Here is a 53514-nt window from a genome sequence, read left to right on the forward strand (position 1 = left end):
ACCTTGTTGTCGACCCCCTGACCGTATCAGTGTTGACTGTTAACAGTCAACACTGATACCGGTATACAACTCTCCGCCACCGCCTGTCATCCGCGCCCCGGCAGGTGCGAGTATGAGAGCAGCTACGAGGGGAGCGGAGCAATGTTCGATGAACGCAGACGCCAGCAGGCTCTGGAGGAACTCGGGATCCTGGACACACCACGGGATGAACGAGTGGATCGGGTCGCCAGGCTGGCTCAGCAGATGTTCGGTATGCCGATGGTGAGCGTCTCGCTCCTGGACGGCGACCGCCAGTGGCGCAAGTCGGAGATCGGACTCGGCGGGCGAGAGGCGCCCCGACAGGATTCGTTCTGCGACTACACGGTCGGCCAGGACCGCACGGTGGTGATCGAGGATGCCAGCGCGACCGAGAACTTCGCGGCGAATCCGTTCGTGGTCGGTGATCCGCACCTCCGGTTCTACGCCGGGCACCCGCTGCACGCACCCGGCGGCGAACCGGTGGGAACGCTGTGCGTCCTCGACACCGAGCCGCACACCTTCTCGGAGGCGCAGCGCGACCTGCTGCGCGACCTCGCCTTCTGGGTGCAGACCGAGCTCGCGGCCGACGCCGAGCTCGATCAGGCCACTCTGATCCAGAGCGCGCTGCGACCGCACTCGCTCCCCACCATCGCCGGCTACACGATCGCGGGCGGGGGCGCCTCGCGTGGCCGCCTGGCGGGTGACTTCTACGACCTCCGCCTCCACGGCGGCGCGCTGCGCATCACCCTCGCCGACGCGATGGGCAAGGGCACGGGTCCCGCCATCGTCGCCGCGGGCGTGCGCGCCTCACTGCGCACCGCTCCCGAGCGCAGCATCGCCGAGGCCGTCGCCGACGCCGACCGGCTGCTCGAGGAGGACCTCTCCGAGACGACGATGTTCGTGACGGCGGTCCACGCCGAGCTGCAGCCCGAGACCGGCGATCTCGAGGTGATCGACGCCGGGCACAGCCTCGCGTTCATTCTCCGAGCCGACGGCTCGTGGGAGCACCTTCGCTCGACCGGCCTCCCCCTGGGGATGGGCGCCGCCCTTCCGGACCAGGATGCTCGGGAGTCCCGGAGCACGCGCCTCGAACCCGGAGACGCCTTCGTGTGCTGCAGCGACGGCCTGCTCGACGTGCTCGACGCCGATGACCCGTTCGCCCACGTGGCCCGCGTGCTCGACGCGCTCGGTCCCGATGGGGCGATCAACGAGGCGCTGCAGCTCATCTCGGACGATCGAGCGACCGACGACATCACCGTGGTCGTGGTGCGGCGCGACGCATGACCGCCCGCTTCGCCGCGATCCGCATCATCGCGGTGCTGTCGGTGCTGCTCGGTGTGAACTACGTCGCGTGGCGCTGGCTCGAATCGGTGAACTGGTCGGCGTGGTGGATCGCCGTGCCCCTGGTGATCGCAGAGACCTACAGCCTGATCGACACCTTCCTCTTCTGTCTCACGATGTGGCGGGCCAAAGAGCGGCCGGCTCCCGTGTCGCCGCCTCAGGGCACGGTCGACGTGTTCATCGCGACGTACAACGAGCCGATCGAGCTCGTGATGACGACCGCGCGAGCAGCGCGCGGGATCGCCTATCCGCACACCACCTGGATCCTCGACGACGGTGCCCGACCCGAGCTCGAGCGGGCCGCCCGCGACGCCGACATCGGCTACCTCACCCGCTCCGACGACTGGATGGGCAAGCCCCGTCACGCGAAGGCGGGCAACCTCAACAGCGCGCTCTTCGAGACCGACGGGGAGTTCCTCCTCATCCTCGACGCGGATCAGATCCCCGATCCGCTGATCCTGCACCGCACGCTCGGGTACTTCGCCGACGACCCGGAGGTCGCCGTGGTGCAGACCCCGCAGTGGTTCGTCAACGTCGACGAGGCCGATCCGCTCGGCAGCCAGGCGCCGCTGTTCTACGGCCCGATCCAGCAGGGCAAGGACGGCTGGAACGCGGCGTTCTTCTGCGGATCGAACGCCGTGCTCCGTCGCGACGCCCTGATGCAGCTCGGCATCATCGGCTACGTGCGCGAGGTGACGGACACCGCGGCTCGCGCGCTGCGCACCTCCGAGACCCTGGTCGAGAAGGAGATGCGCTCGGCATCCGATCCGGAACTCCGTCGCGAGCTTTTCGCACTGCACGTGACGATCGGCCAGAGCCGTCGTGATCTCGCCGGCGGGGCGCCCGTGCGCGAGGTCGCCGACGCGGTGCTGGCTGCGGTGCACAACGCCTCGGTGATCCTGGTCGCCAAGGATCTCGCCGGCATCAGATCCGACCTCGCGGAGCTGGGCTCCCTGCCGATCGCCCACGATGCGCAACTCGACGCGATCGTCGTCGACGAGGCGGGCCTGACGGCGCTCGCCCAGTCGGATCTGTCGCCGATCACTGCTCTCGACGCCGTACGAGCGCTGCTCGACGCTCTCCGCCTCGACCGCGGCGACGAGGCGCAGCCGATCCTTCCGCTCGCCACGATCTCGGTCACGGAGGACATGGCCACCGCGATGCAGCTGCACTCGCTCGGCTGGCGCAGCGTCTACCACCACGAGATCCTGGCGAAGGGCCTCGCGCCCGAGGATCTGCGGACGATGCTGACGCAGCGCCTGCGCTGGGCACAGGGCACGCTGCAGGTGATGCTGCGCGACAACCCGCTCGCGAAGCGCGGACTGTCGATCGGGCAGCGGCTGATGTACTTCGCCACGATGTGGAGCTATCTCTCGGGGTTCGCCGCCGTGATCTATCTCACGGCGCCGGTCGTCTACCTGGTGTTCGGCGTGCTTCCCGTGACCGCCTGGTCGGTCGACTTCTTCGTGCGGTTCCTGCCCTACTTCCTCGTCAACCAGCTGCTGTTCCTCGTGGTCGCCAAGGGGCTGAGAACCTGGCGCGGGCAGCAGTATTCGCTCGCGCTGTTCCCGGTCTGGATCCGCGCATGCTGGACGGCGTTCGCGAACGTGGTCTTCGGCCGCCCCCTGTCGTTCGCCGTGACGCGCAAGGACGGACGGGATCCGCGAGGAGTACCGTGGCGCGAGATCTGGCCGCAGCTGACCGCGATGGTCGTGCTCAGCGTGGCGCTCGTGATCGGCATCACCCGCGTCGTCATCGGAACGGGCGACGGCACCGGCACCCTGGTCAACACGGTGTGGGTGCTGTACGACCTCGTCGTGCTCAGCGTCATCATCCAAGCCGCCCGCTACCGCGGACCGGCCCGAACCCTCGAGGAGGAGAACCATGGATCTCAGCACTGACATCAGGGACGGCTTCGCCGTGATCTCCCTGTCCGGACGCCTCACGGCGACGGGAGCACCGCTGCTCCGCAAGGCGGTGAACGACCTCGTGGCCGGAGGCGAGTCGAGGATCGTGATCGACATGGCCGACCTGCAGTTCGTCGATTCGTCGGGCCTGGGAGCCCTCGTCGGCGGTCTGAAGAGCGCCAGGGTCGCCGGCGGCGATCTGCGCATCGCAGCAGTGCCCGAGGCGGTGCGGACGGTGCTGCACCTGACGAATCTCGACCGCGTGCTGCTCGACCACCCGACACCCGAGACGGCGTTCGATGGGCGTTGAGGAGCGCCGGGCGCACGTCGCGGGCCTCGCCGGCCCCGCCTTCGTCGAGCACGTCCTCGACGCCCTGGACGCCCTCTGGGAGTCCGCCCCGCATGTGGCGCCCGAGGACCGCACGCTGTTCGCACTGGCGGTCAGCGAGGTGTCGACGAACATCGCCACGCACGCTGACGCGCAGGGCGAGCCGGATGTCGGCATCACCGTCGAGGTCGACATCGAGGTCGGCGCCGACGACCTCGTCGCGACCTTCGTCGACACGGCCGATCCGGCCAGGATCGACTGGGATGCGGTCACGATGCCCGGCGTCGACAGCGAGAGCGGACGCGGCCTCGCCCTGTCGAGCGCTGTGCTCGACGATTTCGAGCACAGCGGCGATGCGACCGGCAACACCTGGGTGCTGCGTCGTCGCCTGACGCCTCCCGCCTGATCCGGACGGAGATCTGTCGGAGACCGTCAGAGATCCGACGCGCAGGCGCCGTCAGGCGGGACGGTCGGCGAGCTCGCTGAGCATCCGGTCGCGTGCGCCGTCGAGGTGGGCCGTGAGCACCGCCGCAGCCTCGTCGGGGCTGCCGGAGCGCATCACCTCCATGAGCTTCATGTGGTCGTCGGACGACTCGTGGAGGTCGTCGTCGTGGTTGATGGTCACCTCGAGGAGCGACGCGAAGGTCGGCAGGTACTGACTCCACGCGCCCTGCAGACGCGGATGGTCGGCGAGGACGTAGATCTCGGAGTGGAACTCGAGGTCGGCGGCGACGAAGGCGGCGTGATCGCCCCTGTCTGCGGCCTGACTCATGCGATCGACCGCAGCCGCCATCGATGCCCAGCGCTCGTCGTCCTCCACCCTCATGGCGCGCGACAGCGCGAGCTGCTCGAGGGCGCCGCGCAGACTGTAGAGCTGATCCACGTCGTCCTGCGAGAGCCCGGTGATGTACACGCCCCGAGGGCGCTGCACTTCGACGAGCTTCTCGAAGCTGAGCTGGGTGAGGGCGTCGCGGATCGGCCCCCTGCTCACCGAGAACTCCTCGGCGAGGGCCTCCTCGGTGATGCGCGCGCCGGGCGAGAGCTCGCCGCGCACGATGCGCTGACGCAGGACCTGCGCCACCTGCGCGCCGAGGGACTCTCCGCGCTTGACGGTCTGTGTCACGGTGACCTCCTGTTAACTGTTGACAGGATACACACCGACGGGGGAACGCCCCGTGGGGCGCTCCCCCGCATGCTCAGCTGAGCCAGGCGGGAACCCGACCGCGCAGGAAGGCGCCGTCGAGCGAGAAGCGGCCCGCGCCGGTGAACGCGAGCGCGAGGGCCGCGACGCCGAGAACCGCGACGAACTCGTAGCCGCCCTCGCCGACCCAGAGGCCCGCCGGAAGGTGCACCGCTAACAGGGCCACGATCATGTCGATCGCGAGCAGGATGCCGACGGGGCGCGTGAAGAGTCCCAGCGCCAGCAGGATGCCGCCGATCAGCTCGATGAAGGCGACGACCGGAGCCGCGATCTCGGGCAGAGGGATGCCCATGCCTGCGAAGCTGCCGATGGTTCCGGGGAGGGTGTACTCGAAGATCTTCTGCGCCCCGTGAGCGGCGAAGACGGCGCCGACCACGACGCGGAGGACGAGCAGTCCCAGCGAGGCGGCGGCAGAGGGGCGGGTGGTGTTCGTCATGAGGAGGTGTTCCTTCGTGGCAGGACACCGCGCGCCAGGCGCGGAGCAGGGGCGATCCCTGCATCCACGCTATGAAGACGACTTTTCCGTCTCCTGTACGAGTCGCGGGGCAGACGCCCGCCCCGTTCTCTTCCGTAGACTCGCCGGATGGCATGATGCGCGATATACGGGAACATCGGGCACAGCCGGAAAGGGGCAGAGGCGAAGGTGAGGGCACGATCGGTGTTCGGCGTGCTGCGCCTGACGACAGCAGCCGTCTGCACCGTCGCCCTCGTACACCGCCTCTTCTGGGGTCTGAGCTCGCGGACGATCGCCGGCGAGAACTTCTTCGCCTATCTCACCGTGCAGTCCAACTGCGCCCTCGTGGTCGTGCTGCTGATCGGCACGGTGCTCGCCTTCATCCGGGCGACGGACCCCCGCTGGTTCACCGTGGCTCTGGCCCTCGTGCTCACCTGGACCATCACGGCAGGGCTCGCCTTCGCGCTCATCGTCTGGCAGGCGGGTCTGCGCGGCATCCGCGTCGACGTGCCCTGGTCGGACCAGGTGCTGCACTTCTACCTGCCGGCCTGCACCGCCCTCGCCTGGGTGCTCACCCCCGGGCACCGCGGGGTGCCGTGGTGGGTGGTGCCGACGGCGCTCACCTTCCCGCTCGCCTGGGGCGGAGTCACCATGTGGCGCGGACCGTCGGTGGGCTGGTACCCGTATTACTTCCTCGACCCGCGGCAGGTGTCCGGCCCGCCCGAGTTCCTGATCACCAGCGCAGTGGCCCTGGCGATCTTCGCTCTCGTCGCGACGGTGATCGTGCTCGTCAGCAGGATGCGACGGCGCGGCCACGAGCGGCCGGAGGTCTGAGCGCGCTCGATCCGGCGGGATCAGGCTCGCGTGATCAGGCAGGGGGCGAGCAGGCTCGTGCGATCAGGCAGGGGCGCTGAGGAAGGGCGCGAGCGAGGCGATCGCGGCCTCGACCGCCTTCTGGTCGTTCAGCTCGGCGAATGTGCCCGCCGCTTCTCCGCCGACGATGCCCACCACGACGTTCTCGCCGGTGGCCGGTGCGAGGTTGATCCACGTGCGGATCAGCGCATCGCCGCCGACCACATGCCAGAGCGTGGCGGCGGAGGCATCCGCTGCATCGGCGCCTTCCTCGGGCTCGGACTCGGGCTCGGGCTCGGGCTCGGCCACGATCAACGGATCCTCGAAGCGCAGCCACACCGTCTCGATGCGCCCCATGCCGAGTTCGGCGATCGCTCCGCGGTGACCGAAGGGCAATGCGGGAGAGAACTGCAGGCCCTCGCTCTTCAGCACACCGAGCGGCACCGTGATCAGCACGCGGTCGAACGACAGCGATTCGCCCGAGGCGATGCCGAGGCTGACTCCCGCTTCGTCGTAGGCGACGCGACTGACCGGCGACGAGAGGCTCAGCTTCGCACCCTCGAGCAGCCCCTCGATCGCCGGGGTGAGGTCGCCGAGTGGCGCCACCATCTCGTCGACCGGCAGTCGCGGGGGGAACCACGTCGAGACATCGGACGCATCGGCGCCGGCACTGGCGGCCACCGAGGCGAGCAGTGCTGCCAGCCCCGGCTCCTCGAGGTCGGCACCCGCCGCCGCGAGCGCGTCGTCGAGAGACGCGTCGGTCAGGCCCTGCTGGGCAGTCGCTATGGCGGCCTGCACCGGCTCGATCGGCACCGGCTCGACGTCGCCGTCGGTCGACCGCCACCGCGAGCCGGTGACCGGAACCGTGCGGATGTCGAGGGCGTTGAGAGCGTCGAGCAGGACGTCGTCGGAGGACCCGAGCAGCCAGCCGCCCAGCTGAGCGGGGAACGGCCAGGCCTTGTCGTCGACCACGGACTGGACGCGTCCGCCGACGCGGTCGCGGGCCTCGAACACCGTGACCTGCAGCCCCTCGGCGACGAGGCGAGCTGCGGCGGCCGCACCCGCGAGTCCTGCACCGACGATCGCCACACGCTCACCGCTGTCGGCCGCGCGGAGGAGCTGATCGGCGGCCCGGTCTCCAGATCGGAGCGCAGCGGCGATCGTGCCCGGCGCGTCGACATCCGTCGCCTCGCCGGAGATGAACAGGCGGTCGTCGATCGGCTCGGCCAGCGCCTCGCGGGCACTCGCCTGCGTGCCGACGGGAGTGAAGCTCGCGGCGCCCAGCGCGAACGGGTCGGTCGTCCAGGAGCTGCGGGCGAACGCCGCGGGCGTGATCGACCCGGCGGTCGGCTTCGGAGTCGGCGAGCGATCGGGCGTGGGAGACGGCGCCGGCTCGGGCGTGCAGGAGGCCAGCAGGACTCCCAGGACACCGGCTCCGGCGCCGATCAGCAGTGTGCGACGCGTCATCCTCATCGTGTCGCAACGATACCGCGCGCGGGTGGACGACGCGTGCCGGCTGCACCCTGCGAGCCGCGAGCTGTCAGCCCCGGCCGCTGCCCGGATGCCAGAGCACGACCTCGGCCGATCGACGCATGCGGCGACCACTGGGCATCGGGATGACACCGGCGGATCCTGCTGCGAAGACGCGCATGCCCGGGCGGTTCTCACGCTCGGCGCGCAGAGCGGCGTCGAGTTCGGCGACGCGGCGGCGCAGCATCCGGTTCTCGTCTTCGAGGTCGAGAAGGCGTGCGATCGCAGGAAGGCTGACGCCTTCCGACGACAGCTGAGCGACTTCGCGGAGCTGCTCGATGTTGCGGGTCGAATATCGGCGTGAGCCGCCGGACGTCCGGCCGGGCACGACGAGCCCGATGCGGTCGTACTGTCGCAGGGTCTGCGGGTGCAACCCCGAGAGCTGGGCGGCGACGGCGATCGCGAACACCGGGGTGTCGGCATCCATGTGCTGGTCAGCCATGTTCCCTCACCTCTTCCTCGGTGTTCGCGTTCGTCATCATCAGGTGTTGCGGTTCTCTAGCGGCGGGCCTTGGCCATCAGGTCGGCCCGCGGATTCTCCGAGGGCTCGAGCGCCTGGAACTTCTCCAGCGCCTCCCGAGCGGCTTCATCGAGGTGCGACGGCACCGCGATCTGCAGCTCGGCGAGCAGGTCGCCGGTGCCCTTCGAGGTCGTGACCCCACGCCCCTTGACGCGCAGAACGCGTCCGGACGGCGTACCGGGCGCGACACGGAGCTTGACCGTGTCGCCGCTCAGAGTGGGAACCTCGATGGTCGCGCCGAGGGCGGCCTCCGTGAAGGTCACCGGCACGATGACGCGCAGGTTCAGCCCCTCACGGGTGAAGACGGGATGCGGTCGCACAGCGATCTGGACCACCACGTCGCCGCTCTCGCCGCCGTCGGGCGAGGGACGCCCGCGGCCGCGCAGCCGGATCTTCTGACCGTCGGCGACGCCCGCGGGGATCTTGACCTTGAACGGCTTGCCGTCTTCGCCCTGGAGGGTGATCGTCTCGCCCTGCACGGCCGTCACGAAGTCGAGCGTGGTGCGCGCCGTGACGTCGGCCCCCTTCTGGGGTCCGCCGAAACCGCGGTATCCGCCGGAGGTCTGCCCGAACCGACCGGAGCCGAACGAGCCGCCCTGACCCTGGTTGAACATCGCGAAGATGTCCTCGAAGTCGGCGGACTGCTGCTGCCCGCGCCCCTGCTGCCCGAACCGGCTGAAGACGTCTTCGAAGCCGCCCGCGCCCGCGCCGCTCGCCGTGAAGCGTGCGCCCGAGCCCATCGCGCGGATCTCGTCGTACTCCTTGCGCTGTTCGGCGTCAGAGAGCACGGAGTACGCCTCGCTGACCTCTTTGAACTTCGCCTCCGCCTTCTCATCACCCTGATTGGAATCGGGGTGATACTTGCGAGCGAGCTTGCGGTACGTCTTCTTGAGATCAGCGTCGCTGACATCCTTCGTGACCCCGAGGGTCTTGTAGAAGTCCTTGTCGAACCAGTCCTGGCTAGCCATCGATCACCTACTCTGCGGGTACGGCGACGACGACCTTCGCGGGACGCAGCTCGACGTCACCGAGGCGGTAGCCCACCTCGACGACCTCGAGCACCGTGGTCTTGTCGGCGCCCGGGGTGGGCTGCTGGAAGATCGCCTCGTGACGCTGCGGGTCGAATTCCTCGCCCTTCTCGCCGTACGAGACGACACCGAGACGCTCGACGACCGCACGCACCTTGCCGGCGATGACGGCGAAGGGAGTCCCCTCGACCAGGTCACCGTGTTGCGCGGCGCGGTCGAGATCGTCGAGCACGGGGATGAGGCCCTTGGCGGCCTCGCCCTTCGCGCGCTCGATCTCGACCTGGCGCTGCTCTTCGGTGCGGCGGCGGTAGTTGGCGTATTCGGCCTGGAGGCGCTTGAGGTCGTTCAGCAGCGTCGACTCCAGGTCGGCGAGCACAGCATCCTCTGCTGCGGCCTCGCCGGTCTGGGTGGCGCCGAGGATGTCATCGACCGTCAGATCGTCGGGGGCGCCGTCGACCGGCGTCTCGTCGGATCCTTCTGCGGCCGCGGCCTCGCGCGAGTCGGGATTCTGCGGCGCGGGGCCGGATGCCTGAGCATCCGACCCCTCGCTGCGAACCTCGTCGTCACCTTCGAAGTTCTTGTCCGTCATGATTACTTCTTCTCGTCCTCGTCGTCGACGACCTCGGCATCGATGACGTCCTCGTCGGAGGAGGTGTCATCGGCCGGAGCCTCGCCCGCGGCGTCGGCGCTCGGAGCGCCCTCTGCCTGGGACTGTGCGTAGATGGCCTCGCCGATCTTGCCCTGCGACTGGTTCAGCTTGTCGAACGCGGTCTTCACGGCCTCGTCGTCGTCGCCGGCCAGAGCCGTCTTCAGAGCGTCGACGTCGGCCTTGACCTCGGTCTTGACGTCTTCGGGCAGCTTCTCGTCGTTCTCGGTGATCAGCTTGTCGATCGAGTACGCGAGCGTCTCGGCCTGGTTGCGGACCTCGGCGGCCTCGCGGCGCGCCTTGTCCTCAGCCGCGTGCTCCTCGGCCTCGCGCACCATGCGCTCGATGTCCTCCTTCGACAGCGACGAGCCGCCGGAGATGACGATCGACTTCTCCGTGCCCGTGCCCTTGTCCTTGGCGGACACGTGCACGATGCCGTTGGCGTCGATGTCGAACGTGACCTCGATCTGTGGGATGCCGCGGGGAGCCGGGGCGATTCCGGTGAGCTCGAACGTTCCCAGCGGCTTGTTGTCGCGGGTGAAGTCGCGCTCGCCCTGGAAGACCTGGATCGCGACGGACGGCTGGTTGTCGTCTGCCGTGGTGAAGGTCTCGCTGCGCTTGGTCGGGATGGCCGTGTTGCGCTCGATGAGCTTGGTCATCATGCCGCCCTTGGTCTCGATTCCGAGGCTGAGGGGCGTGACGTCGATGAGCAGCACGTCCTTGCGCTCACCCTTGAGGACACCGGCCTGGAGGGCTGCGCCCACGGCGACGACCTCATCGGGGTTGACGCCCTTGTTGGCCTCCTTGCCGGTCTCGCGCTTGACGAGCTCGGCGACGGCGGGCATACGGGTCGATCCACCCACGAGCACGATGTGATCGATGTCGGCGACCTTGATGCCGGCTTCGCGGATGACATCCTCGAACGGCTTCTTGGTGCGGTCGAGGAGGTCCTTGGTGAGGTCCTCGAACTTCGCGCGGGTGATGGTCTCGGAGAGCGAGACGGGGCCCGACTCGGTCAGCGACAGGTACGGCAGGTTGATGCTGGTGCTGGTCGAGGAGGAGAGCTCCTTCTTCGCCTGCTCAGCCGCCTCCTTGAGACGCTGCAGAGCGATCTTGTCGCCCGAGACGTCGACGCCCGTGGTCTCCTTGAACTGCTTGATCAGGTGGTCGACGAGACGCTGGTCCCAGTCGTCACCGCCGAGGCGGTTGTCACCCGCGGTGGAGCGCACCTGGATCGTCGAGAAGTCGTCGTCCTTGCCCACCTCGAGGAGCGAGACGTCGAAGGTTCCGCCACCCAGGTCGAAGACCAGGATGAGCTCGTCTTCCTTGCCCTTGTCGAGGCCGTAGGCGAGGGCTGCGGCGGTCGGCTCGTTGATGATGCGCAGGACGTTGAGGCCCGCGATCTCACCGGCCTCCTTGGTGGCCTGACGCTCGGCGTCGTTGAAGTACGCGGGGACGGTGATGACGGCATCCGTCACCGTGTCGCCCAGGTAGGACTCGGCGTCGCGCTTGAGCTTCTGGAGGATGCGCGCGGAGATCTCCTGCGGCGTCCACTTCTTGCCGTCGACGTCGAACGTCCAGTCGGTGCCGACGTGACGCTTGACGGATGCGATGGTGCGATCGACGTTCGTGACGGCCTGGCGCTTCGCGGTCTCACCGACGAGCACCTCGCCGTCCTTCGTGAATGCGACGACCGAGGGGGTGGTGCGGAAGCCCTCGGCGTTGGCGATGACCTTGGGCTCGCCACCTTCGAGGACACTGACGACGGAGTTCGTCGTACCGAGGTCGATTCCAACAGCACGTGCCATGTGATTCTCCTTTGTTGCTGAGGTTGATGTGGGTCTGGAAATCCGGGGCGATCAGGGAAACCTGAGTCGCGATGACTCAACTGTACTCCGACCTCCCGAGGCTGTCAAATGAAGTTGATACAACCCGGCTCAACTTTGCGACCAGACGCGCACATTCGCACCCGAGGTGCCGCGAGATCCTCGAAACACCGTCGTCACACGGCTCGCCTACAGTCGCACCATGAGCCGCCCCATCCTGCTCGCCGTCTCGCACGGCACCTCGGATGCCGAGGGTGCCCGGGCGATCGCCGACCTGGTCGATGCGGTCGCCGCCGCGCTTCCCGACGTCGAGGTGCGCAGCGCCTTCGTCGACGTGCAGCAGCCCGATGCCGCCGACCTCCTTCCGACGATCGAGGGGCCGGTCGTGATCGTGCCGCTGCTGCTGTCGCGCGGCTTCCACGTGCACCACGACCTGCACGGGATGGCGGCGAAGAAGCCGGACGCCGTCGTCAGCGACGCGATGGGACCCGACCCCCGGCTCGCCGAGGTGCTCGCGGATCGACTCGCGGCAGCAGGTGCGGCCTCCGCCACGTCCGCCGACGCGGCACGGCTCGAGCCGGTGATCCTCGCGGTGGCGGGCTCTCGCGACCCCGCGTCGGTGACGGATGCCGAGGCCATGGCCTCCCTGCTCTCGCTGCGACTCGGCGCGATGGTCGAGCTCGCCTATCTCGCGGCCCGGCAGCCCGACCTGCCCTCATCGATCGCCGCGCACCCCGACGCGGTCGTCTCGACCTATCTGCTCGCGCAGGGCTTCTTCTTCGACCTCACGATCAGGCAGACCGCAGGACGCTCCGTCACCGCGCCCCTGCTCGACGGCGTGACGGTGCCGCAGCCGCTGATCGACCTAGTCATCGCCCGATACGACGAGGCGGCGGCTCGACTGCCCGCCACTGCCGCACGGTCATGACCCCGGACACGCCCTCCCGGGTCGGCACGGTCACGCTGGTCGGTGCCGGACCCGGCGACGCGGGCCTGCTGACTCTGCGCGGTCTGCGTGCGCTGCAGCAGGCCGATGTGATCGTGGCCGACCGTCTCGGAGCCCGGGCCGTGCTCGCGCAGCTCGCCGAGGACGGCGTCCTGCTGGATGCCGAGGTGGTCGACGTCGGCAAGCTCCCCGGTCACCACCCGGTGCCGCAGGACGGCATCAACGCACTGCTCGTCTCGCTGGCCAGGGACGGGCGCCGCGTGGTGCGGCTCAAGGGCGGCGATCCGTTCGTCTTCGGCCGCGGTCGCGAGGAGCAGCTGTTCTGCGAGGCGGCCGGCATTCCCGTCGAGGTGGTCGCCGGGGTGACGAGCGCGGTCGCGGTGCCCGGCCTCGCCGGCATCCCGCTGACGCAGCGCGGAATCGCCGAGACGTTCACCGTCGCCAGCGCACATGATCAGATCGTCGCGCTCGGTGGCGGACGCGACCACACCGTCGTGCTGCTCATGGGCGTGAACACGCTCGGCCATTCGGCGCACGTGCTCGCGGCCGGCGAGCGCGGCGGGGACTGCCCCGTGGCGATCATCGAGGACGGGTTCGGCGCACGTCAGCGCGTCACCGTCGGCACGCTCGCGACGATCGCGCATCTCGCCGCCGAGCGGCAGGTGCGCTCCCCCGCGGTCGTGGTCGTCGGCGACGTCGTCATGCTAGGCCCGCACGCCGAGGCCCCCGCGAGTTAGGCGACCCTCAGCTCCGAGGTGGCAGACTGAGGACGTGCGAATTGCTGAGGCGGACACCTACGACGTGCTCGTGATCGGCGGTGGCCCCGCCGGCCTCTCCGCCGCCCTGAATCTCGGCCGTTCGCTCATGCGGGTGCTCGTGGTCGACGCCGATCGCCCGCGCAACGCCGCCACGCTGAACTCCCACGGCTTCCTCACCCGTGACGGAGTCGCCCCGCACGAGCTGCGTCGCATGGCCCGCGAAGAGCTCTCCGCCTACCCGAACATCGAGGTGCGCACACGCGTCAGGGTGCTCGAACTCCGCAGGACGGATGCAGGTGCGGATGCCGATGCGGACGGAGGGTTCACGGCATCCGTGGGGCGCAAGGATCCCACCGACGTGGTGACCGCCCGGACCGTGCTGCTCGCGACGGGCCTGCGCGAAACCCTCCCCGACGTCCCCAACCTCCGCGGCTTCTACGGCATCAGCCTGTTCAGCTGCGCCGCCTGCGACGCGTGGGAGCTGCGCGGCCGACGACTCGCGCTCATCGGCGAGACCCCCGACATCGCCGAGCGAGCCCGCCTCATCGCGCGCTGGACCGAGGATCTCACGATCTTCACCCTCGGAGCCGACACCGTCAGCCCCGCCGAAGAAACCGAGCTCGCCGCCTCCGGGGTGGCCGTGCAGCGGCTTCCCATCGCCGAGCTCGTCGGCGACCGCGGCCGCATCGAGGCGATCAGACTGACCGACGGCACCGTCGTCGCGGTCGAGGGCGGCTTCGTGCGCCCCGAGTGGGAGACCGATCTGTCGTTCCTCCGCGGCTTCGCACCTGCCATCGACCACGACGGGCACCTCGTCACCGACCGGTCGGGGCGCACCGACGTCCCGGGGCTCTACGCCGCCGGCGATGCGGCGATCCCCGGCCCTCAGCAGCTGATCGTCGCCGCGGGGGCCGGCGCGAGGGTCGCGTCCGTGATCGTGCACGACGCGGTCGGGATCGCGACAGCGCACTGACTCGGTGCCCGCACCGAGGGCTAGGCTGACCGGCATGACGCGCATCTCGCAGGTCTCGCCGCTCGTCCGCCTCGCCGCCGCCTCGGTGGTCGCGCTGGCCGTGCTGCCGCTCAGCGGGTGCCTGTATGCGCAGATCCCGGTGAACGTCCCCGACGGCGACGGACCCGATCCCTCCCCGACCGCGATTCCGTCCGAGCAGCCCTCCGGCGATCTGCCGTCGTCGATGACCTTCGCCGACGGCGCAGACATCCCGGCGAGCGCCTACATCCAGTGGGGAGACGGCTTCGTCGTCGACGACGGCTGGAAGATCGTCGAGCCTGACGACGGCAACGGAGGCTGGACCTACGGCACGGTCGACGACACGTGCACCGCGCAGTTCTGGCAGGGACTCATCCCCGATGTGCCGACCGTGGCCGGCGATGACAGCGTGAGCTCCGATGCGATGCTCGCCGTCATCCTGGGCGAGGCGGATGCCGCCGCGATCACCCCGTTGTCGACCACCGGAGGCTTCAGCTACCAGGTCGGCGGCAATGCCGACGTCGAGAACCGGCAGGTCCTCGGGCAGGAGGCCGACCGTCAGTGGGCGATGGCGGCGCGCGCCTTCACCGCGACCGGGGTCGGACTCTACGTGATCGTCGACTGCACCGGTGGCGACATCGACGCGACGATGGCCGAGGTGATCGACAAGAACGCCGTCGTCATCTCGTGAGCCGGGCCTCGGCTCACTTGCCGCCGGGCGGGCCGACCAGCAGCAGGATCACGTACAGCGCGACGATGCCGACGGCGAGCAGGATCGCGAGCACCCACGGGCGACGCAGGAACCAGCGCATGAGGCGGTCGTACCAGCGCGCGTCGTGCGGGTCGTCGGTCTGCTCCAGGCGCCAGTCACCGGCCAGCCGACCGGTGCGGTGCAGCCAGATCTCCATCGGGATGGTCGCGTAGGGCACGATCGCACTCGCCACGGCGAGGATCGCGACGCCGAGGTGCCAGCGCTGGTTGAGCGCGACGAGCACGGCCGTCGCCGCATAGGCGAGGAACACGAACCCGTGGATGCCACCGCCCACCGTCACGACGATGCCCGGCGCACCGGCGGCACGGGCGATGATCGCCGAGATCAGAAGGGTCCAGGTGATCGCCTCCGCGATCGCGAGAACTCGGAACAGGCGGTCGGGTGTGCGGAACACGGGACTCCTCGGGTGGGGGGTTCCTTCAGCGTATCCGGAATAGCTATGAGGGCCCGGGCGTTGCCGAAGGCATGGTGACCGTCGACTCCGCAGCCCTCGGGCAGGTGCTCGACGCCGTCGACCTCCGCGTCGGTGTCGCCCGTCGCGTCGCACTCGCCACCGGCGGCATCCTGCCGATCCCCTCAGGTGCCGCCACCCTCGTGTACATCGCATCGGGTTCGGTGCACGGGCACCCCCCCGCTGACCACCGGATGCCGCCTCGACGTCGACGACGCGGCCCAGCTCGTCGCGGTGGACGATCGCCCGCTGAGCGCGAACCTGGTCGCCGGAGACGCGTTCCTGACGCTCGGCCGCGCCGCGATCGCCCTCGAAGCCGACGGGACGGCCGACCTGGTGGTCGTCGACCTGGAGTTCTCGGACAGCGCCTCGATGATCGCCGCGCTTCTTCCCGATCCGATCACCGTCATGTCGTTCGCCGCGCTCGAGCCGGCGGCGGCCGCGCTCGCCGGCAGCATGGGCCCCTCCGACCCCGCCACCTGCCCCTCGCGTCAGGGCGATCCCGTGATCTGCCGGATGATGGCTCAGACCGTTCTGCTCTCGGTCATCCGTGCCTGGGCGGCGAACGGCTGCGCGCCCGCCGGCTGGCCCTCGGTGTCGAACGATCCGTTCCTCGACCGGGTGGTCGAGGCGATCCACGAGCAGCCCGGACGCGACTGGACGGTCGAGCGCCTCGCGAACGTCGGCGCGATGTCTCGGTCGGTGTTCGCCGAGCGGTTCCGCAGCGCGATCGGACGCTCACCCGCCGACTACGTCACCGAGGTGCGCGTCGACGCGGCGAAGCGGATGCTGAGCGAGGGCCGGTCGATCAGCGAGATCTCTCGCGAGTTGGGCTACGCCTCGGATGAGGGTTTCAGCCGTGCGTTCCGCCGCCGCACGGGGATGACGCCCTCCGCCTGGCGGGCATCGCAGCTCACCGCCGTTCCGGCCTGAGCCCGGCGACCGCCCTGCCGGGCACGGCGAGACGGCTCAGAGCCGCGCCGCCGCGGTGCTCATCCGGTTCGACGCACCGAACAGCACGGCACCGAGCAGCAGAGCCGCCGCGCCCACGACGTAGACGACCTCGACGCTCAGCGTGTCGACGAGCAGGCCGCCGACACCGGCGGCGATCGTGATGGCCCCCTGGAACCCGACGACCACGAGGCTGCCCCCGGCCTCGAGGCGATCGGGGGTGCGGTGGCCCACCCAGGTGTTGATCACGAGCAGCCAGGAGGAGAAGAAGAACCCCCAGACGAGCACGACGATCGCGATGCCGAGGACCGATCCCGACAGGAAGATCATCGACAGCACCGAGGCCGCGATCACGAGCGGCGCGAAGACGGCGAAGAAGGCGAACGTGCGGTCGATGAAGAACCCGAGACCGAGGTTGCCGGCGAGACCGCCGACGCCGAAGAGCGCGAGCAGCAGGATGATCGTCGAGCCGTCGACCTCGGGGATGCGCTCGAGAGCCAGTCGCACGTACGTGTAGGCGAGGAAGTGCCCGAGCACCACGAGCACGTGTCCGACCATGCCGAGTGCGATGCCGGGGCGGCGCACCGTGTCGACCAGGAGTCGGATGCTGGACGCCTGCTCCGCCGGCACCGAGGGCAGCACGAATCTCAGCGCGACGGCCAGCAGCACCATGAGCACACCGGCGATCGCGAACACCGTCTGCCAGTCGACGATCTCGCTGAGCATCACGCCCAGCGGCACTCCGGCGACGGTGGCGAGCGAGACGCCCGCGGACGTGAACATGACCCCTCTGCCGAGATGCTCGGGTCCGGCGAGGCGCACGGCGACCGTGATCGACATCGCCCAGAACGCGCTGATCGCGGCACCGAGCAGGAATCGGGCGAGGAGGACGATGATCAGGTTGGGCGCGACGGCGACGATGAGGTTCGACACCGCTGCGGCGAGCGCCATCCAGACGAGCAGCGATCGGCGGTCGAGGCGGGGGAAGATGAGTCCCACCGTCGGTGCGACGATCAGGCCGACGAGAGCGGTGACCGTGACGGTCTGTCCCGCCTGACCGGGGGTCACGCCGAGCGCATCGGCCATCTCGGTGAGCACGCCGTTCGGCAGGAACTCCGCCGTGACGAGCAGGAAGCCCATCAGCATGAGCACGATGAGCCCGCCGTAGCGGATGCTCTCGGTGCGGGCGGTCGTCACGGGCACGGGCGCGGTCGTCGTCATGGTTCCACACTCGCAGCGCTGCGGCCCCTCCGCCCGACACGGCGTCCACGGCATCCGACCATTCGTCCGGATCGGGTCTGGACACCGGTCGGCTCCGCACCCTAGGCTCGACGACGCACCGGGGTTCTCCCGGAAGGCCAGAGCGAGAGGAGTGGATGACATGACCACCGTCTCTGTCGTGCCCTTCGCCGACATCCTTCCTCTCGAGGCCTCCCGCTCCTGATCCGCGCGTGGCCTCCCTCTTCAGGAGCCACACCGTGTCTGATCTGTTCGCTTCTTCCGAAGCATCCTCTTCCCGTCTCTCCGGTGCGTCGACCTTCGACGCCTCCCCCTTCGAATCGGTCCCGACGTTCGCCGATGTCGAGCCCGGCGACGGCCAGCGCTGGACCACCTGGCCGGCGATCACCCCCTCTGAACGTGGGCCGCTGCCCTGGCCGGCCTGGGTGGTGACGAGCGCCGGCGCGCTCGACACCGAACTCGGCATCCTGAAGACCGGCAAGGAGGCCGACGTGTTCCTGCTCGAACGGGCGGTGCCGGATGACCCCGCCCAGCGCACATTGCTCGCCGCCAAGCGCTACCGCGACACCGATCACAGCAGCTTCCACCGCTCGGGCGTCTACACCGAGGGCCGCAGCACCAGGAACACCCGCGACACCAGGGCGCTCGCGAAGAAGAGCGAGCACGGCCGGGCGGTCGCCGCCCTGCAGTGGTCGTTCGCGGAGTTCGATGCGCTGTGCCGCATGTGGGAGCTCGGCGCGCCGGTCCCCTACCCCGTGCAGGTCAACGGCACCGAGCTGCTGATGGAGTTCATCGGCGACGCGAGCGGGGTCGCGGCACCTCGCCTGGCGGCGGTGCGCAGCGACCGGGGCGAGCTGGCCGATCTGTACGACCAGATCGTCGACCTGATGCGGATCTTCGCTGCGGCGGGCTTCGCCCACGGCGACCTCTCGGCGTACAACCTGCTCGTGCACGACGGCCGGGTGCGGGTGATCGACCTGCCGCAGATCGTGGACATCATCGCGAACCCGCGAGGCCTGGATCTCCTGCACCGCGACTGCGTCAACATCTGCGACTGGTTCACCCGCCGCCGTGTCGAACGCGACCCCGAAGAGCTGTTCGCCGAGCTGCTCGCCGCGTCGTACGCGTGAGGGCGGCGCGCCTCGCACCGGCACCCGGCGCGCCGTCACCGTCCGTTCACCCCGCGCCGCCAGACTTCGAGCATGAGCGAATCCCCGCAGAGCGGCGCGGTGCCCGAGCCCGCTGCGACGGCCAACAGCGGCGCGGTCGGCGTGATCGGCCTCGACCTGCGCGGCGAGACACCGGCCCCGAAGAAGCAGGTCTACTCGTGGGCGCTGTGGGATTGGGCGACGCAGCCTTTCAACACCGTCATCCTGACCTTCATCTTCACGGCCCTGTACCTCACGACCGAGGCTTTCCTGCCGGCGTCGATCGCGGGCCTCGACGCCAAGGATCCGATCCGCGAAGCCGCTGAGGCCGATCTCGCCTCGGGGCTCGGCCTCGGGTCGACGATCGCCGGCATCGCGATCCTCCTGATCGCACCGGTGCTCGGTCAGCGAGCGGATGCCGCGGGGCGCCAGAAGCTCTGGCTCGGGATCGGCACCGGCGCGCTCGTCGCCTGCATGTTCGGCCTGTGGTTCGTCGAGCCGACGCCCGCGCTGTTCTGGCTGGGCGTCGCATTGATATCGGCCGGCTCTGTGTTCGGCGAGATCGCTGCCGTGAACTCGAACGCGATGCTCGTCGGCATCGCGAACCCCAAGACCGTGGGCCGCATCTCGGGGCTCGGATGGGGGTTCGGCTACATCGGCGGGATCATCGCTCTCGTCCTGGTCGTCATCTTCTATATGCTCGACTGGTTCGGCCTGCCGGAGGACGGGGGGCTGCCCTTCCGCATCATCGCCGTCGGCTGCGCGATCTGGGCGATCGTCTTCTCGATCCCGATCTTCCTCAACGTGCCGGAGCCGTCGCTCGGGCGCCCCGAGCGCAAGGTCGGCTTCTTCGCCTCCTACGGACTTCTCGTGAAGGACGTCGTCGGCCTCTACCGCAACCCCGAGACCCGTCAGACGTTCTGGTTCCTGCTGTCGAGCGCGGTGTTCCGCGACGGACTCGGCGGCGTCTTCGCCTTCGGGGCCGTCATCGCCAGCCAGGTGTTCGACTTCGCCTTCCTCGATCTCGTGATCTTCGGCATCGCAGCGAACCTCATCGCGGGCGTCTCGACGATCATCGCCGGCCGCTACGACGACCGCTTCGGGCCGAAGCGCATCATCCTCATCTCGCTCGCCTCGATGGTGATCGCGGGGCTCGCCGTCTTCTTCCTCGTGGATGCGGGCACGGTCGTGTTCTGGATCGGCGGCCTGCTGCTCTGCGCATTCGTCGGTCCCGCGCAGGCGGCATCCCGGTCGTTCCTCGCCCGCATCACCCCGGCCGGGCGCGAGGGCGAGATCTTCGGCCTCTACGCCACGACCGGGCGGGCGGCGAGCTGGATGGCATCCGGTGCGTGGACGCTGCTGATCGTGCTCTCGGGGTCGACGTCGTACGGCATCCTGGGCATCGTGCTGGTGCTGATCACCGGGTTCCTCCTGCTGCTGCCGGTGAAGGCGACACAGCGGGCCTGATCCGATGGCCCGCGGACGTCGCAGCCCCGGGAGTAGCCTGACCGCGTGACGGTCATCATCGCTTTCCTCGCCAACATCCTCGTCGCGATCGCCAAGACGGTCGCGGCCGTGATCACCTCTTCCGCGTCGATGGTCGCCGAAGCCGCGCACTCGTGGGCGGATGCCGGCAACGAGGTCTTCCTCCTGATCGCCGACCGTCGCGGTGCGCGGGCGAAGGATGCCCGGCATCCGCTGGGCTACGGGCGCGCGGCGTTCGTCTGGTCGTTGATCGCGGCGTTCGGCATCTTCACCGCCGGCTCGATCGTGTCGATCATGCATGGTGTCCAAGAGCTGTCCGAGACGGGCCCGGTCGAGAGCCCGACCGTCGCGTACACCGTGCTCGGCATCGCATTCGTGCTCGAGGGCGCGTCGTTCACGCAGGCGATGGTGAAGTCTCGACGGTTGGCACGCGAGCGCGGATCGTCGACGTGGGACTACGTGCTCGACACCAGCGACACGACGCTGCGGGCGGTGTTCTTCGAGGACCTGGCGGCTCTGATCGGCCTCGTGATCGCGGCCGGCGCGATCGCGATGCACCAGGTCACCGGCGTCGCCGCATGGGATGCGATCGGGTCGATCCTCGTCGGCATCCTGCTGGGTGTCGTGGCGGTCATCCTCATCGGACGCAACATCGCGTTTCTGGTGGGCTCCAACGCGTCGCCCGCGCTGCGTGATCGAGTCGGGCGGGCGCTGCTCTCGTCTCCGCAGATCCAGCGGCTCACGTATCTGCACATCGAGTACGTGGGCCCGAACCGCCTGTTCATCGTCGCCGAGGTCGACCTGACCGGTGACGCGCGTGAGCACGATGTGGCTCGAAGCCTGCGCGCGATCGAGCAGCAGATCGAGGCGCACGACGTCGTCGAGACGGTGGTGCTGTCGCTGTCGGTCGACGACGAGGAGTCCCTCGAGTTCGGGGCAGCTGTCTGAGTTCATCCGGCACGCGCGAAGAGTTCATCCGGCACGCGCGAAGACGGGCGGCCGCCGCGTTCTGCCCTGCGCCGAGGCGCTGAGTCTTGGGGTGCGCCATTGCTGTGCGGGGTCCCACCACCTCGGCCCTCGCACCTGCGGAATGCCGTCATTCATCCGGATCTCCCACCCGGACGTTCCCAGACTCCGGTGGTGCCACCAGCACAACGGCACCCCGTTGTCGGTATGCGTCGGCCCGCCCCTGGCGTGTTCGGTGACGTGATGGATCTCGCACCACGATGCCGGGACATGGCACCCGGGGATGAGGCATTCTCTGTCGCGGGCGATGATCGCGCGACGTTGATGCACGGTGAACACCCGATCGGTCGTCGTGATCCCGATGATCCGACCCTCGTCGAGGAGAACTCGCTGGATGGTGCCGGAGCATCCGACGTGGGAGGCGACACCCAGAGGCAGTTGGCCCCACGCACCGCTGACGCTCGCACGCCCGGTGCCGTTCACGAGGTCGTTCGCATCCACCATCACGACCAGCACCGGTGCGGCGCCTCCGAGTGCGGGCATATCTCGATGACGGGCGGCGATCGCCAATGCCGCGGCGAGAGCATCATGACGCTTCTGCGCCGGCGTGCGGTCATCGATGACGGCACGCGGATCGGAGTTGTACGGATCCTCGTCGCCGTCTGCCGCATCGCCGTCTTCCGCGTCACCGCGATCGGCCGCGGGCGTGAACGCGACGCCGGGCATCGGCGGCCCGTCCCCCTTGGGGTTGTTCAGCGCATCGAGGATCAGCTCCAACTGCGCGGCGACCTCGGGCGTCAGGTATCCCTTGATCGACCGCAGCCCGTCTCGCACCCGCCCGAGGGTTATCCCCCGACGCCGGGCAGGCTCATCACCCGGCCCGTCTCCATCAGGGTCGAGCAGCGCGACCAGCGTCTCAGCAAGCAGCTTCAGCTCATCGAGTGTGGGCGCCGGGCCACGGACCTCCCCGTCGGGGCCCGCCTCGGCGTCAGGTCTGATGCCGCGAGCCGCGCGAGCGAGACACGTGTCGGCGTCGAGCCGATCAGCGGCACCGATGCGATGCGACACCTTCTCGATCGGCTCTGTCGCGGCGAGCATCCCCGCGACTCCGATCACCCCATCGAGCAGCGCCTCCCGCAGCGCCGGCCAGCGAGCAGGCAGCCGATCGCCGGACACCAGATTCACGTCCCGGCGGACCAGAGCGACCACCTTGCCGACGCGCGTCGCCTCTCGCACGTCTGTCAGCAGGGTGCGCTGCAGCAGTTCGTTCTGAGTGCGGCACCCCGTGGCATGCGGGAAGTCCACCGCATCCCCTGCGGCGATCGTCTCGACCACCACGGCTTCGACCCGCCGGAACGCCGCGCTCGCAGCCTGCAGGACCTCGACCCGTTCTGCATCCGTAAGCCCCGCGAGCGCGTCGTCGGACAGCACCTGATCGAGGTCGGAGACGACCTGATCGAGAAGGGCACGAGTGCGGGATGACATGACTCCATCACACACGGGGCCACCGACATTCGAGCCCTGAAGTCAGCCTCTTTTCGGCCAGGTCAGAAGCATATTCCGGAACACTGGACATGCATTCCGGAACACCGGCGAGCGCCTACCCACACCGACCGCCAGTACCGCCACGCGCCAGTCAGTTCTCCCAGTTGTCGGCGAGCTTGTTCAGCAGCGTCGCGAGCTGATCGCGCTCCTCATCCGTGAATGCGGCGAGCGCCTTGCCGAGCGCCTCCCGCCGCTCGCCGCGCATGCCCCGAGCGACCTTGCGCCCTTCGTCCGTCAACGCGATGCGCGTGCGCCGCGCGTCGTCGGGGTCGGCCTCGCGGCGCACGAAACCGTGAGCGACCCCCTGTTGCACGAGCCGCGAGGCCCGGGGCTGATCGACTCCGATCGCCGCGCCGAGATCACTGACGCTGAGAGGAGCGGATGCCGCGGCGAGCGCCTCGAGCATCCGCATCCGCGCCGGGCCGCCGAAGCGTCCGGACGGGTCGTTCGCCCACGGCGGCATGCCGGGGTGCACAGGGTGCCCGCGTCCGTGACTCCCCTGCTCGAAGTGGTCAGGGTGGGGTCCGCCGTGCCAGCCGTGCGGCCCGCCCATCCCTCGCGATCCGCGACCACGGTCGCCGGGGCGCCTTCCGCGAAGGCGCGACAGGGCGCGGGCGATGGCCTCGGCGGGGTCGTTCTCTGCGGCGCTCACAGATCGATTTTACATGCGACTTGACATGGATCTGCACTACATGTCACACTACATATACATGCATAGTGACAAGCACATGCTCCATGACATCTAAGGACTCCACCCATGAACACCTCTGACACTCAGAACACAGACAGCACCTCCCGCCCCTTCGGCTATTGGCTGAAGGCCGTCGACCGCCTGATGGCGGCCGAGTTCGACTCCGCTTTCGACGGCGAGCATGCAAGCCGCCGCGACTGGCGGATGCTGAACATCATCGACGGCACCGCGCCGGCCCGCCGCCCCCTCAACGCACACAAGCTGCACAGCCTGGTCGAGCGCGGCTGGGTCGTCGCCGATACCGACAGCGACCGCGGCTGGACGCTCACCGACGACGGCCGCGCGGCGAAAGACCGCCTCAGTGCCGTCGTCGACGGCATCCGCGCCAAGGTCACCGACGCGGTCGGGCCCGAAGACCTCGAGACCACACTGGCCACGCTCCAGCAGATCGCTCGCGCGTTCGGTTGGGACGAGCAGACGCCGCTTCCTCGTGGACGCGGCCGTCGCCGCGGCTTCGGCCGCCACGGTTTCGGACCCGGATTCGCCCCGGGGCGCGGTTTCGGCCGCCACCACCGACACCCGTTCGGACGCGATCACGGTGTCGCACCCGATTTCGCGTCCGAGCACGAGCGCGACCTCGATCACGATTCGGATGCCGAGTTCCGCCGCCGCGAGTGCGGCCACCGCGGACACCCGGGCCACGACCGCTTCGCGGACGCACGCCGCTCACACCACGGCCACCACGGCCACCCGCGTGACATCGTGGAAGACCGTGACCACCGCCATGGTGGTCACGGTCACGGTGGGTTCGGAGACGTGCGTCACGGCGAGCACCGCGTCGCCCGCGCGGCGCAGCACGCCTACGAGCGCGGCTTCGACGCCGGCTTCTCCCGCGGCCGCGACGCCTGAGGCGTCACACCCGCATCCGCTGCACCCAGAACGCCCCGTTCGCTTCGGCGCACGGGGCGTTCCCGCGCGCCGGAACCGCACCCCGAGGCAGCTCAAGCCAGGAGAACAGCGCCGACCCCGTCGCGAGCTGCGGAGAGGCGCCTAGCGCAGAGCGGGCAGAACGACCTCGTCGACGAGCCGCACCACCGCATCCGATTCGAGTGCGCGCCGCCGCAGGCTGACGCTGCCGAACGCGGCGCGAAGGTCAGGCGCCCGGTTCTTCCGGGTGGAGCAACCGGGAGGCACCGAGAATCTCGATGCCGAGCAGGTGGCCGTCGCGATCGAAGTCGAGAAACAGCTCACCGGAGATGTCGTCGGGCAGGTTCACCGCGACGGTTCTCGCGACCTCGCCATCCGCGATGGCTGCGCCCACCGTCACGTACGCGGCGTCGACCTCAGGGTCGCGTCGCAGCTCACCCACGCCACAGAGTCGCGGCGGCGGCGACGACATCCGGGGCACCCGCCGGCTGCGCGAACGACACCGTCGTGCCGAGGTAGACCGCGCCGGCGATCGCCGCCGCGAGCAGCACGATGAGGAAGCCGAAGATCACCGCCGACAGCGCGCGGTATCCCCCGGATGTCGGCACCTCAGGTGCCACCGACGGCTGCGCCCAGTCGTCTGCCACCGGCGCCGGCTGATCGCCCGTGAGGATCGCCGGCTTGGGCCGCGACCGGCGAGTGCTGGGAAGCATCGCCTCGGGCGGAGGCGGCGGAATGACGGCATCCGGAATCTCGGACTCCGCGGGAGGCGGCGGGATCACCGCATCCGGAACCTCGGACTCGGGCGGAGGCGGCGGAATGACAGCATCCTCCGGTCGGATGTACGGATCTCTGCTGTCACTGCTCATCTCAGCCCCCTACGGCTCCGACGTCGGTCGTGCCGACGTCCGTCTTGTGGAAGTTCTGGAACGAGCGGGAGGCGGTCGGCCCGCGCTGCCCCTGGTAGCGGTTGCCGTACGGGCCCGAACCGTACGGGTTCTCGGCCGGCGACGTCAGCCGGAAGAAGCACAGCTGACCGATCTTCATTCCGGGCCACAGCTTGATGGGCAGCGTCGCGACATTCGCGAGCTCGAGCGTCACGTGCCCCGTGAACCCGGGGTCGATGAAGCCGGCGGTCGAGTGCGTGATCAGCCCCAGGCGACCGAGCGACGACTTGCCCTCGAGGCGAGCCGCGATGTCATCGGCCAGGGAGACCTGCTCGAACGTGGCACCGAGCGCGAACTCGCCCGGGTGCAGGATGAACGGCTCGTCGGGGTCGACCTCGATCAGCCGAGTCAGCTCCGGCTGATCGACCGACGGGTCGATGAACGGGTACTTGTGGTTGTCGAAGAGACGGAAGTAGCGGTCGAGGCGCACGTCGATGCTCGACGGCTGGATCATCTCCGGCTCGTGCGGGTCGAGACCGATGTGGCCGGAGGCGAGTTCTGCTCTGATGTCGCGGTCGCTGAGAAGCACGGCCCCAGCCTAGTTGGCACACGCCGCCGACACTTTGGCCATGACGGATCAGGCGGGTAGGCTTGCGTTCACCTGCTCCTCGGATGCAGGTACGGGGCTGTAGTTCAATGGCAGAACTTCTGCTTCCCAAGCAGATAGCGCGGGTTCGATTCCCGTCAGCCCCTCCATATATGTGACGCCCCGCTCGCTGTTCCCGCGACGCACTCCGGCTCCTCCTCGTGGATCCGTCACGGATTCGTCGGCGGGTGGTCGAGGGTGATGACGAGTTTCCGTGCCGATACGCCACGGCGAAGGGTGTCGATGGCTTCTTGGATGGCCGAAAGCCCGTGTCCTGCGATGTGGGCCTCCGGGTAGAGGTGGTGGCTGCCCGAAGCGAGAGCGGCAGGGAGATACCCGCCCCAGACGGCCGGACCCACGGGAGAAGTGGCGATGGCGCTCCCCCAGATGAATGATGCCCTGATGCCGCGAGCGCGACTGCGCACCTGCAGGAGGGCGGTCCTCGTTCCGAGCTTCAGGAAGAGGCGGATGCGGGCGAGGGAGAGACCGCCACGGCGGGGTTGTTCGTAGAACGAGACGGGAGGGCTCGCCATCGCGATCCGCGTGGCACCGGTGGCGCGGGCGATCCTCAGACAGGGCTCGGCCGATCCCACCGCGACGGCGAGGATCCCCGCCACGGCGGAGCCGCCGACGGCTTCGACGATCCGATTCGCCGCTTCCGGGTCGCGATAGTCGAAGGCGGCTTCTGCTCCCAGCCGCTTCATCCGGTCATGGTTCTTCGCAGAGGCCGTCGTGATGACGCGATAACCGGCTGCTCGGGCGAGTTGGATCGCATTGCCTCCGACGGCTGTCGCGCCGCCCCAGATCACGACGACCTCATCGCGATGCGCCGCGTCTCCGAGACGGGAGTAGTCCAGTCCCAGCTGCTCCTTCTCGAACAGACCGGCCGCCGCAGTGGACACCGCCAGCGGCAGGACGGCGGCATCCTCGAAAGCTGTGGTGGCCGGCAGAGCGGCGGCCAGGCTCGCGTCGACCGCGACATAGGTCTGGAAGCCGCTCTCGGAGACGGCATCCCGACCCTTCTCCAAGCCCATCGCATACGCCACGACGCGGTCTCCGACGACGAAATCGTCCACGCCCGCTCCGGTCTCGACGACCACGCCCGCGACGTCCTCCCCGAGGATCACCGGGTAGCGCAACCATCCGTACATGACAGTGCCGTTGGACTGGATGATCGCATCGAGCGGATTCACCGCCACCGCATGCACCTCGAGCAAGAGCTGCCCTGCCCTCGGCTTCGGTATCGGGGCATCTCGAATCGTCAGGTCCGCATAGGCGGAATCGATCCACGCCGCAGTGTTGTCGCTCATTTTCTTCCGCTCTCCGAATCCGATGACATCTCGTGTCATCATAATCGAGCTTACGACAGTTCGTGTCATCATTGCTGTATGCCTCGATGGTCACCGGATGCTGCACTGCGGTTGGAAGCTGCAGCGATGAACCTGTTCACCGACCAGGGGTACTCGGGAACCACGGTTCCCCAGATCGCCGAGGCGGCGGGACTGACCACGCGGACGTTCTTCCGCCACTTCTCGGACAAACGCGATGTGCTGTTCCTCCGAGATCGCGAGTTCCCCCAAGCGGTGAGCGACTTCATGGAGTCCATCCCGCAAGAACGCGGCGGGACGGCCACCGTTCGAGCCGGCCTCGCGGCCGCATGCCGAGGCCTCCAGGAGTGGCGGGAGCAGATCGCACGTCGACGCAGCATCATCCGCAGCGAACCCGCGCTGCACGAACGCGATCTTCTGCGCAGTCACTACCTCGCGCGCGCCATCGAACGGTCACTGAACCAGCGCGGCATCGCCCCTGAGCACGCACATACCTTGGCCGCCCTCGCCGTGACCTGTTTCGACCTCGCGATGGACCGATGGCTGGAAGGCCCCTCCGATCTCTCACTCGAGGATGCCCTGACTGCGGTGTGGACGGACATGCAGGGATGGATCAACGGGTGACATCGCCCCCACCGCATTCGGCTGGACACCGACGGGAGAGTGCCGAGACGTCGACTGGCCGAGACATCAGCAGTGCCTTTCCCCATCCGATTCCTCCCGGGCTCCGAACAGGAGCAGATGGGCCCGTTCTCGCGCGCCCGAGAGGAGTTCCGATGATCGAATCGTCGACCCCGCCGCTCGCCGACCTCGACGGGTATCGCAACGTCACCGACCTGCTGGTCGCACGCGCAGCCGCAGCTCCCGATCACGTCGCCTTCGAGGTCAAAGGCGCGGATGCTCGAGGACCGTGGCGCCCGATCACGACTCGGGAGTTCCTCACCCAGGTGCGCGCTCTGGCCAAGGGCTTCATCGCCCAGGGTGTGCGGGCCGGCGACCCCATCGCGATCATGGCGCCGACGCGCTACGAATGGGCCGTCGCCGACCTCGCCTCCTGGTTCGCCGGCGCCGTCGTCGTGCCGATCTACGAGACGTCGTCGCCGTCGCAGGTCAACGCCATCGTCGCCGATGCCGGCGTGCGCCTGGCGATCGGCGGCACCACGGAGCACGCGGTGCTTCTTCGGGCGGCGCTCACGCAGACCGGACGGAACACTCTCGGCGCCTGGACGATGGATGCCGCGGCATCCGGCACGCTCTCCGACCTGGTCGCGCGGGGCGTCGACGTCGCCGACGACGAACTCGAGGCTCGCAGGACCTCGGCCTCGCAGGACGACCCCGCGACGATCGTCTACACCTCGGGCACCACGGGCGAGCCCAAGGGCGTCGTGCTCACGCACCGGAACTTCCTCGGGCAGGTCCTCAACATCGCCGCCGCGTATCGCGAGATCGTGAACGAGCAGGGCAACACCGTCATCTTCCTGCCCCTCGCCCACGTGCTGGCGCGCGGGCTGCAGCTGATCTGCCTGGCCAGCGGCATGCGCATCGCGCACCTCTCCGATCCCTCGACGGTCGTCGCGACCCTCGACACTCTGCGCCCGACATTCCTGGTCGTCGTTCCGCGGGTGCTGCAGAAGATCCAGGCCGCCGCGGCCGACAAAGCCGCCGAGAAGAAGCTCTCGGCGGTGTGGGCGAAGGCCCGGTCGACGGCCGTCGCCTGGGGCCACCGCGCCGAACGGATCGACGCCGGCCGCCGTGTCCCGAAAGACCTCGGGCTCAGCCTGCGGCACCGCTTCTTCGACGCTCTCTTCTACCGCCGCCTCCGCACCGTGATGGGCGGGCGCGTCGGATACATCCTGTCGGGTGGAGCCGCGCTCGACGCCGAGCTCTCGCTCTTCTTCCGCGGCATCGGCGTTCCCGTCATCGAGGGCTACGGTCTCACCGAGACGACGGCGCCGCTCACCGGCAACCTGCCCGGCCGCATCGCCTCCGGCAGCGTCGGCTCGCCGCTGCCCGGGCTCACCGTGCGCATCAGCGACGACGGCGAGGTGCTCGCACGCGGCATCGGCGTCTTCGGCGGGTACCGCAACCCGGCCCACGACGAGGGTGCCTTCGTCGACGGCTTCTTCCGCACCGGCGACCTCGGGCGGCTCGACGACCAGGGCCGGCTCTTCCTCGAAGGCCGACTCAAAGACGTGATCGTGACCTCGAACGGAAAGACGGTGGTGCCGACGCGCTGGGAGAGCGCGGTCGAGGCAGATCCGCTCGTCTCGCACGCGGTGATGGTGGGCGAGGGCAAGCCGTATCTCTCGGCGCTTCTCGTGCTCGACCCCGAGCAGACCGTGGCCTGGGCGGCATCCGAAGGCGTCAGCATCCCTCCGATCGCCGAGGCCGACCTCCGCGCCGTGACCGACCCGACCCTGCGCGCTCGCCTGCAGCATGCCGTCGACGCCGCCAACGCACTCGTGGCCCGCAGCGAGCAGGTGCGCCGGTTCAGCGTCGTCTTCGCCGACCTCGACGACCGCGCCCTGGTCACGCCGACCATGAAGCTCAAGCGGAGCGTCGTGCTGGATCGCGCCGCCGTCACCGTCGAAGACCTGTACCTCTGAGAAGCAGAAAGAGAACGATGTCCTCCCCCACCTCCTCCACCCCCAAGTCTTCGCGATCGTCTCTCATCGCGATCATCGTCGCGCTCGTCATCGGAGCCCTCGTCGCACTCGCCGGGAGCCAGGGCGGTGCGGCGATCGGCGGCATCCCGCTGTTCGCCCTCGCCGTCGCCGCGGCATTCGCCATCCAGGTCATCGCGTTCATCCCGGCGATGACCCTGCGCACCGAGCGGTTCTTCGACCTCACCGGCAGCCTCACCTTCCTGGCCATCTCGGTCGCTCTCGTGCTGCTGACGCCTATGCCCGATGCGCGCAGCTGGATCCTCGCGGCGATGGTGATCCTGTGGGCCGTGCGCCTCGGGTCGTTCCTCGCCCTGCGCGTGCACAAGGCCGGATCCGACGGCCGCTTCGACGAGATCAAGGGCTCGCCCGTGCGCTTCCTGCAGGTGTGGGTGATCCAGGGTGCGTGGGTGTCGATCACGGCGGCGGCGGCATGGATCGCGATCAGCACGGATGCTGCGGCACGAGCGCCCATCGGATGGCTGACCGTCGTGGGCATCGTCGTGTGGCTGCTCGGCATGACCATCGAGATCGTCGCCGACGCGCAGAAGTCGGCGTTCCGCGCCGACCCGAAGAACAAGGACGAGTTCATCCGCACCGGCCTGTGGTCGCGCTCGCGGCACCCGAACTACTTCGGCGAGATCGTCATCTGGGTGGGCGTGTTCCTGACCGCCGCACCCGTGCTCGCGGGGTGGCAGTGGGTCGCGATCCTGTCGCCGCTGTTCGTGATCCTGCTGCTCACCCGCGTGAGCGGCATCCCACTGCTCGAAGCGCGCGCCGAGAAGAAGTGGGGCGACCGCGCCGACTACGTCGAGTACCGCGAGAACACGCCATCGTTGATCCCGCGCCTCACCCGGCCTGCCGTGCGGGAGCGTGCTGCGTAGAAAGCGCGGAGACCCGTTTCACGCGCGGGCAGCCGCCCTCAACGCGCGCAGATTGTCGTCGACCGTCCGGATGACATCTTCCGCCGTCGTGTCTCCCGGCCGTCGACTGACCTTCAGCCCGAGTCGCTCGACCTGACCGGCGGAGGCGAGCGCGGCGGCGGCATGGGCCGCATCCAACAGCGAACCGGATGCGGGATCCGCTGCCGCGAGCGGCAGGTGCCCGTCCGTCCAGGCTGGGCCATAGGGGCCGTCGATCGCTGCCGACCCCGAGAACGTCAGCCCGGCGAGCCGACCGGTCGCCGCCGCATCCGCGATCTGCCCGGTCACCGCGTCGGCGTCGCGCGTCTCGATCACCGAGCGACCCCAGTTCAGCCAGAGCGCCAGCGGAGCGTCGAGCGAGAGCATCGCGCCGAGCTCGTCGTCCAGCGTCAGGAAGCCCTTCTCCCACGGGTGACCCGGCACCGCGGCGTCGCAGTGCTCGATGACGAGCCGCGCTCCCGCCCAGTCCCATCCGGTGATCTCGGCGAGCGATGCCGCCAGATGCGCTCGATCTCCTCCCCCCTGCGGAGCGGTGTGGAGCGCGACCAGAGCGACCGACGCATCGGTGTCGTGGTCGATCCGCCGCACGTCTCGGGCGACTGCGCGCAGGTCGGCGATGGCGGCGCGACGCCCGTCCTCATCCGGGGAGGCGATGCCGTAGCGGGCGTCGGCCGCACACCGCTTCATCACCCATGGCAGCGGGGTCACCGCGAGCTCGGCCGCGGCAGGCACGTGGCGCAGGAACCACGCCGGATCATGAGGGTGCAGGCCCCCGATCCACGGCACCTCGAGCCCTACGACATCGGGCAGCGCGCAGAGCGCGGGCAGGAGTTCGGCCTCGAGATCGGGATCCCAGGTCGCGTGCGCGGGAGACACCGCGTAGGAGCTGACCAGCAGCGGTGCGAGCGGCTCGTTCATGACACCAGGTGGCGGTGCGCCTGAGTGTGCCGGTAGTACTCGGCGAGCGCGAGCCGCGACGCGGCCGCGTCATCGACGAGCACGGTGACGCGTCGGTGGTGTTGCAGGATCGTCGCGGGCCATCGGGCCGACACCGCCCCTTCGACGAGCTGCGCGACGGCCTCTGCCTTCGCCTCACCGGTCGCGACGAGCACGATGCGTCGCGCGTCCATGATCGTGCCGAGCCCCTGCGTGAGGCAGTGATACGGCACCGCGTCGACGTCGCCGCCGAAGAAACGGGCGTTGTCTTCACGGGTCTGTGCGGTGAGCGTCTTCACTCGGGTCCTCGACGCCAGCGACGAGCCGGGCTCGTTGAACGCGATATGCCCGTCCGTGCCGATGCCCAGGATCTGCAGGTCGACACCGCCGGCATCGCGGATCGACTTCTCGTAGCCGGCACACGCCGCGTCGAGATCAGCGGCGTCACCGTCCGGCCCGCGCACCGCGCCGGGGGCGAGATCCACGCGCGAGACGAAGTCCTCGTCGATCACCGTGCTGTAGCGGCACGGATGTCCCAGGGGCAGTCCGACATACTCGTCGAGCATGAACCCCCGAGCGCGCGCGAGGGAGAGCTCCCCGCGCTCGACGCGCTCGGCGACCGCGTCATAGATGCGCAGCGGACTCGATCCCGTCGCGAGGCCGAGCACGGCATCCGGCCGAGCTGCGATCAGGGCGGCGATGTCGTCGGCGACGATCTCGCCGATCTGGGCTTCGGGTGCGATGACGACGTCCATCAGCTCTCCTCGGTGAGTGCGGCGACGAACCATGACGTGATGGTCGCCGGGTGGGTGATCGCGGTGCCGACGCACACGGCGAACGCCCCGGCGGCGGCCGCTGCAGCCGCCTGCGCAGGCGAGTGGATCCGCCCCTCCGCCATGATCGGGGTGCTGCAGCGCGACGCGAGCATCGCGATCAGCTCGAGGTCGGGACCCTCGGACTTCGGCCGCTCGGACGTGTATCCCGAGAGCGTGGTGCCCAGGATGTCGACTCCGGCCTGCTCGGCCGCGAGGGCGTCGTCGAGGGATCCGCAGTCGACCATGATCAGCGCGTCCGTGTGCTCGCGGAGCGCCGCGACCGTCTCGGCGAGGCTTCTCCCGTCCGGCCGCGGCCTGCGGGTCCCGTCGATCGCGACGATGTCGGCACCCGCATCGGCGACCGCTTTCGCGTGCTCGAGCGTCGGCGTGATGAAGACGTCGGCGTCGCCGTCCTTCCAGAGCCCGATCACCGGCACGGTCATCCCGGCGACGGCTCTGATGTCGTCGAGGCCCTGCACCCGGATGCCGGCGGCTCCGCCGACGACCGCCGCCTGCGCGACCTGCGCCATGGTGCGGGGATCGCGCATCGCCTCGCCGGGGTAGGCCTGGCACGAGACGATGAGGCCCCCTCGCAGCCGGTCGAGGATGTCGATGGATGTCATATCGCCCTCCAGGCGGATGCTGCGGCGCCCCGCAGGGGCGCGTCGTCACCGAGCGCGCCCGGCAGGATCGGAGTGGACTGCAGTGCATCGATGGCGTCGTCCGCGTACGCGCTCAGCATCGGCGTCCACCATGCGTCGCCGATCTTCGGCACTCCCCCGGTGATCACGATGCGCTCCGGGTCGAGGATGGTCGCGGCGCCGGCGAGCGCGCGCCCGACGGCAGCGGCGGACTCTCCGATTGCACGGATGGCGATCGGGTCGCCGTCGTCTGCGGCGGCTGCGACCCCGCGGGCGTCGATGATGTGCGGATCCCCGCCCAGCCACCGGAAGTGCGCGTGCAGACCGATGCCGGAGCCGATGGCCTCGAGATGCCCCATGCGACCGCAGGGGCAGCGCAGATGCTCGGCCCCCGGGGTCGGCAGGTGGGCGATCTCGCCGGCGACGTGGTGTGCGCCGCGCACGGCGCTGCCGTCGAGGATGAGCCCCGCCCCGACACCGGTTCCCACGGCGACGACGAGCACGCTGGCCGCACCGGCCGCCGCCCCGTGCCGGTACTCGCCCTCGGCATGCGCGTCGACGTCGTTCTGCACGACGACCGGGGCGCGGGGCACCAGCAGGTCGCCCAGCGCCTCACGCACCAGCTCGGCGACGGGGGTGCCCGGCCAGTCGGCGAAGGTGTCGGTCGCCGAGACGATCGTGCCGGTGACGGCGTTCACGACCCCGGCCGCGCCGATCCCGACGCCCGAGAGACGCGCGGGTGATCCGTCGAGAAGTCTCTGCGCCAGACCGGCGACGGTCGAGACGACCGCCGCCGGTCCTTCCGCTGCTCGCGTGGGCGCCGTCTCGGTGCACAGCAGCATGTCGCCACGATCGGCGAGGGCCGCCGACGTCTTCGTGCCGCCGATGTCCACCGCCAGCACCACCTCGCGCGACTCCGCTGATCCGACATGATGCGCTGATCCGACATGATGCGCTGGCACGAGACGATGCGCCATCAGGAGACGACGACCGGCAGCATCCCCTGTTCGGAGAGGATCTGGCGGATGCGGGCGACAGTGTCGACGTCGAGCGACTGCACGGTGTCGGCCATGGTCGCGTGGTCGATGATGCCGCGGGCGTGCATGGCCGCCTTGAACGCGCCGACGCCGGTCGCGTCGCCGGAGAGACCCCTCGGCGCGAAGACGATGTCGAACGCACGGTTGATGCGCTCCTGCTCTGTGCGCGCCTCCGCCCAGTCGCCGCGCTGCGTGGCATCCCACAGCCTGACGTAACCCTCGGCCTCGACGTTCGCGAAACCGGGCACCACGCCGTCAGCACCTGCCAGCGCCATGGCGTCGACGACGACCTCGTGGCCCGTGAGCAGCTGCAGCGGGCGGCCCGCAGCATCGTTCGCGGCGATCAGTCGGCGGAACGAGACGTCGTCGCCCGAGGAGTCCTTGACGCCACGGATGACGCCTTCGCTCCCGAGCTGCACGAGCAGATCGATGCCGAGCTTGGAGTGCACACGGACCGGCACGTCGTACGCCCACAGCGGCACGTCGATCGCGGCGGCGATCGCCCGGAAGTGATCGGCGACCTCGGCGGGGGAGTTCAGCGTGTAGAGGGGCGCTGTCGTGACGATCGCCTCTGCGCCGGCTGCCACCAGACGTCGCGCGGTCTCGATGATGCGGGGCGCGGTCAGCTCGATCGCACCGGCGATGATCGGAACCCGACCGGCGTTCGCCCGCACGATCGTCGTGAGCAGCTCGACGCGCCGATCGTCGGTGAAGTAGGCGGTCTCGCCGGTGGATCCGAGGGCGAACAGGCCCGAGACGCCCTCGGCGATGAGCCGCTCGACGAGCCGCTCGAGCGACGTGTGGTCGATCGTGCCGTCGGGCAGCAGCGGGGTGGCGACGGGCGGGATGACACCGGTGAAGGTGACGGAGGAGGATGCAGCAGTCATTGTGTTCCGGTCGTTTCAGTTGGTCGGTTCGAGCAGCGAGGGCGCGGCGCCCAGCAGCGTTCTGGTGTAGTCGTCGGAGGGCGCCTCGAACACGCGGGCGGCATCGCCGAACTCGACGACCCTCCCCCGGTTCATCACGGCGATCTCGTCTGAGAGGTAGCGGACGGTCTGGATGTCGTGCGAGATGAAGACCATGCCGAGGCCGAGCTGCTCCTTCAGGTCGGTGAGCAGGTTGAGGATCTGAGCCCGCACCGAGACGTCGAGCGCCGAGGTGGGTTCGTCGGCGACGATCACCTGCGGATCCAGCACCAGCGCCCTCGCGATCGCGACACGCTGACGCTGACCGCCGGAGAGCTGGCTGGGCAACGCCTCGAGTGCGGAGGCCGGCAGACCGACGAGTCCGATCAGATCGCGCACCTTGCGGTCACGGCTCGCCGGCGTGCCGAGCCGGTGCACCTGCATCGGGTCGAGCAGCGCATCGCGCACGGTCATCCGAGCGTTCAGGGCCGTCGCCGGGTCTTGGAACACGACCGACAGGATGCGGCCGAGCCGTCGGCGCACCGCCGGGGTGAACGACGTCACGGTCTCGCCGTCGAAGACGACCCGGCCGCTCGTGGGCTTCTCGAGGCCGACCAGCACCTTGGCGGAGGTGGACTTGCCCGAGCCCGACTCCCCCACGATCCCCAGGGTCTGCCCCCGCTTCACGGTGAGCGAGACACCAGCGAGGGCGTCGACGTACTTCGGCCGGAACAGCGACGACGCACGTGTCTTGTAGCGGACGTGCACGTCCTCGAGCTCGATGACGGTGTCGTTCATCGTCCTGCTCCGATCGCGTCGATGGGCGCATCGTCGGGATGCGCGGCGTAGTAATGGTCGGTTCCCTCGATCCGTCGACGCACCGGCTCGACCCCCGCATAGCGGGTCGGGTCGGACGAGCGAGGAGCGAAGCGGTCGCCGGCGGGGAAGTCACGCGGAGACGGGACGACACCGGAGACCTGGTGGAGCCTGTCGGACCCCGCCTCGATCGACAGCACGGCGCCGAGGAGACCCTGCGTGTACTCGTGCACCGGCTGCGTCAGGATCTCTCGGGTCGTGCCCTGCTCGACGACCTGCCCCGCATACATCACCGTGATGCGGTGGGTGAGCTCGGCGACGAGCGCGAGGTCATGTGACACGAAGACCAGGGCGAAGCCGAGCTCGCGCTGCAGCCGCATCAGCAGCTCGACGACCTGCGCCTGCACCGTGACGTCGAGAGCCGTGGTCGGCTCGTCGGCGATCACGAGTCGCGGATCGCGGGTGAGCGCCATCGCGATCAGCACGCGCTGACGTTGACCGCCCGACAGCTCGTGCGGGTACGAGGCCAGCGTGCGCGCGGGGTCGAGTCCCACCAGCTCGAGCAGGTCCTCCGCCGTGCGCGTGCCGCCTCGGGATGTGAGCTGCTTCATCTGCGAGCGGATGAGCATCGCCGGGTTCAGTGAGCTCAGGGCATCCTGATAGATCATCGCGATGTCGTGCCCCCGCAGCGCGTTGCGGCTCTTCGGCGTCATCTGCAGCAGATCCTCGCCGTCGAAGAGGATGCGTCCTCGAACGTCGGCCTTCGCGTCGAGCAGGCCCATGATGGCCAGCGAGGTGATCGACTTGCCGCAGCCCGACTCGCCCACCAGCGCCATGGTCTCGCCGGGACGCACCGTGAAGCTGACACGGTCGACCACGTCGACGTCACCGTGCCGCGGGAACGAGATGCAGAGGTCCTGCACATCGAGCAACGGGGTCTCGTCGCCCGCGTAGACGAGCCGATCGGTGCGGGAGAGCTCGCGCTGCCGCAGAACGGCGAGCCGCTCGGAGAGAGGCACCGCGGGTGCCACCGGCACCAGCACGTCCGGCACGCCGCTCGGAACGGAGAGATTGACGGCGGTGTCGACCGTGACGATCACATTCGTGTCGTCGTGGCCTGCGGCCGCCTCTTCGAGCTCGTGCGTCGACTCCTCGGTGTTCGCGGCATCGGCGGTGATCTTTCGTGCCCGCGGCGACACCATCGCATCGGTCATCCCCTCGGAGAGGATGTTGAGGCAGAGCACCGTCAGCATGATGAGGATGCCGGGGAAGAAAGTCGCCCACCACGCCCCGCTCATCAGCAGGTTGCGACCGGCGGCGATCACGTTGCCCCACGACGGCTCGGGGTCGGGCACGCCGGCCTGCAGGAACGACAGCGACGCCTCGAAGACGATCGCGTCGGCGACGAGCACGGTCGCGAAGACGAGCACCGGGGCCATCGCGTTGCGGGCGACGTGCTTGGCGATGATCCTCGGAGTGCCCGCGCCCATGACGCGCACGGCTGAGACGTAGTCCTCGCCGTACTGATCGAGGATGTTCGCGCGGATGATGCGGGTGAGCTGCGGCACATAGAGGAAGGCGATCGTGAGCACGAGCACCGGCAGCGACTTGCCGAACACCGCCACGAACACCGCGGCGAGCGCGATGCCCGGGAAGGACATCACCACGTCCATCACCCGCATGAGGGTCTCGGAGATCCACCGAGGGGCGGTGGCGGCGATGGTGCCGAACACGCAGGCCGCGGCGAGTGCGACCAGGGTCGCGCCGAGCCCGATCACCAGGGAGTACCGGGCGCCGTACACCAGTCGGGAGAAGATGTCGCGGCCCTGGCGGTCGGTGCCGAACCAGTGCTCGGCGCTCGGCGGCTGCACCGGGGCACCGGATGCCAGCGGGTCGAACGGCGCGATCAGGGGTGCAGCGATCGCCGCCAGGGCGATCACCGCGAGCACCACGATGCAGATCAGGGAGCCGAGGGACAGCCCGCCGAAGCGGAGCCCCGGAAGCGAGAGTCGTTCAGTCAGTTTGCGTCGCATGTCACACCGCCCGGATTCGGGGATTGATGAGCACGTACAGGAGGTCGACGATGATGTTGATCACCACGAAGGCCAGTGACACTGCGAGAGTCACGCCCTGCACGAGATTGGGTTCGTTGTTGGTCACGCCGTTGAGGATCAGCGTGCCCATGCCGGGGATCGCGAAGATGATCTCGATCACCACCGCCCCGCCGATGAGGTAGCCGATGCGCAGACCGAGCACGGTCACAGGCGTGATGAGCGCATTGCGCAGCACGTTGCGGCCGACGACGATCGTGCGCGGGATCCCGGCGCCGAGTGCTGTGCGCACGTAGTCTCGGTCGAGCTCTTCGACCATCGACGTGCGTACGACCCGGGACAGCTGGCCGATCACCGGCACCGCGAGAGCGATGGCGGGCAGCGCCATGCGCGCGAGCCACCCCGAGGGGTCCTCCCAGAGATCCGGAAGCGGACCGGATGCCGGCAGCACGTTCAGTCCGAGGGTGAAGAGCTGGATGAGCAGGATCGCGAGCCAGAACGAGGGCGTCGACAGCGACGCCACTCCGATGATGCGGATGAGCTGATCGGGCCAGCGGTCACGATAGACGGCGGCGAGGACGCCGATCACGAAGGCGACGATGACGGCGATGAGGAGGCCGAGGAAGGTCAGCGCCAGGGTGACGGGGAACGCGCGGACGACCTCGTCGATCACCGGAAGGCTGCGCGCCGAGTAGGTCCCGAGGTTGCCCTGCAGCAGGCCGAGCAGGAATGTGAAATACCGCACGAGCAGCGGCTGATCGAGGCCGTACTGCTCTCGGTACGCCTCGAGCGCCTCGGGGGATGCCGTCTCTCCGAGCGCGGTGCGCGCGGGGTCGACGGGGGAGAACGACATCACGAAGAACACGAGGAACGTGATGCCGAGGATCATGAACGGCAGCTGCAGCAGGCGTCGTCCGATGAGGCGGAGCGTGTTGGACACGTGCCGCTCCTTCCAGGTTCGGGGAGGTGTGGCGGGGGTGCGCTCGGGCGCGCACCCCCGCCGCGGGGGCCGGGGCTACTTCGCCGCCACGCCGACGTCGAGGAACGACAGGCCGGTGGTGGGGACGGGGGCGAATCCGACCAGCTCCTGGCTGCTCCATGCGGTGGGCAGCTTGCGGTGGAACAACGGGTAGAGCACTGCCTGGTCGGAGAGCAGGTCGTACGCCTCGTCCCACGTGGCCTGCTGCTCGTCGCCCTGCTGCCGCACGGCGGAGTCGAGGAGCGTCCGCAGTTCGGCATACTCGGGCGAGTCGGCCCAGTTGGTGCGGGTCTGGGTCCAGACGTTCTCGCCGTACCACCAGTTCATCAGCAGGTCCGGGTCGACGCCGAACACCGATGGGTCTCCGGGTGCGATCGCGACCGTGTAGTCACCGGAGTCGACCTTCTCGTACATGGCGGCCGACTGCCCGATGTCGAGCGTGGTGTCGATGCCGATGGCGTCGAGCGACTCCTTGATGAGCGGCGCGACCTCCTTCACCCAGCCGGTGTCGGTGGTGAGCAGCGTGATCGACAGGTCGTCGACGCCCGCTTCGTCCAGCAGCTCCTCGGCCTTCTCGGGGTCATAGCTGTAGACCGTCGAGGCCTCGTTGAAGTTCGGGTACGTCTCGGGCAGGAACGAGGTCGCGGGGGTCGCGTTGCCGAGCATCCCGGTCTCGATGATCTTGTCCATGTCGAGGGCGTAGTGCATCGCCTGGCGCACGCGTACGTCGTCGAAGGGCGCTGCCTTCGTGTTGAACATCATGAACAGCAGCCCGAAGGATTGCACGCTCTCGACGTCAGCCGCGGATGCCAGGGAGTCGACGTCGATGTACGGCACGTCCTCCATGGCTTGGATCGTGCCCGTCGACATCGCCGTGACTCGGGCGGAGGCGTCGGACAGCAGGTTCCAGTTCATGCCCGCAGCGAGTGCCGGGTGCGGGCCGTTGTAGTCGTCGTAGCGCTCGAAGACGAGCTTGTCCTCGGGCACGGCGGAGACGAGCGAGTACGGGCCCGAGCCGACGGGGTTCGCTCCGAAGCCCTCGGGATCTGCCTCGACGACCGCCTTCGGAACGATCTTGACGACGCCGAGTCGCTCATTGATGAGCGAGAACGGGTAGTCGGTGGTGATCTGCACCGTGTCCTCGTCGACGGCGGTGACGGTGTCGACGAAGTCGATGAAGGTGCGGAACAGTGAGTTGTTGTCGGGGTTCAGCACCCGCTCGTAGCTGAAGACGACATCCTCGGCAGTGACGGGGTCGCCGTTCTGGAACGTCGCTCCTTCGCGCAGATCGATCTCGTACGTGGTGTCGTCGACCTGGGTCGGGAGGTCCGCGGCCAGCGCGGGCGCCGCCTCCTGCGTGACGGGGTCGAGGTCGACCAGGCCTTCGAAAACATGCCAGTTCGCCGAGACCGTGACGGCGCCGGAGGCCACCATCGGGTCGAAGCTGCCGTTCAGCGTGTACGAGATGCCCGCTTCGATGATCGCGTCCGCGTCGATGTCGCCGGCGGATGCGCTCTCGTCGGCTGCCGGGGTCGCGCCGGCCGCGCAGCCGGCGAGGACAACCGACGCGGCGACGGTGCCGGCGATCAGTGTCGTGAATCGACCCGCACGGCGGCGGGTGACGTGTCGGTTCATGTGTGCTCCAGGGTGGGTGGGGGACATCTTGAGGACATCTGATGTCTGATGTACTCTAAACACACGTTCGATCGAATCACAAGAGTGAGATGATCAGAGCGTTTGCGTCGGGACGAGAGGGAGACCAGATGAAGTCCACCACGAGTAGGGCATCGCGGATGCGGCGCTCGACGACGGCGGATCAGATCAAGCAGCTCATCATCGCCCGCGGGCTGACCCCCGGCGATCCACTCCCGACCGAGACCGAGCTCTGCGAAGAGCTCGATGTGTCGCGCTCGTCGGTCAGGGAGGCGATCCGCACCCTGTCGACGCTCGACATCGTCGATGTCCGGCACGGCCACGGCACCTACGTCGGCGCGATGTCGCTGGATCCGATGGTCGAGGCGCTGGTCTTCCGAGGGGTCCTCTCACCCGAAGGATCCCTCCAGTCTCTGCGCGAGGTGGTCGAGGTGCGCCTGGCTCTCGACCTCTCGATGGCCGAGCGCGTCGTCGCGGCCGCCCAGGTCGACGAGGGTGGAGAGCTCGATGAGCTCGTCGCCGAGATGGTCGACAAGGCGAGCCGAGGCGAGCACTTCCTCGAGGCCGACCGCCTGTTCCACACCAAGCTCTTCGACGCGATCGGCAACCGACTCGTCGGCCAGCTCGTCGGCGCCTTCTGGGATGTGCACACGGCCGTACTGCCCCAGCTCGACATCGATCAGCCCGATGACATCCACCAGACTGCGGTCGCGCACGGCGACATGCTCGCCGCCGTCCGAGCAGGCGACGTCGACGCGTATCGCGGGGCGGTGATCGAGCACTACCGTCCGCTGCAGCGCGTGCTCGCACAGGCCGGCGCTGCGCGCGCCTGAACCCAGAGCTACGGCGCGCTCGCGAAGCTACGGGGACGGAGGAGCGCCTCTCACGCGAAGTCGAGCTCGCCGCGCACGATCGAGTCGCCCGAGTGCGCAGGATCGCCGTCGACCGGCTCGAAGGAGATGTCGACCAGGCGGTACTCGTCGAGGTCCACGCTGTCGGGGACGCGGAACGTGCCCGAGGACTCGTCGAGCACCCCGAGGCTGATCAGCGCCTGTCCGTCCTCGCGGATCAGCCACACCTCGCGGTAGTCGCCGGCGACGAGCTCGTCGCCGTCGAGGGTCACTGTCAGCGTGCGCCGGCCGTCGCCGTCGTCGTCGATCCGGGCCTGTCCCTCCGCATCGGGGTGGTCGGGGAACGCGGCGAGCTCGGCCGAGGCGATCACGGCAGAGGAGGGCGTGAGGGTGCGGGCGATCCATACTCCGGCGCCGATCGCGACGACGAGCGCCATCGACGCGGCGAGGATCCACATGGTGGCCGACGAGCGGCGGCGTGGACGGACACGAGCCCGGTGTCGCGGCGCAGCCGCTTCCGCAGCATCCGCCTCAGTCGCTGCCGCCGGACCGGCCGCCGAGACCGGTGCCGATGCAGCCGGTGCCGATGCGGACTCCGATTCGGGCGGGTGGACGTCGGATGCCGGGTCGGCAGCAACCGCCGAGGTCAGCCCGAGTTCGCCGTGGATCCTCGACCAGACGTCGGCGGGCGGGGATTCCAGGTCGCCCTCGACGACGCTGGAGCGCGCCACGAGCGCCACCCGCGACATCGCAGCGACCTCGGCGGCACAGTTCTCGCACTCGACGAGGTGTTCCATGTCGGCGTCGGATCCGGCCGGTTCGCCCATCGCGATCAGGGCGATCTTCTCGTCATCGAGATGTGACACGGTTCACCTCCAATCGGTCGCGCATGCGGGCAAGGCTTCGGCGGATATGGCTCTTCACGGTGCCGAGCGGCATCCCCATTCTGCGTGAGATCTCTTCGTGGGTCAGGTCATCGTAGAAGGCCAGTCGCATGACGGCCTGTGCATCCGGCGCGAGCTGCTGGAGCTCGCTCGAGAGCAGCAGCGTCTCGGACAGATCGATCGATTCGGAGACGAGGGCGTCGGGCGGAGTGAGTCGTTCCATCTCGGCCTGCAGCTGCTGCACCTTGGCGCGCGCCTCGAACGTGTCGGCGATCCGGCGCCGCGCGATCGTGATCAGCCAGGTCGACAGTCGCGCCTTCGACGAGTCGTATCCGGCACGCGAGTTCCACGCCGACACGAAGGTGCGCTGGGTGACGTCCTCGGCATCCCCGCGATCGCCGAGCGAGCGCAGCGCCAGGGTGAAGACGACCGGCGACCACCGCCGGTAGAGCTCCGCGAGCGCCTGCTCGTCGCCCGCGACGAAGCGCCGGTCGAGCGCCGCTTCGGCTTCGGTGGTCTCATCCACCCGGAGTCTCCTCTCCATGGTGATCACCCCGCCTCATCGCGGGACCGCCACCGCGACCACGTTATCGCGGTAGTGCCCGGTCTGGCTGTCGAAAGGTCCGCCGCACGTGACCAGCACCAGGGCCGAGGGGCCACCACGCTGGAAGAGCTCGTCGGTCGGCAGTGCCGCCTTCTCGTAGTAGGTCAGCGACTGCACCACGAACTCGCGGCTGGTGCCGTCGGCCGCCGTGATGAGGATGGTCTCGCCGGCGGGCACGTCCCGCAGGCGAGCGAGCGGTCCGATCGGATAGTCGATCGCGTCGACGTGCGCTGCGATCAGAATCCGGCCGCTCGTGCTCGTGGCATCCGCTCCGTATCGATACCAGCCGGCGATGGCCGGGTCGACGGGCAGTTCCATCTGTCCGGAGTCGGCCACCCCGACGTCCGTCACCGGCATGTCGATGGCGAGCGACGGGATGGCCAGACCCACGGGAGCGACGGATGCGGTCGGGGTGGGGAGAGCACCCGGCCGCACGGCGACGTCTCTCGCGGGAGTGGGAGGGACGGGCGATGGAGTCGTGGGGGGCGACTCCGTGGAAGGAGGGAGATCCGCGCCCGCCCCTCCCGGTGTGCATGCCACGAGGCACGCCGCGGTGACCAGGGCGCCGAACGTCATGATGACGCGGCGCAGACGGGCCGTCCGCAGCGTGCCTCGGAGCATCAGCGCACCGTCTGGCGGCGACGGACGATCAGGCCCGCACCCACGGCGGTCGCGATCGCGAGGGCGACGAGACCCGCCGAGAGGAGGGCGTTCGCCGAGGCATCCTGCTCAGCGAGGTAGCCCGCGGTGCCGGAGGGCACTCCGTCGGGGTTCGAGTGGAGTCCCGAGATCGTCTGTGCGGCGATCGCGAGGTTGCCGTCTTCGGCACTGCCCCACGCGTAGACGATCGTGTTGACGCCCTCTTCGATCGCGACGTCTGCCGGACCGATGACCGGGTCGGTCGTGCCGGTCAGAGCGACGGCGGCCGACACGGTGCCCGCGGGGAGGTCGAGCTTGGCCTCGTTCGGGTTCGTGAGGTTCTCGATCACGGGCGATCCGCCCGCGAGGATGTCGACCGCGGGCGCCGCGGCGGTGTGACGCACGGTGAGTCGCCCCTGGCCGGGAGCCGTCTGCGAGATGTCGTTGGTGAAGAGGTTGAGACCGGGTTCGCCCGCTTCGGTCAGGTGGGCTACGGCGGTGTAGTTCCCGCCTGCTTCGAGAGCGAGGGTCGCCGGGCCGAGGATGGGCGCGCTGGCGTCGGCGGCATCGGGAGCGGTGAGCGCCACCTCGTACGAACCGGCGGGCAGCTCGAGCGGTCCGGCGAGGTCTCCGGGCGCGAAGTCGTCGAGGGTGAGCTCGCCGTTCACGTACACGTCGACGGGGGTGTCGGGGATCGCGTGCAGCACCGAGAGCTGTGCGGCCTGGGTGGTGGCGGCGCCGGCCGGCATGGCCAGACCGAGAGCGGTGATCATTCCGACGGCGAGGCCGGCGGCGACTGTCTTGCGCATCTGTTCCTCCTGTACCCGGACCGCCCTGTGCGGCCCTTCATAGGAGTTGTTCTCCGGGAGCGCCGGGTTTGGATGCACCTGGATGAAGATTTCTCAGATCGCCGTGTCGATGTCCGTTCCGGCTATCCGAGCAGCCACTGCTGCAACGGGTACACGAAGTAGAGCAGCGAGAAGGCCTCGTAGAGCGCCCCGATGATGAGCAGCGCGAGGGCGGGCAGGCTCAGCCAGCCGATGTGCTGGAGTCCGCGCAGGTAGGCCGCGCGTCGATTCCGCGCACCGATCGCCTGTGGGCGAACCCAGTACCGGCCCAGCAGGAACGCGCCCAGCAGCAGAAGGATGTAGGCCTGCAGCTCGATCACGAGAGTCAGCGAATGCGGGATCAGCGCGACCCACCCCTCCGGCGTCGTCGGCACGAGGGTCACTCCGGTCGTCACCGACCAGACCGCGAACGTCGCGAGTCCGAGGAACGGCACGACGAGCGAGGGCAGCAGGATCGTGAGGGCGCCGAGCCGCAGGGTGTTGACCGCCAGGATCGTCAGCGCGAAGAGCCAGGGACTACTGAGCAGAGAGGTGACGAGGCTCGCTGTGCCGTCGTCCTCCAGCGCCTGGGCGCGGCCGGCGACCAGGTCGGGGAAGAGCAGCCCGAGGATGAAGCCGATCGCGAAGGTGCCGTAGGCGAGCGCATTGAGAAGCGCGTAGACGCGGAGGTTCGAGCGGATGATCTGGAAAGGCCTGCGGATGAGTGTCATGGGTGCTCCCGTCGATGGACTAACACGGTGTGTTAGTGAGGGACGCACGCCACGCTAACACACTGTGTCACCGGGGGTCGTGGAGAATGGGATGATGACCGCCGAGCCGAGCATGCTGCCGACGAAGGACCGCATCCTGCACGCGGCACTCACGATGTTCGGCGAATCACGCGGCGCGAAGCTCAGCGTCCGCGCGGTCGCAGCGCGGGCTGGCGTGAGCACCGGGTCGTTGCGCTTCCATTTCCCGACGCAGCGGGCGCTGCTCGACGAGGTCCTCCGCGTGGTCTACGAGGTGATCGCACCGGACGACCCGATCCACGATGAGTCGCTGACCGCGAAGGAGCGGCTCCTCGCATGTCTGAGGCAGGTGCTCGCTCCGTCCGGAGTCGGGGCGCAGGCACGCGAGGCAGCCACGATCCTGCACCGGACCTTCATCGAACCCGAGCTCACGGACGAACTCCGTGATGCCTACCTGGCCATCGAGCGCGAAGGGCAGCGGAGGGTCGAGCACTGGCTGTCCGTCCTCGAAGACGAAGGCTCACTCCCGGCAGGAGACAACGCCACGCGCGCGCGTTTCCTCAACTCCGTCCTCGCCGGCCTGGCCCTCGAACGGGCGCTCCCCTCGGACGAATCGATCCTCGAATCCGAGACGAACACGCTCACGATGGCGGTCGATGCCGTGTTCCGCGACGACTAGCGAGGGCTCAGTCCGCCGCCGCCTTCGCCGCGCGCTTGGCCTCTTGGAAGACCCGGATCGCCTCGTACCGCTCGGCTGAGCGAGCCTGTCGCTTCTCGCGCTGCTCGTCGCGGTCCTTCGGGGGTGCGGTCGTGACGAGGTCATCGAGCAGATGTCGCACCGACTTCTCGATCTCAGCGACAGCACGGTCGAACACCTCCCTGTTGGCGCGGGAGGGGGCGTTGGCACCCGAGATCTTGCGCACGAACTGCACTGCGGCCTCATGGCATTCGTCATCGGTGGCCGGTGGGGCGAGGTTGTTCAGAGGAACGATGTTGCGGCACATGCCTGCCAGGGTAGAGCGCTGAGCGCCGGAGTCAAGAGGCATCGGACCGACGACTTCCCCACCTATCCTTCCGAGCAGGCACAGCCCCACCCGAAGGGGTGGTCAGCCGCGCACGATGGCCGCGAGCTCGGCGCGTGACGCCGCCCCGGATTTGCGCAGCAGGTTCGACACGTGGAACTTCACCGTGTTCTCGCTCACGTTCAGCGTCTCGGCTATCTCGCGGTTGCGGCGCCCCGCCGACACCAGTCGCAGCACATCGCGCTCTCGCGGGCTGGCGTCGATCGCATCCGGCAGATCGCCCGGCTCGGCCGGTGGATCGAGAGGAAGGCGGATGCCGACCTCCGACCCCCATCCGGGTGTCGAGGCCACCGACAGGTCGCCTGACAGCGCAGAGACCTGCTCGGCGATCGGGCGAAGTGCGTCGTCGTGCGTCGTCAGGTCTCCTCGGCCGTCGTCGCGGATCGCGATCAGCAGGTTCAATCCGTCGCAGTCCCATTGGATGCGCACGCGTCGCGTCTCTCCGCGGTCGACGATCGCCAGCACGGTGCTTCTCACGATCGAGCGCGCAGAGTGGGCGATCACTCCGGGGAGCGCGCGACCGTTGGCCGGGGGCTCGACGAACTGCACGTCGAGTTCGCTGTATCGCACGAGCGGGCGCAGATCGCCGCGCAGACGCTCGAAGGCGCCCGTCACCGGCTCGAGTCCTGCTCCCTGCTCATCGTTGTGCGTCCGCAGTCCGACCAGTGCACCGGCCGCGACATCGACCGCGATCGTGCGTGCCGCCCGGTCGTCGAGCCGCTGCGAGCGCAGCGTCGCGAGCAGGGATTCGAGGGTGAGGGCGTAGCGGTCCCGCTGCTCGGCGAGGGCGAGCGCGTGGTCTGCGGCCAGTCGGCGTGATCCCGCCGGCCCAGCATGCTCTTCGATGCTCATGATCACCTACTCTATTCGTCCCTCTCCCTTCGGGTAGGTGGAACGGTCCCGAGGCGGGAGCGCCCGAAGGTCGCGCGATCGCAAGAGTGGAGACATGCCTCTCACCGCCACGATGTCGCCCGGCGCCGCCATCTCCCTCATCGCCAACGAGCTGCTCCGCGTCGCGGAGCGCACGAGCGTCGCGAACGCGCATCAGCTCATCGATCTGGCAGACCTCGTCGTCGATGCCCGGCGCGTCTTCGTGCTCGGAGCCGGCCGCTCAGGGCTCGCCCTGCGAATGACCGCGATGCGCCTCATGCACCTGGGACTCGACGTGCATGTGGTGGGCGACACCACCACTCCGGCAATCGAGGCCGACGACCTGCTGCTGACGGCGAGCGGGTCGGGAACGACGGAATCGATCGTGCGAGCCGCGCAGCGCGCCTCGTCGGTCGGGGCGCGCATCGGCGCGCTCACGACCGCAGAGACGTCGCCCCTGTCAGAGCTCGCCGACGTCGTCGTGCGGGTGCCTGCCGCCCAGAAGCTGGACCGCACGGCCGACGCCTCGCACCAGTACGCGGCGAGCCTGTTCGAGCAGGCGGTCGTCGTCATCGGCGACGGGCTCTTCCACGCCCTCTGGCAGCGCCAGGGCACCAGCGCCGACGACCTCTGGCCGCGCCACGCGAACCTCGAATGAGCGGCTGCCGCCCCACCATCCACCCCGCAGAACGAACGGAACACCCATGAAACTGCAGTTCGCCATCGACACGCTCAGCACCGAGAAGGCCCTCGAGCTCGCCGCCGCCGCGGCCGCGCACGTCGACATCCTCGAGCTCGGCACCCCGCTGATCAAGAGCGAAGGCCTCTCGGCGATCACCGCCCTGAAGAGCGCCCACCCCGACAAGGTGATCTTCGCCGACCTCAAGACCATGGATGCCGGTGAACTCGAGGCCGACATCGCCTTCGGCGCGGGGGCGGATCTCGTGACGGTGCTCGGCGTGGCCGACGACAGCACGATCACCGGCGCGGTGAAGGCCGCGAAGAAGCACGGCAAGGGCATCGTCGTGGATCTGATCGGCGTCGCCGACAAGCCCGCCCGCGCGCAGCAGGTCATCGGCCTCGGTGCCGAGTTCGTCGAGATGCACGCGGGTCTCGACGAGCAGGCGCAGGACGGCTACTCGCTCGACAGCCTGCTCACCGACGGCACCGCATCCGGCGTCGCCTTCTCCGTCGCGGGCGGCGTCAACGCCTCGAGCATCGCCGCCGTCCAGGCATCCGGGGCGCAGGTCGCCGTCGCGGGCAGCGCGATCTACAGCGCCGAGAACGTCGGAGACGCCGCCGCCGAGCTGCGCGCCGCGATCAGCTGACGACCGCACAGAGAGGGGCCGACCGGCGATGCCCGGTCGGCCCCTTCGTGCGTCGAACGCCCCGACGGCGCCGCTCTAGACGACGCGGGCCGTCACGAGCAGGTACTCCCACGGCATCCGACCGTCCTCGAGGTGACGATCGCCGAGGTCGGCGAGCGCATCATCCAGCTCTGCTCGCCGCTGTTCGTCGTCGCCGATACCTCGGTACGCCGCCGCGGTCGGGCCGTAGAAGTCCCGGAAGAAGTCCCGGAACTCCGCACCCGACGCGAACCTGTCGACCGACAGCTGCCGACGCTGCGTCGACAGCTCGGCCACGCGGTCTCCGAGGAGGGCGCGTACGTGCTCCTCGTCACCCCAGAGCGGCGGCGGCTGCACACCGGCAGGCGGCGCGGGGACGAACTGCTTGAGCGTGGCGAACAACTGTCCGACGAACCCCTCGGGCGTCCAGTTGATCAACGCCAGCCGTCCATCGGCGCGCACCACCCGCGTCAGCTCGCCGGCCGCCACCTCGTGATGCGGCGCGAACATCACGCCGACGCACGAGAGCACGGCATCGAAAGAGTCGTCCGCATAGGGCAGCGCCTCGGCATCCGCCTCCTCGAAGGCGAGCTCGACGCCTTGCCGTGCAGCATCCTGCCTGCCGATCTCGAGCAGCTCGGGCGTGAGGTCGCTCGCGACCACGGATGCACCGGTGCGCGCAGCTTCGATCGACGCGTTGCCGGTGCCGGCGGCGACGTCGAGCACGCGATCGCCCGGCCCGATGCGGCTCTCGGCGACGAGCACCCGACCGAGTTCGGGGATCACTTCGCGCGCGACGGCCGAATAGTCGCCGAGCGCCCAGACGACTCTGTGATTCGCCTTCAGCGCGCGGTCGGCGTCGGCCTGGAGGTCGGTGGTGGTGGTGTTCATGGTGGGCTCCTCTGCCTTGTGATCCTCACGCTACGAACCCCGCGCAGACCGCTCTAGTATCCGATCTGTACCGGGTCTATCGTGAGGTCCGTGGGCGCCCCCTACTATCAGTTCTGCCCCGTCGCCAAGGCGATGGAGCTGCTGGACGAGCGGTGGACGATGCTCCTGCTGCGTGAGCTTCTGCTCGGCACCGAGCACTTCAACGAGCTGCGCCGCGGCCTCCCCCGCATGTCGCCGACGCTGCTGTCCCATCGACTCGACCAGCTGCAGCGTGCCGGCCTCATCGAGCGGATCGCCCAGGGTGCTGACGTCCGCTACGTGCTCACCGTCGCGGGTGCCGAATTGCGTCCGGTCGTCGAGCAGCTCTCGGCGTGGGGGGTGCGCTGGATCGGCGAGCTCGGAGACGCCGACCTCGACCCCAAGCTGCTGCTGTGGGACATGCACCGCAATGTCGATCACGGCACCGTCCCCGATGCGCGCACGGTGATCGCACTGCATTTCACGGACGCGAGTCCGGCGCAGCGCCGGTGGTGGCTGGTGATCCACGACGGCGAGGCCGACGTGTGCGACGCCGACCCCGGGTACGACGTGTCGGTCGAGGTGCGCTGCACGCTCCGAGCGCTGACCCGGTTCTGGCGCGGGGACATCGAATGGACGACGCTGCTGCTCGCCGAAGACGCCACCGCGACCGGCCCGAGCGACCTGCGGCGAGCGCTGCCGTCGTGGTTCATCCGCCCGGGATATGCCGCGGTGCCGCGGGTGGGCGCGCCGGTGGTGGCGGGCCGGGTCTAGACGGTCGGACGGATGCCGGCGAGCATGATGTCGAGGAAGAGCTGCCTGTCGCCCAGGGCGACCCCGCGCAGCGCCATCGCGGCCTACACGAAGGCCAAGACGGTGACCGAGGTGTTCGCCTTCGAGCTCGACCGCCGCCTGCGCGCCGCTGACCTTCCCGTCGCCTCGCTCGTGGTGCGTCCCGGAGTGGGCGTCGACGCCAAGACGCCCGAGCGCACCGGCATCCACGACGCCTCGACCCCGTACCGGCGCAACCCCTACACGCCCTGGGCTCAGGGAAAGGACACCGCCGCCTGGGCTGCGGTGCGCGCGCTCGCGGATCCCGCCGCGCAGGGCGGCGAGTACTACGCGCCCGCGGGGCGGCTTCGCGGACTTCCCCTGCGAGTCGAGCCGCTCGCCCGCACCCACACCCCTCCTGCTGAACTCGCGCAGAGCGTATGGGACCAGCTCGAAGAACTCGCGGGCGTCCACTTGTCGCTGCCGATCCGGCGTTGACCCGCTACTCCTCGCCGCTGTCGAGGAATACTCCGACACGGCCGCCGTCGAGCACGAACTGCAGCGCCACGCCTGACGGGAAGCGCTCGGCGAGCTCGTCGGGGGTCTCGGAGTCGAACGGCACCGCGACGGTCGGCGGGAATGCACCCACGCCGCACGCCGCGTACCGTTGGCCCTCGAAACTCCAGGACGTCTCGGTGAAGTCACGCACATCGGGCAGCTGGTCGTTCCTGACGACATTGAGACAGACGTTCTCCGACGAACGCTCTCCCGAGTCGGCGTACCACCCGGGCGTCAGGAAGACCGTCAGGCCGGAGAACTCGGCCGATGCCGCATCCTTCTCCGCGCCGAACCACCCCGGCGCGATCATTCCGGATCTCGTGAGCTCGAGCGTCTCGATCTGCGGCGCACCCGCAGACGACGACACGGGCGGTACCACGGCGAAGGCGTAGGCGATCGACGCCGCGAGCGCGGCCGACGCTGCCACGGAGGCCACCCACAGCGGTGCTCGCCACCTCGCCAGGTGCCCCGGCCACCCGGTCACCTCGTGCGACGCCGCGGGCGCGACCGATTCGTCCCACGTGGACTCGTCGTGCAGTCGGTCGAGCAGGTCACCGCTCTCGCGCGATGCATCGGCCGAGGGATGCACCACCCGCAGCTCGGCGCGCTCCGAGTCGGCGACGGAGGCCACAACGGATGCGGCGCCAGCGGCCTGGGATCCGGCCGCGCCCCCGGTCGACGCCGCGCTGCGCGAGGATTCGAGCTCCTCGAGTCGGCGGACCGCGGACGGGTCGCCCGCGATGTCAGCACGCGGACCGTAGGCACGAGCCCATAGCTCGCGAAGCTCGTCATCAGCGGCAGCATCCATCCCCCGCATGGTCTCATGGCATCCTCGCCGCGCACAGCAACGGGCGGATGGAGCGTGACACCGCTCCATCCGCCCGCGCCGGGGGTCTTACTTCTTGAATGCGTCCTTGACGTTCTCGCCGGCCTTCTTCGCGTCGGCCTTGACCTGGTCGGCCTTGCCTTCGGCGGCGAGCTTGTCGTTGTCGGTCGCGTTGCCGATCGCTTCCTTCGCCTTGCCGGCGATGTCCTGAGCGGCGTTCTTGATCTTGTCATCGAGTCCCATGAGGAGCTCCTTTCGTGAGGGTGATCGTGACGGCGGGAGGATTCCCGACGTCTTATCGCCGTTGCGTGTCGCGACCGACGATAAGTCTGTGGAGGGGTGTCAGCGGCGGACCTTGTCGAGTGCCTTCTCGGCCGCCTTCGCCGCCTTCTTGGCTGCCTTGGCGCGTTCCTTCTTCGCCTTCGGGTCGTTCCACATGCGCACCAGCTGGTGCCGCACGGACTCGCCCTTGTTCACCTGCACGGCCGCTGCCCGACTGCCCACGACGTAGGCGACGAAGGCGATGGCGCCGATGAGGAGGATCTTGTTTCGCATGGTGCTGTCCTGCTTCCTGGGGTGGTGGGGGCGAGGTCCGAGGTTCACGACAGACGTCGCTGGTCGTGCGCGAGCCGCGCCCGGAGGCCGGTGTGGATCGAGACGAAGGTCGCGCTCTCGCGGCCGGTCAGGGTGGCGAGGTTGGTGAGCAGCTTGTCGATGTGGTCGACCAGCTCACGCGGATCGGTGTTCTGCCGGGGCGTGACGGCCACATGCAGCACCGGCTCTCGACGGATGTCGTTCGCGGTGACCTGCGACGACAGGATCTCCGCTCTCCCGGCGAGGGAGTTCTTGACGGCATCCGACACGAACGACTCGGTGACCGTGACACGTCCGAGCGGGTTCTGTGCTCCGCTCGAGCGGAAGGCGGTCTTCGACCGGCGGCCCGAGATGCTGGTGAGGGCGACGATGAGCAGCACGATCACGATGACGATCGCGGCCACTGCGCCGATGCCGATCCACGAGAGGCCGCCGCCGGCGATGGCCGTGGCGGCGATCGCCTGGTCGAGCCATGAGCGGGCGTCCGTGCCGGCCGACGTCCAGATGTCGGTGGCGGTCGGCCAGCTCATGATGGCGATGCCGAGAGCGCCCAGTCCGAGGAAGAGCAGGCCGATGATGAGCAGCAGGGTGCGGTTCAGCGCACGGTTGGTGTTGTTCACAGCTCGTCTTCCTTCTCGTGGGGGCGCTCGATGCGCACGCGAGTGCGGACGCTGCGGGTCAGCCGGTAGGTCTGCAGCTCTGCCTCCGTGGCCGACTGCACGGCGCCCTTGTCGAGGGGGATGCCGGCGCCGGGGCGCACGGTGACGTCGACACTGCGGTGGCCGACTCCGACGGTGATGCTCTCGCGAGCCAGGCCCGTCTCCTCCGAGAGGTGCTGGGCGAGCGCGCTGGCGATCACGCCGTTGTCGACGACGACCGCCCTGTCGCCCGCCTCGAGGGTGTGCCGTGACAGGCGACCCGGAGTGACGGCCAGCACGACGAGCACGACGCCGATCAGGGCGAGCACGACGCTGCCCGCGATCACGAGTCCGGCCGGCTGTGCGGTGGGCAGGCCGACCAGCCATCCGCCCGCCGCGGCGGGACCCAGCAGGAGAGCGGGCTGCGCCGCGAGGCTCAGCACGATCTCGAGCCCGATGTAGGCGAGGGCGAGGATGAGAAGGATGACCGCGACGAACATCGCGACGGTGCGCGGCGAATGCGTCTCGCGTCGGACGACGCGACGAAGAACCGGGGTGCTCATCG

At 69.2% G+C, this 53514-nt stretch carries 62 protein-coding genes and 1 tRNA gene (1 of these 63 running past the window's edge); 24 read left to right on the forward strand and 39 right to left on the reverse strand.

Annotated elements, in window-relative coordinates; genetic code table 11:
* The first annotated feature begins 141 nt into the window (after nucleotides 1-141).
* Genes BMW26_RS18055 through BMW26_RS16240 form a run of 4 tightly spaced genes read left to right on the forward strand, consistent with a single transcriptional unit; the run spans nucleotide 142 to nucleotide 4000 of the window.
* Nucleotides 142-1302, forward strand: a complete 1161-nt coding sequence (locus tag BMW26_RS18055) for a PP2C family protein-serine/threonine phosphatase (protein ID WP_072592050.1) — start codon at nucleotides 142-144, stop codon at nucleotides 1300-1302.
* Nucleotides 1299-3260, forward strand: coding sequence for a glycosyltransferase family 2 protein (locus tag BMW26_RS16230; RefSeq protein WP_053098056.1), 1962 nt, complete (start codon nucleotides 1299-1301; stop codon nucleotides 3258-3260). The genes BMW26_RS18055 and BMW26_RS16230 overlap by 4 nt, the downstream gene beginning before the upstream one ends.
* Nucleotides 3244-3576, forward strand: coding sequence for an STAS domain-containing protein (locus BMW26_RS16235; protein WP_053098057.1), 333 nt, complete (start codon nucleotides 3244-3246; stop codon nucleotides 3574-3576). Before BMW26_RS16230 ends, BMW26_RS16235 begins: the two co-directional genes overlap by 17 nt.
* Nucleotides 3566-4000, forward strand: a complete 435-nt coding sequence (locus BMW26_RS16240) for an ATP-binding protein (RefSeq protein WP_053098058.1) — start codon at nucleotides 3566-3568, stop codon at nucleotides 3998-4000. The genes BMW26_RS16235 and BMW26_RS16240 overlap by 11 nt, the downstream gene beginning before the upstream one ends.
* A 51-nt stretch (nucleotides 4001-4051) precedes the next feature.
* On the opposite strand, the gene BMW26_RS16245 is transcribed toward BMW26_RS16240, so the two are convergent.
* Complete coding sequence (locus BMW26_RS16245; RefSeq protein ID WP_053098059.1) at nucleotides 4052-4717, reverse strand: GntR family transcriptional regulator; 666 nt, start codon at nucleotides 4715-4717, stop codon at nucleotides 4052-4054.
* A gap of 73 nt (nucleotides 4718-4790) precedes the next feature.
* Nucleotides 4791-5231: a DoxX family protein gene (locus BMW26_RS16250; RefSeq protein ID WP_072592051.1), complete on the reverse strand. Its 441-nt coding sequence runs from the start codon at nucleotides 5229-5231 to the stop codon at nucleotides 4791-4793.
* Nucleotides 5232-5438: 207 nt separating this feature from the next.
* Between BMW26_RS16250 and BMW26_RS16255 the strand changes: the two genes are divergently transcribed.
* The gene (locus tag BMW26_RS16255; protein ID WP_230100937.1) at nucleotides 5439-6083 is read left to right on the forward strand and encodes a Pr6Pr family membrane protein; all 645 of its coding nucleotides are present in this window, start codon (nucleotides 5439-5441) and stop codon (nucleotides 6081-6083) included.
* Nucleotides 6084-6146: 63 nt separating this feature from the next.
* Here BMW26_RS16255 and BMW26_RS16260 read toward each other — a convergent pair whose 3' ends face one another.
* The 5 genes from BMW26_RS16260 to dnaK form a co-directional block, all read right to left on the reverse strand.
* Complete coding sequence (locus BMW26_RS16260) at nucleotides 6147-7568, reverse strand: FAD-dependent oxidoreductase (RefSeq protein WP_232224492.1); 1422 nt, start codon at nucleotides 7566-7568, stop codon at nucleotides 6147-6149.
* Between the two features lie 73 nt (nucleotides 7569-7641).
* Entirely contained in the window at nucleotides 7642-8073 is a 432-nt protein-coding gene (locus BMW26_RS16265) for a heat shock protein transcriptional repressor HspR (protein WP_053098063.1), read from the reverse strand.
* Nucleotides 8074-8129: 56 nt separating this feature from the next.
* Complete coding sequence (locus tag BMW26_RS16270; protein WP_053098064.1) at nucleotides 8130-9119, reverse strand: DnaJ C-terminal domain-containing protein; 990 nt, start codon at nucleotides 9117-9119, stop codon at nucleotides 8130-8132.
* 7 nt (nucleotides 9120-9126) lie between these two features.
* On the reverse strand, nucleotides 9127-9768 hold the full coding sequence (locus tag BMW26_RS16275; protein WP_053098065.1) for a nucleotide exchange factor GrpE: 642 nt from the start codon (nucleotides 9766-9768) through the stop codon (nucleotides 9127-9129).
* Nucleotides 9769-9770: 2 nt separating this feature from the next.
* Nucleotides 9771-11633 (reverse strand): molecular chaperone DnaK, encoded by a 1863-nt coding sequence (dnaK, locus tag BMW26_RS16280; RefSeq protein WP_053098066.1) that lies wholly within the window; start codon nucleotides 11631-11633, stop codon nucleotides 9771-9773.
* 220 nt (nucleotides 11634-11853) lie between these two features.
* Here dnaK and BMW26_RS16285 point away from each other — a divergent pair, with 220 nt between their 5' ends.
* From BMW26_RS16285 to BMW26_RS16300, 4 genes are read left to right on the forward strand one after another with little or no spacing between them, the layout of a single operon-like run.
* Entirely contained in the window at nucleotides 11854-12579 is a 726-nt protein-coding gene (locus BMW26_RS16285; RefSeq protein ID WP_072592391.1) for a sirohydrochlorin chelatase, read from the forward strand.
* Nucleotides 12576-13334 (forward strand): uroporphyrinogen-III C-methyltransferase, encoded by a 759-nt coding sequence (cobA, locus tag BMW26_RS16290; RefSeq protein WP_072592053.1) that lies wholly within the window; start codon nucleotides 12576-12578, stop codon nucleotides 13332-13334. Before BMW26_RS16285 ends, cobA begins: the two co-directional genes overlap by 4 nt.
* Nucleotides 13335-13368: 34 nt before the next feature.
* Nucleotides 13369-14328, forward strand: coding sequence for an NAD(P)/FAD-dependent oxidoreductase (locus tag BMW26_RS16295; protein ID WP_232224493.1), 960 nt, complete (start codon nucleotides 13369-13371; stop codon nucleotides 14326-14328).
* A 34-nt stretch (nucleotides 14329-14362) separates the two neighbouring features.
* The gene (locus BMW26_RS16300) at nucleotides 14363-15037 is read left to right on the forward strand and encodes a hypothetical protein (RefSeq protein WP_072592054.1); all 675 of its coding nucleotides are present in this window, start codon (nucleotides 14363-14365) and stop codon (nucleotides 15035-15037) included.
* A 13-nt stretch (nucleotides 15038-15050) separates the two neighbouring features.
* Here the strand turns inward: BMW26_RS16300 and BMW26_RS16305 are convergent, their stop codons facing one another.
* A complete protein-coding gene (locus BMW26_RS16305; RefSeq protein WP_072592055.1) occupies nucleotides 15051-15512 on the reverse strand; it encodes a DUF3817 domain-containing protein in 462 nt (153 codons plus the stop codon).
* A 291-nt stretch (nucleotides 15513-15803) separates the two neighbouring features.
* Between BMW26_RS16305 and BMW26_RS17505 the strand changes: the two genes are divergently transcribed.
* On the forward strand, nucleotides 15804-16502 hold the full coding sequence (locus BMW26_RS17505) for a helix-turn-helix domain-containing protein (protein WP_232224494.1): 699 nt from the start codon (nucleotides 15804-15806) through the stop codon (nucleotides 16500-16502).
* Between the two features lie 36 nt (nucleotides 16503-16538).
* On the opposite strand, the gene BMW26_RS16315 is transcribed toward BMW26_RS17505, so the two are convergent.
* Nucleotides 16539-17741, reverse strand: coding sequence for an MFS transporter (locus BMW26_RS16315; RefSeq protein ID WP_072592056.1), 1203 nt, complete (start codon nucleotides 17739-17741; stop codon nucleotides 16539-16541).
* 257 nt (nucleotides 17742-17998) lie between these two features.
* On the opposite strand from BMW26_RS16315, the gene BMW26_RS16320 reads away from it, so the two are divergent.
* From BMW26_RS16320 to BMW26_RS16330, 3 genes are all read left to right on the forward strand, one after another.
* Nucleotides 17999-18889: a serine protein kinase RIO gene (locus BMW26_RS16320; protein WP_072592057.1), complete on the forward strand. Its 891-nt coding sequence runs from the start codon at nucleotides 17999-18001 to the stop codon at nucleotides 18887-18889.
* 72 nt (nucleotides 18890-18961) lie between these two features.
* On the forward strand, nucleotides 18962-20374 hold the full coding sequence (locus tag BMW26_RS16325) for an MFS transporter (protein WP_072592058.1): 1413 nt from the start codon (nucleotides 18962-18964) through the stop codon (nucleotides 20372-20374).
* A gap of 45 nt (nucleotides 20375-20419) precedes the next feature.
* On the forward strand, nucleotides 20420-21340 hold the full coding sequence (locus tag BMW26_RS16330) for a cation diffusion facilitator family transporter (protein ID WP_053098074.1): 921 nt from the start codon (nucleotides 20420-20422) through the stop codon (nucleotides 21338-21340).
* Between the two features lie 24 nt (nucleotides 21341-21364).
* Here the strand turns inward: BMW26_RS16330 and BMW26_RS16335 are convergent, their stop codons facing one another.
* From BMW26_RS16335 to BMW26_RS18100, 3 genes are all read right to left on the reverse strand, one after another.
* A complete protein-coding gene (locus tag BMW26_RS16335; protein WP_072592059.1) occupies nucleotides 21365-22843 on the reverse strand; it encodes an HNH endonuclease signature motif containing protein in 1479 nt (492 codons plus the stop codon).
* A gap of 151 nt (nucleotides 22844-22994) precedes the next feature.
* Nucleotides 22995-23555, reverse strand: coding sequence for a MarR family winged helix-turn-helix transcriptional regulator (locus BMW26_RS17985; RefSeq protein WP_072592060.1), 561 nt, complete (start codon nucleotides 23553-23555; stop codon nucleotides 22995-22997).
* 90 nt (nucleotides 23556-23645) lie between these two features.
* Nucleotides 23646-24119: a hypothetical protein gene (locus BMW26_RS18100; RefSeq protein ID WP_198032349.1), complete on the reverse strand. Its 474-nt coding sequence runs from the start codon at nucleotides 24117-24119 to the stop codon at nucleotides 23646-23648.
* Here BMW26_RS18100 and BMW26_RS18105 point away from each other — a divergent pair.
* Entirely contained in the window at nucleotides 24085-24648 is a 564-nt protein-coding gene (locus BMW26_RS18105; protein WP_198032350.1) for a hypothetical protein, read from the forward strand. The two genes, BMW26_RS18100 and BMW26_RS18105, sit on opposite strands and share 35 nt — an antisense overlap.
* A gap of 99 nt (nucleotides 24649-24747) precedes the next feature.
* On the opposite strand, the gene BMW26_RS16350 is transcribed toward BMW26_RS18105, so the two are convergent.
* Genes BMW26_RS16350 through dcd form a run of 3 tightly spaced genes read right to left on the reverse strand, consistent with a single transcriptional unit; the run spans nucleotide 24748 to nucleotide 25997 of the window.
* Nucleotides 24748-24963, reverse strand: a complete 216-nt coding sequence (locus BMW26_RS16350) for a DUF2283 domain-containing protein (RefSeq protein ID WP_230100931.1) — start codon at nucleotides 24961-24963, stop codon at nucleotides 24748-24750.
* The gene (locus BMW26_RS16355; protein WP_072592062.1) at nucleotides 24956-25390 is read right to left on the reverse strand and encodes a hypothetical protein; all 435 of its coding nucleotides are present in this window, start codon (nucleotides 25388-25390) and stop codon (nucleotides 24956-24958) included. Before BMW26_RS16355 ends, BMW26_RS16350 begins: the two co-directional genes overlap by 8 nt.
* 1 nt (nucleotide 25391) lies before the next feature.
* Entirely contained in the window at nucleotides 25392-25997 is a 606-nt protein-coding gene (gene dcd / locus BMW26_RS16360) for a dCTP deaminase (protein WP_042536862.1), read from the reverse strand.
* Nucleotides 25998-26090: 93 nt separating this feature from the next.
* On the opposite strand from dcd, the gene BMW26_RS16365 reads away from it, so the two are divergent.
* A tRNA-Gly gene (locus BMW26_RS16365) sits at nucleotides 26091-26164 on the forward strand.
* Nucleotides 26165-26224: 60 nt separating this feature from the next.
* On the opposite strand, the gene BMW26_RS16370 is transcribed toward BMW26_RS16365, so the two are convergent.
* On the reverse strand, nucleotides 26225-27364 hold the full coding sequence (locus BMW26_RS16370; RefSeq protein WP_072592393.1) for a zinc-binding alcohol dehydrogenase family protein: 1140 nt from the start codon (nucleotides 27362-27364) through the stop codon (nucleotides 26225-26227).
* Between the two features lie 126 nt (nucleotides 27365-27490).
* On the opposite strand from BMW26_RS16370, the gene BMW26_RS16375 reads away from it, so the two are divergent.
* The 3 genes from BMW26_RS16375 (at nucleotide 27491) to BMW26_RS16385 (ending at nucleotide 30929) form a co-directional block, all read left to right on the forward strand.
* Nucleotides 27491-28006: a TetR/AcrR family transcriptional regulator gene (locus BMW26_RS16375; protein ID WP_187249261.1), complete on the forward strand. Its 516-nt coding sequence runs from the start codon at nucleotides 27491-27493 to the stop codon at nucleotides 28004-28006.
* Nucleotides 28007-28158: 152 nt separating this feature from the next.
* Complete coding sequence (locus tag BMW26_RS16380) at nucleotides 28159-29988, forward strand: AMP-dependent synthetase/ligase (RefSeq protein ID WP_072592064.1); 1830 nt, start codon at nucleotides 28159-28161, stop codon at nucleotides 29986-29988.
* A gap of 17 nt (nucleotides 29989-30005) precedes the next feature.
* A complete protein-coding gene (locus tag BMW26_RS16385) occupies nucleotides 30006-30929 on the forward strand; it encodes a DUF1295 domain-containing protein (RefSeq protein WP_072592065.1) in 924 nt (307 codons plus the stop codon).
* 18 nt (nucleotides 30930-30947) lie between these two features.
* On the opposite strand, the gene BMW26_RS16390 is transcribed toward BMW26_RS16385, so the two are convergent.
* The 9 genes from BMW26_RS16390 to BMW26_RS16430 form a co-directional block, all read right to left on the reverse strand.
* The gene (locus BMW26_RS16390) at nucleotides 30948-31886 is read right to left on the reverse strand and encodes a DUF4862 family protein (RefSeq protein ID WP_072592066.1); all 939 of its coding nucleotides are present in this window, start codon (nucleotides 31884-31886) and stop codon (nucleotides 30948-30950) included.
* Nucleotides 31883-32659 carry a glucosamine-6-phosphate deaminase gene (gene nagB, locus BMW26_RS16395; protein WP_072592067.1) on the reverse strand — a complete coding sequence of 259 codons (777 nt, stop codon included), beginning with the start codon at nucleotides 32657-32659 and terminating at the stop codon, nucleotides 31883-31885. Before nagB ends, BMW26_RS16390 begins: the two co-directional genes overlap by 4 nt.
* Entirely contained in the window at nucleotides 32659-33342 is a 684-nt protein-coding gene (locus BMW26_RS16400; protein WP_072592068.1) for an N-acetylmannosamine-6-phosphate 2-epimerase, read from the reverse strand. The genes nagB and BMW26_RS16400 overlap by 1 nt, the downstream gene beginning before the upstream one ends.
* Complete coding sequence (locus BMW26_RS16405; protein ID WP_232224495.1) at nucleotides 33339-34322, reverse strand: ROK family protein; 984 nt, start codon at nucleotides 34320-34322, stop codon at nucleotides 33339-33341. Before BMW26_RS16405 ends, BMW26_RS16400 begins: the two co-directional genes overlap by 4 nt.
* 14 nt (nucleotides 34323-34336) lie before the next feature.
* The gene (locus BMW26_RS16410) at nucleotides 34337-35284 is read right to left on the reverse strand and encodes a dihydrodipicolinate synthase family protein (RefSeq protein ID WP_072592069.1); all 948 of its coding nucleotides are present in this window, start codon (nucleotides 35282-35284) and stop codon (nucleotides 34337-34339) included.
* Nucleotides 35285-35299: 15 nt separating this feature from the next.
* Complete coding sequence (locus BMW26_RS16415; protein WP_072592070.1) at nucleotides 35300-36100, reverse strand: ABC transporter ATP-binding protein; 801 nt, start codon at nucleotides 36098-36100, stop codon at nucleotides 35300-35302.
* The gene (locus BMW26_RS16420) at nucleotides 36097-38151 is read right to left on the reverse strand and encodes a dipeptide/oligopeptide/nickel ABC transporter permease/ATP-binding protein (RefSeq protein WP_072592071.1); all 2055 of its coding nucleotides are present in this window, start codon (nucleotides 38149-38151) and stop codon (nucleotides 36097-36099) included. The genes BMW26_RS16415 and BMW26_RS16420 overlap by 4 nt, the downstream gene beginning before the upstream one ends.
* Nucleotide 38152: 1 nt before the next feature.
* Nucleotides 38153-39109 (reverse strand): ABC transporter permease, encoded by a 957-nt coding sequence (locus tag BMW26_RS16425; protein ID WP_072592072.1) that lies wholly within the window; start codon nucleotides 39107-39109, stop codon nucleotides 38153-38155.
* Between the two features lie 75 nt (nucleotides 39110-39184).
* Entirely contained in the window at nucleotides 39185-40783 is a 1599-nt protein-coding gene (locus BMW26_RS16430; protein WP_072592073.1) for an ABC transporter substrate-binding protein, read from the reverse strand.
* 128 nt (nucleotides 40784-40911) lie between these two features.
* Between BMW26_RS16430 and BMW26_RS18060 the strand changes: the two genes are divergently transcribed.
* Nucleotides 40912-41634, forward strand: coding sequence for a FadR/GntR family transcriptional regulator (locus tag BMW26_RS18060; RefSeq protein ID WP_269634997.1), 723 nt, complete (start codon nucleotides 40912-40914; stop codon nucleotides 41632-41634).
* A gap of 50 nt (nucleotides 41635-41684) precedes the next feature.
* Here BMW26_RS18060 and BMW26_RS16440 read toward each other — a convergent pair whose 3' ends face one another.
* From BMW26_RS16440 to BMW26_RS16460, 5 genes are all read right to left on the reverse strand, one after another.
* The gene (locus tag BMW26_RS16440; protein ID WP_072592075.1) at nucleotides 41685-42518 is read right to left on the reverse strand and encodes an anti-sigma factor; all 834 of its coding nucleotides are present in this window, start codon (nucleotides 42516-42518) and stop codon (nucleotides 41685-41687) included.
* Nucleotides 42502-43062 carry an RNA polymerase sigma factor gene (locus tag BMW26_RS16445; RefSeq protein ID WP_150115128.1) on the reverse strand — a complete coding sequence of 187 codons (561 nt, stop codon included), beginning with the start codon at nucleotides 43060-43062 and terminating at the stop codon, nucleotides 42502-42504. The genes BMW26_RS16440 and BMW26_RS16445 overlap by 17 nt, the downstream gene beginning before the upstream one ends.
* Nucleotides 43063-43095: 33 nt before the next feature.
* On the reverse strand, nucleotides 43096-43761 hold the full coding sequence (locus BMW26_RS16450; RefSeq protein WP_232224496.1) for a class F sortase: 666 nt from the start codon (nucleotides 43759-43761) through the stop codon (nucleotides 43096-43098).
* Nucleotides 43761-44588 (reverse strand): DUF4397 domain-containing protein, encoded by an 828-nt coding sequence (locus tag BMW26_RS16455; protein WP_053098083.1) that lies wholly within the window; start codon nucleotides 44586-44588, stop codon nucleotides 43761-43763. Before BMW26_RS16455 ends, BMW26_RS16450 begins: the two co-directional genes overlap by 1 nt.
* A 122-nt stretch (nucleotides 44589-44710) precedes the next feature.
* Nucleotides 44711-45337, reverse strand: coding sequence for a stage II sporulation protein M (locus BMW26_RS16460; RefSeq protein WP_157557453.1), 627 nt, complete (start codon nucleotides 45335-45337; stop codon nucleotides 44711-44713).
* Between the two features lie 91 nt (nucleotides 45338-45428).
* Between BMW26_RS16460 and BMW26_RS16465 the strand changes: the two genes are divergently transcribed.
* Nucleotides 45429-46034, forward strand: coding sequence for a TetR/AcrR family transcriptional regulator (locus BMW26_RS16465; protein WP_157557454.1), 606 nt, complete (start codon nucleotides 45429-45431; stop codon nucleotides 46032-46034).
* Nucleotides 46035-46041: 7 nt separating this feature from the next.
* Here BMW26_RS16465 and BMW26_RS16470 read toward each other — a convergent pair whose 3' ends face one another.
* Both BMW26_RS16470 and BMW26_RS16475 read right to left on the reverse strand, forming a co-directional pair.
* A complete protein-coding gene (locus BMW26_RS16470; RefSeq protein ID WP_053098085.1) occupies nucleotides 46042-46359 on the reverse strand; it encodes a DUF2277 domain-containing protein in 318 nt (105 codons plus the stop codon).
* Between the two features lie 102 nt (nucleotides 46360-46461).
* Nucleotides 46462-47289: a helix-turn-helix transcriptional regulator gene (locus BMW26_RS16475; protein ID WP_053099285.1), complete on the reverse strand. Its 828-nt coding sequence runs from the start codon at nucleotides 47287-47289 to the stop codon at nucleotides 46462-46464.
* A 94-nt stretch (nucleotides 47290-47383) separates the two neighbouring features.
* On the opposite strand from BMW26_RS16475, the gene hxlB reads away from it, so the two are divergent.
* Both hxlB and hxlA read left to right on the forward strand, forming a co-directional pair.
* Nucleotides 47384-47965: a 6-phospho-3-hexuloisomerase gene (gene hxlB / locus BMW26_RS16480; protein ID WP_072592077.1), complete on the forward strand. Its 582-nt coding sequence runs from the start codon at nucleotides 47384-47386 to the stop codon at nucleotides 47963-47965.
* 46 nt (nucleotides 47966-48011) lie between these two features.
* Nucleotides 48012-48635: a 3-hexulose-6-phosphate synthase gene (gene hxlA, locus BMW26_RS16485; RefSeq protein ID WP_053098088.1), complete on the forward strand. Its 624-nt coding sequence runs from the start codon at nucleotides 48012-48014 to the stop codon at nucleotides 48633-48635.
* Nucleotides 48636-48710: 75 nt separating this feature from the next.
* Here hxlA and BMW26_RS16490 read toward each other — a convergent pair whose 3' ends face one another.
* Entirely contained in the window at nucleotides 48711-49544 is an 834-nt protein-coding gene (locus BMW26_RS16490) for a class I SAM-dependent methyltransferase (protein ID WP_072592078.1), read from the reverse strand.
* A 90-nt stretch (nucleotides 49545-49634) separates the two neighbouring features.
* Here BMW26_RS16490 and BMW26_RS16495 point away from each other — a divergent pair, with 90 nt between their 5' ends.
* Together BMW26_RS16495 and BMW26_RS16500 are read left to right on the forward strand one after the other, a co-directional pair.
* Entirely contained in the window at nucleotides 49635-50336 is a 702-nt protein-coding gene (locus BMW26_RS16495; RefSeq protein ID WP_072592079.1) for a winged helix-turn-helix transcriptional regulator, read from the forward strand.
* A gap of 24 nt (nucleotides 50337-50360) precedes the next feature.
* Nucleotides 50361-50831, forward strand: a complete 471-nt coding sequence (locus BMW26_RS16500; protein ID WP_198032351.1) for a hypothetical protein — start codon at nucleotides 50361-50363, stop codon at nucleotides 50829-50831.
* A 4-nt stretch (nucleotides 50832-50835) separates the two neighbouring features.
* Here the strand turns inward: BMW26_RS16500 and BMW26_RS16505 are convergent, their stop codons facing one another.
* From BMW26_RS16505 to BMW26_RS16530, 6 genes are all read right to left on the reverse strand, one after another.
* Nucleotides 50836-51699 carry a hypothetical protein gene (locus BMW26_RS16505; RefSeq protein ID WP_072592081.1) on the reverse strand — a complete coding sequence of 288 codons (864 nt, stop codon included), beginning with the start codon at nucleotides 51697-51699 and terminating at the stop codon, nucleotides 50836-50838.
* A gap of 87 nt (nucleotides 51700-51786) precedes the next feature.
* Complete coding sequence (locus BMW26_RS16510; protein WP_053098095.1) at nucleotides 51787-51960, reverse strand: CsbD family protein; 174 nt, start codon at nucleotides 51958-51960, stop codon at nucleotides 51787-51789.
* Nucleotides 51961-52059: 99 nt separating this feature from the next.
* Nucleotides 52060-52272 carry a hypothetical protein gene (locus BMW26_RS16515; RefSeq protein WP_072592082.1) on the reverse strand — a complete coding sequence of 71 codons (213 nt, stop codon included), beginning with the start codon at nucleotides 52270-52272 and terminating at the stop codon, nucleotides 52060-52062.
* 44 nt (nucleotides 52273-52316) lie between these two features.
* Complete coding sequence (locus tag BMW26_RS16520; RefSeq protein WP_072592083.1) at nucleotides 52317-52931, reverse strand: hypothetical protein; 615 nt, start codon at nucleotides 52929-52931, stop codon at nucleotides 52317-52319.
* Nucleotides 52928-53512: a DUF6286 domain-containing protein gene (locus BMW26_RS16525; protein WP_053098098.1), complete on the reverse strand. Its 585-nt coding sequence runs from the start codon at nucleotides 53510-53512 to the stop codon at nucleotides 52928-52930. The genes BMW26_RS16520 and BMW26_RS16525 overlap by 4 nt, the downstream gene beginning before the upstream one ends.
* Nucleotides 53509-53514, reverse strand: partial view of a hypothetical protein gene (locus tag BMW26_RS16530; RefSeq protein WP_072592084.1) — the 3' portion only. It continues 390 nt past the right edge of the window; only the last 6 of its 396 coding nucleotides appear in the window; its start codon lies beyond the right edge, outside the window; it ends in the stop codon at nucleotides 53509-53511. The genes BMW26_RS16525 and BMW26_RS16530 overlap by 4 nt, the downstream gene beginning before the upstream one ends.

Source organism: Microbacterium sp. 1.5R (assembly GCF_001889265.1).
GTDB lineage: Bacteria > Actinomycetota > Actinomycetes > Actinomycetales > Microbacteriaceae > Microbacterium.

What these genes read in the sequence shown, in the direction of transcription:
- BMW26_RS16510 (WP_053098095.1), bottom strand. Translation starts at nt 51,960, where the DNA reads ATGGGACTCGATGACAAGATCAAGAACGCCGCTCAGGACATCGCCGGC.
- BMW26_RS16515 (WP_072592082.1), bottom strand. Translation starts at nt 52,272, where the DNA reads ATGCGAAACAAGATCCTCCTCATCGGCGCCATCGCCTTCGTCGCCTAC.
- BMW26_RS16335 (WP_072592059.1), bottom strand. Translation starts at nt 22,843, where the DNA reads ATGTCATCCCGCACTCGTGCCCTTCTCGATCAGGTCGTCTCCGACCTC.
- BMW26_RS16460 (WP_157557453.1), bottom strand. Translation starts at nt 45,337, where the DNA reads ATGACACTCATCCGCAGGCCTTTCCAGATCATCCGCTCGAACCTCCGC.
- BMW26_RS16500 (WP_198032351.1), top strand. Translation starts at nt 50,361, where the DNA reads ATGATGTCGAGGAAGAGCTGCCTGTCGCCCAGGGCGACCCCGCGCAGC.
- BMW26_RS16410 (WP_072592069.1), bottom strand. Translation starts at nt 35,284, where the DNA reads ATGACTGCTGCATCCTCCTCCGTCACCTTCACCGGTGTCATCCCGCCC.
- BMW26_RS16250 (WP_072592051.1), bottom strand. Translation starts at nt 5,231, where the DNA reads ATGACGAACACCACCCGCCCCTCTGCCGCCGCCTCGCTGGGACTGCTC.
- BMW26_RS16285 (WP_072592391.1), top strand. Translation starts at nt 11,854, where the DNA reads ATGAGCCGCCCCATCCTGCTCGCCGTCTCGCACGGCACCTCGGATGCC.
- BMW26_RS16315 (WP_072592056.1), bottom strand. Translation starts at nt 17,741, where the DNA reads ATGACGACGACCGCGCCCGTGCCCGTGACGACCGCCCGCACCGAGAGC.
- dnaK (WP_053098066.1), bottom strand. Translation starts at nt 11,633, where the DNA reads ATGGCACGTGCTGTTGGAATCGACCTCGGTACGACGAACTCCGTCGTC.
- BMW26_RS16470 (WP_053098085.1), bottom strand. Translation starts at nt 46,359, where the DNA reads ATGTGCCGCAACATCGTTCCTCTGAACAACCTCGCCCCACCGGCCACC.
- BMW26_RS16235 (WP_053098057.1), top strand. Translation starts at nt 3,244, where the DNA reads ATGGATCTCAGCACTGACATCAGGGACGGCTTCGCCGTGATCTCCCTG.
- BMW26_RS16385 (WP_072592065.1), top strand. Translation starts at nt 30,006, where the DNA reads ATGTCCTCCCCCACCTCCTCCACCCCCAAGTCTTCGCGATCGTCTCTC.
- BMW26_RS16380 (WP_072592064.1), top strand. Translation starts at nt 28,159, where the DNA reads ATGATCGAATCGTCGACCCCGCCGCTCGCCGACCTCGACGGGTATCGC.
- BMW26_RS16230 (WP_053098056.1), top strand. Translation starts at nt 1,299, where the DNA reads ATGACCGCCCGCTTCGCCGCGATCCGCATCATCGCGGTGCTGTCGGTG.
- nagB (WP_072592067.1), bottom strand. Translation starts at nt 32,659, where the DNA reads ATGGACGTCGTCATCGCACCCGAAGCCCAGATCGGCGAGATCGTCGCC.
- BMW26_RS16490 (WP_072592078.1), bottom strand. Translation starts at nt 49,544, where the DNA reads ATGAACACCACCACCACCGACCTCCAGGCCGACGCCGACCGCGCGCTG.
- BMW26_RS16390 (WP_072592066.1), bottom strand. Translation starts at nt 31,886, where the DNA reads ATGAACGAGCCGCTCGCACCGCTGCTGGTCAGCTCCTACGCGGTGTCT.
- BMW26_RS16300 (WP_072592054.1), top strand. Translation starts at nt 14,363, where the DNA reads ATGACGCGCATCTCGCAGGTCTCGCCGCTCGTCCGCCTCGCCGCCGCC.
- BMW26_RS16375 (WP_187249261.1), top strand. Translation starts at nt 27,491, where the DNA reads ATGAACCTGTTCACCGACCAGGGGTACTCGGGAACCACGGTTCCCCAG.
- BMW26_RS16325 (WP_072592058.1), top strand. Translation starts at nt 18,962, where the DNA reads ATGAGCGAATCCCCGCAGAGCGGCGCGGTGCCCGAGCCCGCTGCGACG.
- BMW26_RS16450 (WP_232224496.1), bottom strand. Translation starts at nt 43,761, where the DNA reads ATGCTCCGAGGCACGCTGCGGACGGCCCGTCTGCGCCGCGTCATCATG.
- BMW26_RS16455 (WP_053098083.1), bottom strand. Translation starts at nt 44,588, where the DNA reads ATGCGCAAGACAGTCGCCGCCGGCCTCGCCGTCGGAATGATCACCGCT.
- BMW26_RS18055 (WP_072592050.1), top strand. Translation starts at nt 142, where the DNA reads ATGTTCGATGAACGCAGACGCCAGCAGGCTCTGGAGGAACTCGGGATC.
- BMW26_RS16420 (WP_072592071.1), bottom strand. Translation starts at nt 38,151, where the DNA reads ATGCGACGCAAACTGACTGAACGACTCTCGCTTCCGGGGCTCCGCTTC.
- BMW26_RS16400 (WP_072592068.1), bottom strand. Translation starts at nt 33,342, where the DNA reads ATGACATCCATCGACATCCTCGACCGGCTGCGAGGGGGCCTCATCGTC.
- BMW26_RS16505 (WP_072592081.1), bottom strand. Translation starts at nt 51,699, where the DNA reads ATGGATGCTGCCGCTGATGACGAGCTTCGCGAGCTATGGGCTCGTGCC.
- BMW26_RS18060 (WP_269634997.1), top strand. Translation starts at nt 40,912, where the DNA reads ATGAAGTCCACCACGAGTAGGGCATCGCGGATGCGGCGCTCGACGACG.
- cobA (WP_072592053.1), top strand. Translation starts at nt 12,576, where the DNA reads ATGACCCCGGACACGCCCTCCCGGGTCGGCACGGTCACGCTGGTCGGT.
- BMW26_RS16270 (WP_053098064.1), bottom strand. Translation starts at nt 9,119, where the DNA reads ATGGCTAGCCAGGACTGGTTCGACAAGGACTTCTACAAGACCCTCGGG.
- BMW26_RS16525 (WP_053098098.1), bottom strand. Translation starts at nt 53,512, where the DNA reads ATGAGCACCCCGGTTCTTCGTCGCGTCGTCCGACGCGAGACGCATTCG.
- BMW26_RS16265 (WP_053098063.1), bottom strand. Translation starts at nt 8,073, where the DNA reads ATGGCTGACCAGCACATGGATGCCGACACCCCGGTGTTCGCGATCGCC.
- BMW26_RS16275 (WP_053098065.1), bottom strand. Translation starts at nt 9,768, where the DNA reads ATGACGGACAAGAACTTCGAAGGTGACGACGAGGTTCGCAGCGAGGGG.
- BMW26_RS16475 (WP_053099285.1), bottom strand. Translation starts at nt 47,289, where the DNA reads ATGAGCATCGAAGAGCATGCTGGGCCGGCGGGATCACGCCGACTGGCC.
- BMW26_RS16355 (WP_072592062.1), bottom strand. Translation starts at nt 25,390, where the DNA reads ATGAGCAGTGACAGCAGAGATCCGTACATCCGACCGGAGGATGCTGTC.
- BMW26_RS16465 (WP_157557454.1), top strand. Translation starts at nt 45,429, where the DNA reads ATGATGACCGCCGAGCCGAGCATGCTGCCGACGAAGGACCGCATCCTG.
- BMW26_RS16260 (WP_232224492.1), bottom strand. Translation starts at nt 7,568, where the DNA reads ATGACGCGTCGCACACTGCTGATCGGCGCCGGAGCCGGTGTCCTGGGA.
- BMW26_RS16415 (WP_072592070.1), bottom strand. Translation starts at nt 36,100, where the DNA reads ATGAACGACACCGTCATCGAGCTCGAGGACGTGCACGTCCGCTACAAG.
- BMW26_RS16240 (WP_053098058.1), top strand. Translation starts at nt 3,566, where the DNA reads ATGGGCGTTGAGGAGCGCCGGGCGCACGTCGCGGGCCTCGCCGGCCCC.
- hxlA (WP_053098088.1), top strand. Translation starts at nt 48,012, where the DNA reads ATGAAACTGCAGTTCGCCATCGACACGCTCAGCACCGAGAAGGCCCTC.
- BMW26_RS16370 (WP_072592393.1), bottom strand. Translation starts at nt 27,364, where the DNA reads ATGAGCGACAACACTGCGGCGTGGATCGATTCCGCCTATGCGGACCTG.
- BMW26_RS16430 (WP_072592073.1), bottom strand. Translation starts at nt 40,783, where the DNA reads ATGAACCGACACGTCACCCGCCGCCGTGCGGGTCGATTCACGACACTG.
- hxlB (WP_072592077.1), top strand. Translation starts at nt 47,384, where the DNA reads ATGCCTCTCACCGCCACGATGTCGCCCGGCGCCGCCATCTCCCTCATC.